Here is a 46,423-nt window from a genome sequence, read left to right as displayed (position 1 = left end):
CAACACACGGGGGTATGAGAGGCCGGAACCAAAAAACATTTGGCACTGACATTCATCGACACACTATTGAGTTCTCAAAGAACACACGCACACACCATCTCGCAGGTTTGACCTGGTCGATCGATGAGGCAACTTATCTAGCTTAGCTCAGCCGTGAGCCCGATTCAAAATCGGGGTCTCGTTCGAACTAGTGTGATCGTCAGGCGCTCAGCGTACTACCTCGTTTCCCTGGCCCTTTACTCAGCCTTTCGGCTCAGCGTGTCGGCTCCGGGTCGGTGTCCGTGTCGCTCTGACTCGAATAAAGTTACGTGTCGGTGTGCACGATGTCAAATCGCCTGGTCAGGAACGGTTTTCGGCGAGAGGAGATCGTCGCCTGCCGTTCACATGATCAATCCGGGGCGCCGACTCGCTCGACCTCACCACCCAATGCCTGCAGCTGCTCGACGAAGTTCGGGTAGCCGCGGTCGATATGGAAGACGTCATGCACCTCGGTGATGCCATCGGCAACCAGACCGGCGAGTACCAATCCGGCGCCGGCCCGAATATCCGACGACCACACCGGTGCACTCGACAGCCGCGGAATTCCGCGTACCACCGCATGATGTCCATCAGTCCGCGCGTCGGCGCCCAGCCGGATCATCTCCTCCACGAAACGGAAGCGCGCCTCGAAGATGTTCTCGGTGATCATCGAGGTGCCGTCCGCAATCGCGGCGAGACCGATGGCCATCGGCTGCAGATCGGTCGGGAATCCCGGGAAGGGCAACGTCGAGAAATTCACCGCGCGCGGCCGATCGGCCTGGATCACCCGGAAACCATCCGGTGCGAACGAAATACGCGCACCGGCCGAGCGCAGCTTGTCTAGTACCAGAGACAGATGCTTGGGGTTGACGCCGGAGACCCGGATATCGCCCATGGTCATCACTGCGGCGATCCCCCAGGTCGCGGCCACGATCCGGTCACCGATCACCCGATGCGTCGTTGGCGAGAGGCGCTCGACCCCCTGAATCGTGAGGACCGACGTGCCCGCGCCACTGATCCGCGCACCCATCCGAACGAGCATGTTGCACAGATCGACGATGTCGGGTTCACGGGCCGCATTATCGATGACCGTCTCCCCCTCGGCCAGCACGGCCGCCATGAGGATGTTCTCGGTCGCGCCCACCGAAGGAAAGTCCAGCCTGATCCGCGCACCCTGCAGTTCGTCCGCGCGCGCGACCACACAACCGTGCTCGATTTCGCTGGTGGCGCCGAGCAGCCGCAGACCCGCCTGATGCATATCCAATGGCCGCGAACCGATCGCGTCGCCGCCCGGCAGTGCGACAACGGCGCGCTTACACCGCGCCATCAGCGGACCGAGCACACAGACCGAAGCGCGGAACTGCGTCACCGCCGGAAAATCCGCGTGATACTTGGGCTCCGCGGGTGTGTTGATGGTGACAACCGCTCCATCGATCGTGACGTCGCAGCCGAGGCCGCGCAGGACATCACCCATCAACGGCACATCGAGAATGTCCGGGCAGTTCGTAATGGTGGTCGTGCCTTCGGCCAGCAATGCAGCCGCCATCAACTTGAGGACGCTGTTCTTCGCACCCCCAACCGCGACCTCACCGACGAGTCGATTCCCGCCAGTAACCAAAAACCGTTCCATGCCGCCTCTCCGCGTATTCGGCGCACTGTTGGTGCAAAGGATAGTTGCGTTGCGGGCCGGTGGTAGCAGTGCCGGGGTTATATCCAGGTAGCTGGGACGCATTCAGCGGTGTCCAGCAACTTTTGTGTGTGTGTCGCGCCGCCCACTTTTACCGACGGGCGGCCGGTCGCAGCCCTCTGACAGGTCTGTCTCGGAAGTCACCCACACCTACACCAGATCAGTCGTGCGGATCGGACAGTTCACGAACCACCTTGTTCGCCACCAGGCTTCCACAACACGTCACCGCCCGGGTTGGCGACACGGCTGAGGATGAACAGCAGGTCGGACAGGCGGTTCAGGTACTTCGCCGGAAGAGCATTCGTATCGTCCGGATGCGCTTGCACCGCGGCCCATGCCGAACGCTCCGCTCGCCGCGCCACCGTACGGGCGGTATGCAGCAGGGCGGCCAGCGGCGTGCCTCCGGGCAGAATGAACGAATTCAGAGCGGGCAGTTCGGCATTGAACTCATCACACCAGGCTTCCAGGCGGTCGATATACGACTGGGTGATACGCAGTGGCGGATACTTCGGCTCCTCGACCACCGGGGTCGAAAGATCCGCACCCGCATCGAAGAGATCGTTCTGCACTTGGCGCAATACCCTCAGCAACTCCGGGGCAGGCGCACCGAGCGCGACGGCCACGCCGATGGCGGCATTCGTTTCGTCACAGTCGGCGTAGGCGACCAGCCGCGGATCAGTTTTAGCCACCCGCGAGAAGTCGCTGAGACCGGTCGTCCCATCGTCGCCGGTCCGCGTATAGATCCGCGTCAGGTGCACATTCACGAGCTCAGCCTAGAGTCCGGGGAGCCGACGGGTGCGATCCGACGGTCGGGATTCGACCCAGGACAGAAAGGCGGCCAGTGAGCCGCGGTCCAGCGCCAATTCGTAATTGCCGTCATTATCGGAGATCGCGGTCACCGCGATGTCGTCGGTCATGATGTCGTATTCGTCGCCACGCGGGCTGCGCCGATCACCGATCTCGATGCCCTGGCGGCGAATAGTGGAATCCGGGCCCAGTTTCAGACTGGAGAGTTTGTAAAAGACGATGCGATCCTCGTCATATCGAATCAGGCCGTGCCGCCACCCCTGGCCGCCACGCGCGGGCAGCACCCGCAGAATCGCGGCGGTGCCGCCGCGGCGCAACATGATCAGTCGGTAGGTGGAGGCCAACGCCAAGAGGACGAGCGTGAGCACCAGAATGATCAGGAGAACCATCCCGGTCTGCAATGCCGTACGTCCCTTCGTTCCGCCGCCGTGTCGACGACGCGGTATTCGATGGCAGTGTGGCAGGCCCTCCGTGGCTACACAGGCGCCTCCCGGCCTGATGCTCACACCGCGTTCGGCAATTCAACCATGGCCCCGAGATGACAAATGGCGGGGCCTTGTCTTTGAACGTTCGAATACGGAAACGGCGCTGTCGGCGGCGAATATTTTCGCCGCCGACAGCGCCGTGCTATCGGGTCGTACCGAATCCTGGTGCGGTACTACGCCTTCGCCTCTTCGACCGCGCGCACCTGGCCCTGGGCCGCGATCTTGGCTTGCTCAGAGGCATCGGCATCGGCCAGCACCCGACGGGCCGCCTCGATGTCGATCTCATCGGCGAACTCCGCGGATTCGGCCAGCACCCGGACCGAGGTCGCGGTCACCGAGAAGAACCCACCGTGTACCGCCGTGGTGATCCGCTCCCCCTCGGTGGGCACGATGCTCACGATGCCGCCCTCGACCAGTTGGCCGAGCAGCGGCTCATGACCCGCCATGATGCCGATCTGCCCCTCGGTGGTCTGCGCGCTGACGAACGTCGCCTGGCCGGACCAGAGCAAACGTTCGACGGCGACCAGGTCAACTGACATCTCCGCCATGGGTGACTACTTTCCGGCGATCTTCTTCGCGGCCGCCTCGACATCGTCGAGACCACCGCAGGAGTTGAACGCCTGCTCCGGGAAGTGGTCGAACTCGCCCTTGCAGACGCGGTCGAACGCCTCGATGGTGTCGGTCAGCGGCACCACGGAACCCGGCTGGCCGGTGAACTTCTCGGCCACAATGAAGTTCTGGCCGAGGAACTTCTCCAGACGACGGGCCCGGCCGACGAGGACCTTGTCCTCTTCAGAGAGCTCGTCCATGCCGAGGATGGCGATGATGTCCTGCAGTTCCTTGTACTTCTGCAGGATCCGCTTCACCTCGTTGGCGACCCGGAAGTGCTCCGCACCGACGATCGAGGCCTCCAGGATGCGGGAGGTCGAGGTCAGCGGGTCGACGGCCGGGTAGATGCCCTTCTGCGAGATCGGGCGAGAGAGCTCGGTCGTCGCATCGAGGTGGGCGAAGGTGGTCGCCGGGGCCGGGTCGGTGTAGTCGTCGGCGGGCACGTAGATGGCCTGCAGCGAGGTAATGGACCGACCACGGGTCGAGGTGATGCGCTCCTGCAGCTCACCCATCTCATCGGCCAGCGTCGGCTGGTAACCGACGGCCGAGGGCATGCGGCCGAGCAGGGTGGACACCTCGGAACCGGCCTGGGTGAACCGGAAGATGTTGTCGATGAACAGCAGCACGTCCTGGTGCTGCACGTCACGGAAGTACTCGGCCATGGTCAGAGCCGAGAGCGCGACGCGCATACGGGTGCCCGGCGGTTCGTCCATCTGGCCGAAGACGAGGGCGGTGTCCTGGAGGACGCCCATCTCTTCCATTTCCAGGTGCAGGTCGGTGCCCTCACGGGTGCGCTCACCGACGCCGGCGAACACCGACGTACCGGAGAACTCACGCGCGATACGGGTGATCATCTCCTGGATCAGCACGGTCTTGCCGACACCGGCACCACCGAACAGACCGATCTTGCCGCCCTTCACGTACGGGGTCAGCAGGTCGATGACCTTGATGCCGGTCTCGAGGATCTCGGTCTTGCCCTCGAGCTGGTCGAAGCTCGGTGGTTTGCGGTGGATGCCCCACTGCTCGCCGTCGCGGCCGGTGCCCGGCGCATCGAGGCAGTCGCCGAGGGCGTTGAAGACGTGACCCTTGACGACGTCACCGACGGGCACCGAAATCGGCTTGCCGGAGTCGGTGACGGTGGCGCCACGGACCAGACCATCGGTGGGCTGCATCGAGATGGTGCGCACGATGTTGTCACCGAGGTGCTGGGCGACCTCGAGGGTCAGGGTCTTGGCCACCGAGGTCAGGGTGATCTCGGCGTGCAGAGCGTTGAACAGCTCAGGGATGGAACCCCGCGGGAACTCGACGTCCACGACGGGGCCGATGACGCGGACGACGCGACCTGTTTTCGCGCCGGTCCGGCTCTCTTGTGTGACTGCTGCGGTCATAATTCTCTTCCGTGTCCTATTCGCGGCCTTCGGGGGCCCTCCGTGGTTACGCTGCGCTTCCGCCTCCGGGCCCTGACCTCAGGCCGCGGGCAGCCTTTAGTCGCGGTCCGAGCTCGAAGCCAGCGCGTTCACGCCGCCGACGATTTCGCTGATTTCCTGCGTGATCTGGGCCTGTCGCACCGAATTCGCCTGCCGCGTAAGCACATTGGCCAGTTCGTTGGCATTGTCGGTGGCTGCCTTCATTGCGGTGCGCCGAGCCGCGGACTCGGATGCCGCTGCCTCGAGCAACGATGAGTAGATGCGCGTGTTGATGTACTTGGGCAACAGTGCCGCCAACAGCACGTCGGCATCGGGCTCGAACTCGTACTGCGCGGTGAGTTCCACGGTCGGCGAGTCGGAGAAGCTGTCCGCACCCATGTCGAAGTCTTCGTCGACATAGCTGACCTGGATCGGCGCCAGGCGACGGACCTCGGGGGTCTGGGTCAGCATCGAGACGAAACGGGTGTACACGATGTGCAACTCGTCAACGCCCTCGATATTGCCCACCCCGTTCGGGGCCGGAACCTCGACCTCGGAGCCCGCCATGAACGCGTCCACCAGGTGGCGGCAGGCGGCCGAGGCGTCGTTGTACTTCGGCTGCTGGGAAAATCCGGTCCACGCGCTGACCACCGGCCGATTGCGGAAGGTGTAGTACGTGAGGCCTTTATTGCCCATCACGTACAGCACCGGCTCCTTGCCCTCGCCACGCAGGGTGACCATGAGCTCCTCGGCGCGCTTGAGCACGTTGGAGTTGTAGCCACCACACATGCCGCTGTCACTGGTGATCACCAGGACTGCGGCACGGCGCGGGTTGGCGCGCTCGGTCAGCAGCGGGTGCGACAGACTCGTCGATGCACTCGCCAGCTCGCCGAGGACCTTGGTGATCTCCTCGGCGAACGGCTTTGCGGCAGCAACCCGGGCCTGGGCCTTGGAGATTCGCGAGGTCGCGATCAGCTCCTGGGCCTTGGTGATCTTCTTGATCGAACTCACACCACGAATGCGGGAGCGCAATTCACGCAAGCTTGCCATCAGCGGTTCACACTCCCTTCATTCGCGGCATCTGATTTGCAGCATTCGCGGGGCACGACGCGGTTACGCGAGCCTCCTCCGTGCCCGTCGCTCATGCTGCGGATCCAATAGCGCATCAGCCAGCTCGATTACTTCTCGACGTGCTTGCGGGTTACCGACAGCGATTCGACCTCTTCGTGATCGAGCTCACCGGCGGCGGCTTCGTTCACGACACGCGAACCGTCGGAAGCGAGGAAGCCCTGCTTGAACTTGTCGGTGGCCGCCTTGATGGCATCGCCGTTCTCGGTGTCGAGAACCTTGCCGCCCGCGATCGACTTGAAGGCGTCGGCCGCGCTGCGGTGCAGATCCTCGAGCAGTTCGGCGTTGAAGCGACGGATGTCAGCAACCGGAACCGAGTCGAAGTAGCCGGCGTCGACCAGGAAGATCGAGACGATCTGGTCCTCGACCGGAACCGGCGAGTACTGGTCCTGCTTGAGCAGCTCGACCCAGCGGGCACCGCGCTCCAGCTGTGCGAGGGAGGCGGCGTCGAGGTCGGAGGCGAAGGCGGAGAACGCCTCCAGCTCGCGGTACTGCGCCATTTCCAGACGCAGCGAACCGGCGACCTTCTTCATGCCCTTGGTCTGGGCGGCGCCACCGACACGGGAGACCGAGGTACCGACGTTGATCGCCGGACGGACACCCTTGTTGAAAAGGTCGGACTCGAGGAAGACCTGGCCGTCGGTGATGGAGATGACGTTGGTCGGGATGAACGCCGAGATGTCGTTGGCCTTGGTCTCGATGATCGGCAGACCCGTCATCGAGCCGGCGCCCATCTCATCGGACAGCTTCGCGCAACGCTCCAGCAGGCGCGAGTGCAGGTAGAAGACGTCACCCGGGTAGGCCTCGCGGCCCGGCGGACGACGCAGCAGCAGTGAGATGGCGCGGTACGCCTCGGCCTGCTTGGTCAGGTCGTCGAACACGATCAGGACGTGCTTGCCCTGGTACATCCAGTGCTGGCCGATCGCCGAACCGGTGTAGGGCGCAAGCCATTTGAAGCCCGCCGAGTCCGAGGCGGGGGCTGCGACGATGGTGGTGTATTCCATCGCACCGTGCGATTCCAGCGCGGTCTTCACGCCCGCGATGGTGGAACCCTTCTGACCGATCGCGACGTAGATGCAGCGGACCTGCTTGGACGGGTCGCCGGTTTCCCAGTTCGCCTTCTGCGCCAGGATCGCGTCGATGCAGACCGCGGTCTTACCGGTCTTGCGGTCACCGATGATCAACTGACGCTGACCACGACCGATGGCGGTCAGGGCGTCGATGGCGGTGATGCCGGTGGCCAGCGGCTCCTCGACCGGCTGCCGCTGCAGCACGGTCGCGGCCTGCAGCTCCAGCACGCGCTGCTCTTCGGCATCGATCTCGCCGAGGCCGTCGATCGGCTGGCCGAGCGGGTTGACCACGCGGCCGAGGAACTTGTCACCGACGGGGACCGACAGCACATCGCCGGTGCGGCGAACCTGCTGGCCCTCTTCGATCTCCGCGAACTCGCCGAGGATGACCGCACCGATCTCACGGTCCTCGAGGTTCAGCGCGACGCCGAGCACACCACCCGGGAACTCGAGCAATTCATTGGCCATCGCCGAGGGCAGGCCGCTGACATGCGCGATGCCGTCGCTGGTGTCGGTGACGACACCGACTTCTTCGATGGAGGTTTCCGGGGTGTAGCTCTGGGTGTAGCTCTCGATCGCGCTACGGATCTCATCGGTGGAGATCGTCAGCTCCGCCATAGTCTTCCTGCTCTCGCTGTCTGGTCAGAATGTCGGGGGAGGTGGGTCGTCAGGCCAGAGCCCGACGCAGCCGTTCCAAGCGGCCGGTGGCGCTACCGTCGATCAGGTCGTCGCCGACCCGCACCACCACGCCGGTCAGCAGACTCGGATCGACCTGCACGTGCACCGTGACGGGCTTGCCGTAGATGCGCTGCAACGACGCCCCGAGATGGTCACGCTGCTGGTCGGTCAGCGCGACCGCGGCACGCACATGCGCGACGATCTGGTCGCGCCGCGCGGCCGCGAGATCGGACAGCTCGCCGAACGCGCCGCCGATATTCGTCGACCGGGTGACCACCTGGTCCGCGAGGGTCCGGGTGATGGTCTCGGTCTTGCCCGCGAGCAGCCGGTCGATCAGTTCGCGCTTGGCCGCCGCGGGCTTCGCACGATCAGAAAGTGCCTGCTCCAGTTCGGGATTGTCGCCGATGATCCGGCCCAGCCGGAACAATTCGTCCTCGACCGCCCCGAGTCGTCCGCTGTCCGCGGCGGACTCCAGCAACGCCTCCTGGCCGAGCAACACCAGGGTGTCGACCAAGTCGGCGGTGCGCGACCAGTTCTGGGCCACCGCGGTGGTCAGCACCGCCAGGGTGGCGGGGCTGACCTTGCCGCTGAAGACCCGCTCGCTGAGTTCGGCGCGCACCGAGCCGGGCACCGACACGTCCGCGAGCGCAACACGCAGCGAACGCTGGTCATCCAGCACGGCGACAACGGCGAACAGTTCCGACCCCGTCGTGGCCGCAACACTGTCGCTTCCGGTCAGAGCGGCCCGAAGCGCCTCCCGTGCCCGGGAGCTTGCCTCGCGGCTCGCTGCGTACATGCTTCTCACTTTCGCGTCGCTACCTTCCGACCCCGATGCCGACATTCGACTGATCGAGTTCGGACAGGAACTGGTCGATCGATGCCGCTTGCTTAGCTTCGTCCGAAACCGACTGTCCGATAATCTTTTCGGCCAAATCGACGGCAGTTCTGCCGACTTCGGCGCGCAGCTCGGTCAGGATCTGCTGGCGCTGAGCTTCCAGCTGGCTCTGACCGGCGGCGACGATACGGTCGCTTTCGGCCTGGGCTTCCGCGCGCATCTGCGCGAGGATCTGTTGGCCCTGGGCCCGTGCGTCCTCACGGATGCGTGCGGCCTCCAGCCGGGCGTCGGCCAACTGCTGCTGGTACTGCTGCAGCGTCAGCTGGGCTTCTTCCTGCGCGGCCTCGGCCCGCTGGAGTCCACCCTCGATCTTGTCCGTACGTTCATCCAACACCTTGATGAGCCGCGGGATGACGTACTTGTAGAAAATGACGCCGATGATTGCAATGCAGACCACCGACCAGACAATGTCGTAGGTCTCGGGGAGGAGAGGATTGATGTCCTCCCCCTCCGCGGCGAGCATAGAAAACGTGCTCATGCCAGTCTCAGAAAATGAAGCCGGCCACGAGGCCGAGCATCGCTAGGGCCTCGGTGAACGCGATACCGAGGAACATGTTGGTACGGATGGTGCCCATCAGTTCGGGCTGACGGGCCATACCCTCGATGGCCTTGCCGACGACGATGCCCACGCCGATGCCCGGGCCGATGGCGGCCAGGCCGTAGCCGATGGCGCCGAAGCCCTTGAACTTCTCCGACGTGGTCGCGGCTTCCTGGGCCAGGTACGCGAGGCTCATGAGTCTTCCATTCCCTTTCTGTTGCTCACCCGCCGGTCGGCGCGGTGTAGCAGGTATCCGGTAGTAGTTCGGTCAGTGCGAGTCAGCGTGTTGCGCGAGTCCGATGTAAACGGCGGTCAGCAGGGCGAAAACGTAGGCCTGCAGGAAGATGACCAGCATTTCGAACAGCGTGAACCCGAGTCCGGCCAGCAGCGAGAACGGTGAGAACACCTTCATCCAGGCCACGGCGTCGAACAGGAAGAACCAGGTGGCGCTGAAGAACAGCACCAGCAGGATGTGGCCGGCCAACATATTCGCCATGAGTCGGACGGTCAGCGTGAACGGACGCAGGATGAACGTCGAAATGAACTCGATCGGAATCAGCAACACGTGCAATGCGGGCGGAACATTCGGAACGACGATGCTGCTGCGCATGTAGGTGACGAACCCGTACTTCTTGATACCCACGAAGTTGAACGCGAGGTACGCGATGAGGGCCAGCACCAGCGGCATGCCGATTCGGGCGTTCGACGAGATGTTCAGCCCCGGAATGATGCCGGAGAAGTTGAGAAAGAGAACCGCGAAGAAGATCGTCGCGATCAACGGGAGGTACTTGCGACCGGATTCTTTGCCGAGCACCTCATCACAGATCTGATCCTTGACGAAGACCAAACCGGTTTCGGCGATGTTCTGTAGACCGCGCGGGACGATGCGCGGATTGCGGAATGCCAGCACCATGACGAGCACCAGCACGGCGGTCATCAACAGCCGGATGAGCATCAAACGGTCGAGTTCGAACGGCGTACCCTCGAACAGCAAGGCTGGAGGGAAGAAGTCGGACAGCGATGGCGCGTGGAACTCGCCCGCCAAAGTGGTGACGCTCAGCGTTCTCTCCCGTGTTCGGGCCGCGGGTACGGTCATTCCCGCGGTTCGATCGGACATTGACGATCAATTGGGTCGACTCAGGTCGGCTCGAAAATTCGTCAGCAGCTGTGCGGTAATCCGCATGGGCGTCTGTACGTAGTGTCGGCGACATTCGTCGACATGCAGAACCGGAACCTCTGGGGGCCCGGTACGGCAGTAAGCATAGCGCCACCTGGCGAGATCTCGGTGATCCCCCCTCGCTTGGTCGCTTGCTTACCAAGACTTTACCAAGTTATCTACGACAACGTGTAGCTGGGGGCGATTATTGCTCCGCAGAAGGCAAATCGGACTCACCGGTCGGTACGTTGACGTACGGAACCTTCTGTCGCAGAACACCATACGTCTCCGCGCCGAGCACGATGAGCAAGGACCCGACGACGGTCAGGAACAGTGCCATCCGGTCGTAGAAGTCGAACCGCTGCAGCACCGCGATCACGATCATCGCGACCAGCAGCTTGCCTACCCAACTTACCAACATGACCAGGCCAGCAGTGCTCGGCGGCAGCTTCGCGCCGAACAGCACCACCGCCGCGGTAGTCAGAATGAAGCCGCCGCCGATGGCCGCGCCGAGCAGTGCTCCCCAGAGTCCGGCCAAGCCCGCGACGGCGGAGGCGATGGCCACCGAGAGCACCACCAACACGGCCAAACCGATCACGCCGTAGCGCAGCGCCGACTTCAGCGGAGCATCGGGACCGGGGACGGGGTTGATGAGACTCACGACTGCGCCTCGCTGGCGCGCAGCTCCGTCGTTCCGGACGCTGTGTTCATGGTTCGCTCGCTTTGCTCGCTCACGACCTGAACTTTACCTGGGCCTTGCTTTACGAATCCGCGGGCTCCTTGCGGCGCAGGCCCGGTATCGCGGTCACCACCAGTGCGAAAACCAGCCCGCCCGCCATCATCAACACCACAATCCGACGATCATGGATCAGCGAAGTCCCGACGGCACCGAAGGCGAGCACGCCGACCCATAAATAGATCACCAGCACAACGCGACGATGCGAATGTCCGATCTGCAACAGCCGATGGTGCAGGTGCATTTTGTCCGGTGTCGAGAAACTCACACCGGCCCGAACCCGGCGCACGATCGCCAACAGCAGATCCAACACCGGAATGAACATCACCGCACCGACCAGCAGCAGCGGCGAAAGCAGACCGACGATGTCGCGAGGTCCGTAGCCCGCCAAATTGATTCGGCCCGAGGCACCCGTCGACACCGCGGCCAGCATGAGCCCGATCAACATCGAACCGGAATCGCCCATGAATATCCGGGCGGGGGAAAAGTTGTGTGGCAGAAATCCCATACAGGCGCCCGCGAGCGCCGCGGCGAGCAAGGCGGGCGGATAGGTGTCGACCGAACCGCCCTGGTTGTAGAGCAGGCCGACGGTGAAGACGAAGACCGCGCCCGCGCAGATCAGGCCCAGCCCAGCCGCGAGACCGTCGAGTCCGTCGACGAAATTCATCGCGTTGACGAGGGTCACCGTGATGCCGACCGTGACCAGACCGCCCTGCAGTGCGTCCAGCACCACAGTCGTGTCGTTGAACGGGTTGTAGATGACGTACCAGCTCAGGCCCATGACCGCCATCACACCGGCGGCGGTGACCTGACCCGCGAATTTGGTCAGCGCATCCAGGCCCCAGCGGTCGTCGACGATACCGACGAGCACGATGAGCGTGGCCGCGACCAGCACGGCCGGAATATCCGGCGCATAGTCGAAACCTCTTCGCAGCGCGGGCAATTGGTGTGCGAACAGTACAGCCGCGACCACTCCGATATACATGCCGACGCCGCCCATGCGCGGAATCGGCTTGACGTGCACATCGCGCTCGCGCGGTACGGCCACCGCGCCGAAGGCGATGGCGAGCACCCGAATTCCGCCGGTGGCCAGGAAGGTCACCGTGCCCGAGATGAGAAGCACGAGCAGCAGCTCGCGCAAAGGAACTACCGCACTCGAACCGATCATCCGATTATCTGATCCACCATACGATCACTGGGTCCCGAGGTCACCGCGTCGCGACGCTGGTCAGCGCCTCCGGGAGCATTCCGAGCACATCGGCGATATCGCCGACCGGTACCGCGCCCGCACGCAGGATCCGGGGCTGATCCGCAGTGAGGTCGACGATGGTGGACGCGACCGCATGTTCGGCCGGACCGCCGTCGAGATAGACGCCGACCAGATCACCGAGCTGATCGCGGGCCTCGGCGGCGGTTTTGGCCGGGGGCTGTCCGGAGACATTGGCACTAGAGACCGCAAGCGGGCCGACCTCGCGTAGCAGTTCCAGCGCGACCGGGTGCAGCGGCATCCGCAGCATGACCGTGCCACGGGTGTCACCGAGGTCCCAAGCGAGCGAAGGCGCCTGCTGCACAACAAGACTCAGCCCACCGGGCCAGAATGCCCGGATCAACTCGCGGGCCTGTGGGCGCACCGAGAACACCAGACCGTCGATGGTGTGCCAGGAGCCGACCAGCACCGGTACCGGCATATCGCGACCACGCCGCTTGGCGGCGAGTAGATCGCTCACCGCGGTGGCATCGAACGCGTCGGCGGCCAGACCGTACAGGGTATCGGTCGGCATTACGACCAGACGTCCGGATTTCAGGGCAGTGGTGGCCGCGGTCAGTCCGGCGGCGCGCGAGTCGGGATCCGCGCAGTCGTAGACGGTACTCACGGCCACCATCCTGTCACGCGTGCCACGCGATTCCACTATCGGCGGGGGTTGGTTCCATCCGGTGACTACCGAGTCGAGTCGGATCGACCGCGGGTTGCGGCGACGAAGCGGGGCTTACCCGCGAGGTCCGGATGCTCGACGACATCGGTGAAGTCACCCTGTTCGGCCAGCAGAGCGGCGAGTTCGGAGCCGTTGGTGTCGTCGTGCTCGATGGCGCAGGAGCCGCCGGGACGCAGCAGCCGGGTGATGGTGGGAATCATCCGACGGATGACATCCAGTCCGTCCGGACCGCCGAAAAGGGCCAGATGCGGATCGTGATCGGCGACCTCGGGATCGAGTTCGGCGCCTTCGGGGATATACGGCGGATTGGCGACGACCAGATCGACTTTGCCGTTCAGTTCGGTGAGCAGATTCGCGTCGGTGACATCGTCGGCGTAGAGGGTGATCGCGGTGTCGCCCTCGGCAATGCGCAGGTCGGCATTGCGGCGCGCCCATTGCAGAGCCGCTGGATCGATGTCGATCGCGTGCACATCGGCATCCGGACGGGCCTGGGCAATGGCAAGTGCGAGCGCGCCGGAACCGGTGCACAGATCAACGACGAGCGGCGGGTGATCGTGCGGCAGTGCTTCCAATTGCGCCAGGGCCCAAGCGAACAGCAGCTCGGTCTCGGGACGCGGGACGAAAACGCCTGGCCCGATCGCGAGTTCGATCTCGCCGATCGCCGCGATACCGGTCAGGTGCTGTAAGGGAATTCGCTGCGCACGCCGGGCCACCAGTGCGCGATAGTCCTCGAGTAGCTCCGGCGCGACCAGCGGGGTCAGCGCCAGCCTGGTCCGCTCGACAGCCAGCAGATGGGCCGCCAACGTTTCGGCGTCGGCCTGCGGACTGTGCACGCCTGCCATCCGCAATGTTTCGACCGCCTGGTTGATGGCAGGTCGCAAGGCCACACGCGTCATTGGCTCGTCCGCCTTTACTCCGCGGCCATTCGGGCTTCGCGATCCGCCTTGCCGAGGGCATCCAGGAGTGCGTCCATATCACCGTCGAGTACAGCGTCGAGGTTGTGCGCCTTGAAGCCGATGCGGTGATCGGTAATGCGGTTCTCCGGGAAGTTGTAGGTACGGATGCGCTCGGAGCGGTCCACGGTGCGGATCTGGGAGGCCCGGCCCGCGGCGGCTTCCTGATCGGCCTGCTCTTCGGCGAGCGCCTGCAGCCGAGCCGCGAGCACCTGCATGGCGCGGGCCTTGTTCTGCAGCTGGGAGCGCTCGTTCTGGCAGGTCACCACGATGCCCGAGGGCAGGTGGGTGATGCGGACCGCGGAGTCGGTGGTGTTGACGCCCTGGCCGCCCTTGCCGGAGGAACGGTAGACGTCGATGCGCAGATCCGATTCGTCGATCTGTACCTCTTCGACCTCGTCGGGCTCCGGGTAGATCAGCACACCGGCCGCCGAGGTATGGATGCGGCCCTGCGATTCGGTCACCGGAACCCGCTGAACGCGGTGCACGCCGCCCTCGAATTTGAAACGGGACCAGACACCGTCGCGCGCGGCGTCGCGGCTCTTGATGGAAATGGTCGCATCCTTGTAGCCGCCCAGGTCGGAGATGTTCACATCGAGAATCTCGACCTTCCAGCCATGCCGCTCGGCGTAGCGGACGTACATGCGGGCCAGATCCGAGGCAAACAGCGCCGATTCCTCGCCGCCCTCACCGGATTTCACTTCGAGCACCACATCGTCACCGTCGTGCGGGTCACGCGGGGCGAGTAGATCCGCGAGGGTCTGCTCCAGCTCGACGACCTGTTGTTCCAGGCCGGGCACTTCGGCGGCGAAGGAGGCGTCGTCGGCCGCGAGTTCCTGTGCGGCGGCGAGATCCTCGCGCGTGGACTTCAGCTTGTTGTAGGTGGCCATGATCGGGGCCAGCTCGGCGAACCGCTTGCCGACCCGGCGCGCGGCACCCGGATCGCTGTGCAGCGCCGGATCGGCGAGCTGCGTCTCCAAGCCCGCGTGCTCGGCCAGAATGTCATCGATCGCGGACGGTTGCGTCACGGTGCTTCCTCTCTTTTTCCGTACTGGCCACACAAAAGCGCCGACGCCCGGCCTGCAGCGCAGGACCGGGCGTCGGCGAGGAAGCTACTTTGCGTCGGCCTTCTTGCCGGCACGCTTGCCGTAGCGAGCCTCGAAGCGGGCCACGCGACCACCGGTGTCGAGAATCTTCTGCTTGCCGGTGTAGAACGGGTGGCACTGCGAGCAGACCTCGACGGTGATGTGTCCCGACTCCTTGGTGCTGCGAGTCTGGAAGGTGTTGCCACAACCACAGACGACCGTGGTCTCGACATACGCCGGGTGAATTCCTGCCTTCATGGATGTCCTCTCGATATTGGCCGCCGGGTCGCCCGCGCATATCGCGAGGACGTGAACCGGAGCCGACTTAGGCGGGAGGCCTGCTCAACTGAGCAGACGCAACGACCGTTCAGTATGCCAGAACGGCGGTTACGCTCCCAAAACGCCCCCGATGGCCGGTTTGTTCCCGCCCCCTGGGTAGTCCCCGAGCCCTATTGCCAATTGAACTACTGGCACGCGTTGATCGTGTTCTTACCGCACCCTCAATTCGGGTAGTGCGCTACTCGTAAATACGAACACCGCTGTTCATAGAGTTTTGGGCCTGAGCACATCGGCATGCCAAGACAGAAAGGAGAACCCTGTGAACAGCCGCGTTGCACTGGCGGTCTTCGTTTCGTTGATTCTCACTGTCGCGGTCGGCTGGTTCACCGTTCCGGATCGCCCGGACACCTACGCGTACGCGAAGCCCACTGCCGCACAGTTCGACCCTGCCACTACCTCCGCGCACACCGGTAGCCCGGCCGCCACGACGGCGATCATCCTGGCCTTCATGATCGCGGGCGCGGCCGGCATCGGTCTCGCGTTCTTCAGCCCGACAACGCCGAAAGGGCGCTCCCGCGCCACCCCTTTGCCGGATGTCGTGCGCGTAGAAACTACCGTTGCGGCCCGGCGGCCGACAGCGGACTTCAGCGCTGGATATCCCGGACGAGTTGCCCATGTGCGCACGAAATCAGTTGTGAAGTATGCGCAAAAAGTACGGGGACCCCGCCTGTGCGGAGTCCCCGTTCACTCATTCGTCGAGCGCGCCCGGCGCGGTCTTGCTGACCTGCATCAGGAACTCGAGGTTGTTCTTGGACTTCTTCAGGCGGTCGATCAGCAGATCGATCGCCTGATGCGAGTCCAGGCCAGACAGTACGCGGCGCAACTTGTGCAGCACCGCCGCCTCATCGGGGCTGAGCAGTAGCTCGTCCTTACGCGTGCCGGACGGGTTGACGTCGACCGCGGGGAACACGCGCCGCTCCGCGATCTTGCGGTCCAGCTTGAGTTCGGCGTTACCGGTGCCCTTGAACTCCTCGAAGATCACCGTGTCACCGGTGGAACCGGTCTCGACCATCGCCGTCGCGATGATGGTGAGCGAGCCACCGTTCTCGATATTGCGCGCCGCGCCGAGGAACCGCTTGGGCGGGTACAGCGCGGTCGAGTCGACACCACCGGAGAGGATGCGGCCCGAGGCGGGCGAGGAGTTGTTGTACGCGCGGCCCAACCGAGTGATCGAGTCGAGCAGCACCACAACGTCTTTGCCCATTTCCACCAAGCGCTTGGCGCGCTCGATGGCCAGTTCGGCGACCGAGGTGTGGTCTGACGGCGGACGATCGAAGGTCGAGGCGATGACCTCGCCCTTCACCGAACGCTGCATATCGGTGACCTCTTCCGGACGCTCGTCGACCAGCACAACCATGAGGTAGACCTCCGGGTTGTTGATGGCGATGGCGTTCGCGATGTCCTGCATGATCGTCGTCTTACCGGCCTTGGGCGGGGAGACGATCAGGGCGCGCTGGCCCTTACCGATCGGCATGATCAGGTCGATGACGCGCGTGGTCAGCTTGTTCGGCTGGGTCTCCAGGCGCAGACGCTGATTCGGGTACAGCGGGGTGAGCTTGGCGAATTCGGGGCGCCGCTTGGCCGCCTCGACCTCACCGCCGTTGACCGTATCCAGGCGCACCAGCGGATCGAACTTCTGGCGCTGGTTGCTCTGCTCACCGTCGCGCGGGGCGCGCACCGCACCGGTGATCGCGTCACCGCGGCGCAGGCCGTTCTTGCGGACCAGGTTCATCGAGACGTAGACGTCGTTCGGACCGGCCAGGTAGCCGGAGGTGCGCACGAAGGCGTAGTTGTCCAGCACATCAAGAATTCCCGCGACCGGCTGCAGGACATCGTCCTCGCGGATCTCGAGCTCGCGGGTCTCGCCGCCACCGGCGCCACCGTCGCGGTCGCGACCACGACGACGTTCCCGGAACCGGCGTCCCCGCCGGCCACGACCGCCCTCGTCCTCGTCACCGCCACGGCCGGCCTCACTGCGGCCGCCGCCCTCGCCACCGCGGCCGCCGTTGGCATTGCCGTTCTGGTTGCGCTCGCGGCGACGTTCGCCCTGCTCCGGCTCCTGCTTGGGCTCGTCACTTCGGGCCTCGCCCTGGGCCGCATCGCCGGCGGCGCGCGCCTGGTCACGACCGCGACGCTGCCTGCCGCGACCGCGCTGACCGCCCTCGCGACCGGAATCCTCGGTGGTCTCCACGGGCGCGGCCGCCTCGGCCTGCGCCTGATCGGACTTCGGCTCGGCCGACTTCTCGGCGGTCTTCGGCGCGGCAGATTCGGCGACGGCCTCCTTCGCGACAGCCTGTTTCGCCGGAGCGTCCTTGGCCTGGGCTTGCTTCGCCGGAGCGGGAGCGGCAGGCGCCACGTCGAGGGTGCCCTGCTCGGCCTTCGCCGGCGCCGCCTTGGCGGCGTCCGCGTCGGACTTCACCTCGCCACGCGCGGGCTTTTCCGCCTTCGCCGATTTTCCGGCCTGATTTTCCTTGATGGCGGCGATCAAATCGCCCTTGCGCATTCCAGAGGTGCCTCGGATACCGAGCTCCCCCGCGAGCGCGCGCAACTGCGGCAACAACATTCCAGTCAGCCCCGATCGTGCGACGTCGGTTTGTTCGCTCATCTTCGAAATCTGTCCGGAGTCACTTTCGCGGTTCCCAGCCGGGTTGGAATCGACCCCGGGTGTCGCGAGCAGGTCCGTATCTGTCACGGAAATCCTTTCCTTCCCTCGACTGCCGTTTGCTGTTTCGAGGGTTTCGTCCCGCAGTCCGGGCGTTGTGCCGGACTCGGATGCGAGGGCCGAACACACAGCTCGGACCGGCGCTTTTGCCGTATCACCTGCCCCGCCGGACCGGCGGCTTCGCCACCAGTTCCCGAAAGGTGGGAGAGATCATTCCAGTTGCGCAGCTACGCAGCACCCCCATGGCCTGGAGGCTCGAGCCTGGAGCCTGCTGGAGCGATTGCCCTGATGAAGCACCGGCGTCTGATGCGCACGATGTACGGACGTGCTCAGGATAGCTGGCAACCTAGAACCTCGGCAAGGCAGGCGCGCCGTCAGTGGACCTGGACGCCTTCCGCGAGTCCCGGTTCGACCACGCGGAGCCCGTCGATGGCCGCGAGTTGCCGGAGTTCGGCGGGGAAATCGCTGGTACCCAAGGCCAGTACGGTCGGTCCGGCGCCGGAGACCGTGGCCGCGATCCCGGCTGCCCGCAGCCGGGCGATCCAGGATGTGGTCAGTGGGAGTGCGGGTGCGCGCTGGATCTGATGCAGACGATCGACCGTCGCGGGCAGCAGCAGGTCAGGGCGTTGTGTCAGGGCGACGACCGCGAGTGCGGCGCGGCTGACATTGAACGCGGCATCACCGTGCGGCACGACCTCGGGCAACAGTCCGCGGGTATGTGCGGTCGATGAGCGCTCCTCGGGGATCAGCACCACCGGACGCAGGGTCGGATGCGGATCCAGGCGCACGGCGCGGTAGACGCGGCCGTGATCGGTCGCCGCGGCGCCGTCGTTGCCGGCGTCCGCAGCGGTTTCGGTCCAGGACACCACGATTCCACCGAGCACGCTGGCCGCGGCATTGTCCGGATGACCTTCGAATTCCGATGCGAGCTGGACCAATTGGTCACTACCGGTGGCCAACGCCGGATCCAGTTTCGTCGCAAGACCACAGCCCGCGGCAAGCCCGCCGACCACCGCCGAAGCCGACGAACCCAGACCACGCGAATGCGGAATCACGTTGCGGCACACCACATCGAGACCATCGGCCCAGACGCCCGCCGCCTCTAGGCCGCGCTCGATCGCCCGCACCACGAGATGTGAAGGGCCCCAAGGCACATCGTCGGCACCCTCACCCTCGACTCGGATGGAAAGGCCGGAATCGGTAGTGCGCACCTCGATCTCGTCGTAGATGCCCAAAGCCATACCGAGCGAATCGAATCCGGGGCCGAGGTTGGCACTGGACGCGGGCACCCGCGCGGTCACGGACAGACCGGCGGGCAGCGTCCTGGTCATCAGCTGGCTTTCGCGCGAATTCAACTCAGGCCAGCTCGAGTTCGTGGGCGACCGCGATCGGGTCGACCGGAATCGCCTGCACCTGAGGCATTCCCGCGAGCGCGTTATCCGGATCCTTGAGGCCGTTACCGGTCACCGTGCACACGACGGTCAGACCGGAATCCAGCCAACCCTCCTTGCGCGCGGCGAGCAGGCCGGCGATGCTGGCCGCCGACGCGGGCTCGACGAAAACCCCCTCGGTCGCGGCGACCAGTCGGTACGCCTCCAGGATCTGCGCGTCGGTGGCGGCGCGGAAGGCGCCACCGGACTGCTCCTTGGCCTCCACCGCGCCGTTCCAGGACGCGGGCGCACCGATCCGGATGGCGGTCGCGATGGTCTCGGGATCCTTGACCGGGGCACCGTTGACCAGCGGCGCGGCACCCGCGGCCTGCACGCCGAGCATGCGCGGCAGCCCGGTGGTGATGCCGTCGGCGTAGTACTCGCGGTAGCCGCGCCAGTAGGCGGTGATATTGCCCGCATTGCCCACCGGAAGGGCGTGCACGTCGGGTGCCTTGCCGAGCACGTCGCAGATCTCGAACGAGGCCGTCTTCTGGCCCTCGATGCGGGCTGGATTCACCGAATTCACCAGCCCGACGGTCGGGAATTCCGCGGTGACCTTGCGCGCCAGTTCGAGACAGTCGTCGAAGTTGCCGTCGACCTGGATGATCTTCGCGCCGAGCATAACGGCCTGGGCCAGCTTGCCCATGGCGATCTTGCCTTGCGGAATCAGCACCGCACAGCTCATTCCGGCCCGGGTCGCATAGGCCGCGGCCGACGCCGAGGTGTTGCCGGTGGACGCGCACAGCACCGCCTGCTGGCCGCGGTACTTCGCGTCGGTGATGGCCATGGTCATCCCGCGGTCCTTGAAGGATCCGGTCGGGTTCAGGCCCTCCACCTTGAGATAGACATCACATCCGGTCAGCTGGGACAGATGCGGTGCGGGCACCAGCGGAGTGCCGCCCTCGTAGAGGGTGACCGGCTCCCAGTCGGCGGCGCCGGCCAGCCGATCGCGGTATGCGGCGATCAGGCCGGGCCACCGGGAGTGCACCCCTGCCTGCGGCGCAATGCCAGTCGTACGCACACCCGTCGCCCGACCTCCACCCCTCATCGAATCGCTGCGCGATGCAGTTGTCATTCGTTGGTGCCTTCCAATCTCAGAACGCTGGTCACGGATGTGACGGATTCCATTTCCGCCAAGGCGGCGACGGTGTCCGCGAGCGCCGACTCCGACGCGTGGTGGGTGACCACGACCAAGCGCGCACCCGCGCCATGTCCTTCCTGACGGACCGTGGAGATGCTCACCTCATGGTTGGCGAACTCGCCCGCCACCTTGGCCAGCACCCCGGGTCGGTCCGCGACCTGCAGGTTCACGTGGTAACGCGTGGGCGTATCGCCGATCGGCGCGATCGGTAGCTCAGCATAAACCGACTCACCCGGAGCACGCCCACCGAAGAACTTGTTGCGCGCTGCCATCACCAGATCGCCGAGTACCGCGGAGGCCGTCGGCGCACCGCCGGCGCCCTGGCCGTAGAACATCAGCCGGCCGGCGTTCTCCGCCTCAACGACCACCGCGTTGAACGCGCCGGTGACCGCGGCCAAAGGGTGCTTGCGCGGTATGAGGGCCGGGTAGACACGCACCGAGACGCGCTCCTTGCCGCCCTCCTCCGGACCCGGTTCGCCCGGACCCGCGGCGACCCGCTCGCAGATGGCGAGCAGTTTGACCGTGCAGTCCAGCGCGGAGGCCGTCTCCAGATCCTCGGCGGTGATCTTGGAAATGCCCTCGCGGTACACATCGGCCGCGGTCACCCGGGTATGGAAGGCCAGCGAGGCCAGGATCGCTGCCTTGGCGGCGGCGTCGTAACCCTCGACGTCGGCGGTCGGATCGGCCTCCGCGTAGCCGAGGCGGGTGGCCTCTTGGAGGGTGTCCCCGTAGTCGGCGCCGGTCTCGTCCATCGCGGAGAGGATGAAGTTGGTGGTGCCGTTGACGATGCCGACGACCTTGTTCACCCGGTCACCGGACAGCGACTGGATCAGCGGGCGCACCACCGGGATCGCGCCCGCGACGGCGGCCTCGAAATACAGGTCGGCGCGATTGCGCTCGGCGGCGGCGGCCAGTTCACCGGTGTAGTCGGCCAGCAGGGCCTTATTGGCGGTCACCACGGATTTGCCCGCGTTGAGCGCGGCCAGGATGAGGCGGCGGGCCGGATCGATGCCGCCGATAACCTCGACCACCAGATCGACATCGTCACGGGCGACCAGCGCGTCGGCATCGGTAGTCAGCAATTCAGCCGGGATGCCACGGTCGGCGTCCGAGTTGCGCACGGCGACACCACGCAGCACAACCGGCGCGCCGACACGCGCACGCAGGTCGTCGGCGTGGTCGCGCAGAATGCGCACCACCTCGGTCCCGACATTGCCCATCCCGAGGACCGCGACTCCGATCGGACGATCGGTTGCCCATACGCCGAACTTCGCAGCGTCGGGCCCATCCGTCGCGCGACCACCGCCCGGGATGGAATCGCTGCGCGATACTGAGTTCATTGCACCTCCAGGCTGAGCAGATCCGCCACCGTTTCCCGGCGCAGAATGAGTCGCGGTACGCCGCCCCGCACCGCGACGACCGCCGGACGAGTCAGCTGGTTGTACCGGCTGGACATCGCGTAGCAGTACGCGCCGGTCGCGGCGACGGCGACCAGATCACCGGGGCCGACATCGGCGGGCATCCACGTATCGCGGATGACGATATCCCCACTTTCGCAATGCTTTCCGACGACCCGGGCGACCACGGGCTCAGCGTCGGAGGAGCGCGAGACCAACCGGCAGTCGTAGTCGGCCTGATACAGCGCGGGGCGGATGTTGTCACTCATGCCGCCGTCGACGCTGATATAGCGCCTACGCAGTCCGCCGTCGAGCGATACGTCCTTGATGGTGCCGACCTCGTAGAGGGTGACGGTGCCCGGTCCCGCAATGGCGCGGCCGGGTTCAACGGCGATCTTCGGCTCGAGCAGTCCGGCGCGGCTCGCCTCGGTGGCGACCAGCTTGCGCAGGCTCGCCGCGAATTCGTCGAGCGGCGGCGGATCGTCCTGGGGCAGATACGAAATACCAAGTCCGCCACCGAGATCCAGCGTGGCGATCTGCGCGGTGCGCTCGATGCCGAACCTATCGATGGCCTCGCGGAGCAGGCCGAGCATGCGACGCGCGGCGATCTCGAAACCATCGATTTCGAAGATCTGCGAACCGATATGACTGTGCAGACCGACGAGTCGGAGATTATCGGCCTCGAAGACTCGGGCGAGCGCCTCCATGGCATCGCCGCCGGCGATCGAGAAACCGAACTTCTGATCCTCGTGCGCGGTCGAAATATATTCGTGGGTATGGGCTTCCACGCCGACGGTGACGCGGACGAGCACATCCTGCACCACCCCGGCACGGCCCGCGATGGCCTCGAGGCGCTCGATCTCGATGAGCGAGTCGACCACTACATGACCGACGCCCGCCTCGACCGCAGCCGCCAGCTCGGCGGTCGATTTATTGTTGCCGTGCAATGCGATTCGGTTCGCCGGGAAGCCCGCATGCAGTGCGACGGCCAGTTCGCCGCCGGAGCAGACATCGAGGGAAAGGCCCTCGTCACGGATCCAGCGGGCGATCTCACTGCACAGGAATGCCTTGGAGGCGTAGTGCACTCGGGCGTCCGGGCCGAAGGCGGCGACCATATCGCGGCAGCGGGAACGGAAGTCGTCTTCGTCGACCACGAACAACGGGGTGCCGAACTGCTCGGCGAGCTCACGCACGGGCACACCGGCTAGGTGCACGACCCCATCGGCATCGCGAGAAGCGTTGCGCGGCCAGACATTCGCGGGCAGATCGATCATCTGCTCGGGATCGCTCGGACGCTCGGCAAGGCTGGGTGCGTGTGGGATTTCGGCGTGCCGAGGACCGGCAGGATGGACGCTCACGACTGCGCCTCGCTGACACCCGGCTCCGTCGTGACCACCCGAGGCACTGTGCCGATGATTCGTTCGCTGCGCTCACTCACTCTACATACGCTCCGGTGCACTCACGCCGAGCAGCCCGAGGCCATTGCTCAGCACCTGACGGGTGGCATTGGCCAGGGCCAGCCTGGCGGCATTGGTCGGCGTAACGGGTTCGTCGCCGAGGGGCAGTACGCGCAGGTTCTTATTGGTCTGGAACCGGTGGTAGGTGCCGGCCAGTTCCTCCAGATACCGTGCGACGCGGTGCGGTTCGCGCAGGCTCGCGGCACTGGCCACGGTGCGTGGGTATTCGCCGATGGTGCGGATGAGCTCGCCCTCTTCATCGGCGGTGAGCAGAGCGAAATCCGGTGTCACCGTGTCATATTCGAATTCGGCCGCGTTGCGGGCGATGGACGCGGTCCTGGCGTGCGCGTATTGCACGTAGTAGACCGGGTTTTCGTTGCTCTGGCTGGTCCACAGGTTCAAATCGATATCGATGCTCGAGTTCACCGAGCTGCGCACCAGCGAGTATCGGGAGGCATCGACACCGATGGCCTCGACCAAGTCGTCGAGGGTCACCACAGTGCCCGCACGCTTGGACATCCGCACGGCCACGCCGTCTTTGACGAGATTCACCATCTGCCCGATAAGTACCTCGACGGTGGCCGGATCGTCGCCGAAGGCGGCAGCGGCGGCCTTCAACCGGCCGATATAGCCGTGATGGTCCGCACCGAGCATGTAGATGCACAGGTCGAAGCCGCGCGAACGCTTGTTCTGGAAATAAGCGATATCACCGGCGATATAGGCGGCATTGCCATCGCTTTTGAGAACGACGCGGTCCTGATCGTCACCGTATTCGGAACTGGCGATCCACCAGGCCCCGTCCTTTTCGTAGAGGTCGCCGGAATCCTTGAGCTGGGCGACGGCCGCTTCGACCGCACCGGATTCGAACAACGAACTCTCGTTGAAGTACACATCGAAGTCGGTGCCGAATTCGTGCAGCGATTCCTTGATATGGGCGAACATCAACTCGACACCCTCGGCACGGAACAGTTCGAGCTGCTGGCTCTCCGACAGGGTCAGCGCCTCCGGATGCGCGGCCACGATCTTGGCGGCGATCTCGCCGATATATTCGCCTGCGTAGCCGTTCTCCGGAGTCGGCGCGCCGGTTGCGGCGGCGACCAGGGATTTGGCGTAGCGGTCGATTTGCGCGCCGTGGTCGTTGAAGTAGTACTCGCGGGTCACGTCGGCACCCTGCGCGGCCAGAATGCGGCCGAGCGCATCACCGACGGAAGCCCAGCGGGTGCCGCCGAGATGCACCGGACCGGTCGGATTGGCCGATACGAATTCCAGATTGATCCGGGTGCCCCGCAGGGTGCCCGAGGTACCGTAGGCCGCGCCCGCGGTCAATACCTGTTGCAGGATCGCGCCCTGCGCGGAGGCGGCGAGTCGGATGTTGAGGAAGCCGGGACCGGCGACCTCGGCGGCAGCGATGCCATCCGTGTCGGCCAGCGCCGCGGCCAGCCAGGTCGCCAACTCGCGCGGATTCGTTCCGGCCTTCTTACCTACCTGCATGGCCAGATTCGTGGCATAGTCGCCATGTTCCGGATTACGAGGGCGCTCCACATTGACCTCGTCGGGCAGGACCGTCGGGTCCAGTCCACGTTCGACAAGCACCTTCGCCGCGGTGGCGCGAAGGAGATCTGCAAGGTCAGCTGGAGTCACGAGTCTCTATCCTATGGTCTGGGCAGGTGTACGCCTCGAGTGGGCACCTCGGCGGAGCCCTCCGCAACGACCCGGCACTGTGGATAAATACGTGGAAAGAGCACAGCAAGCTATGCCGAGCAGCACGAGCGCCAAATCGGCCAAGGCCGTCCGGGCCGCGGGCAAGGTCGCACCGTCGCGGAAAAAAAGCGACGGCAACGTCCCGGTGGGCAAAGGTCCGTTGAAGAAGCGCCAGATCCCCTGGCTGGTCATCGGAGCCGCCGTGGTGATCATCGCATTGATCGGTGCGCTCGCGTTCAGCCTGGTGCCGAAGTATCGAGACAAAGCCGAACTCGAGAAATTCACACCGAGCGCGCAGCAGAAGGATCCGTCGGATCAGATCGCCGGAGTGGTCAAGAAGGACTATCCGGCCGGACTACATGTCTCGGGCACGCAGCGCGTCGCGTATGACCAGACCCCGCCGTTCGGTGGGCCGCACGATCAGGTCTGGGCGAACTGCATGGGTGTGGTCTACAGCAAGCCGATCCGGCTGGAGAACGCGGTGCATTCACTCGAGCACGGTGCGGTGTGGATCGCCTACAACCCCGACAAGGTCGACGCGGCGGGCATCGACACGCTCGCGCAGAAGGTCGAAGGTAAGCCGTTCACGTTGATGTCGCCGTTCCCGGCTCTGACATCGCCGATAACGCTGCAATCCTGGGGGCATCAGCTGAAGCTGGACAGCGCCGACGACAAGCGGATCAACCAGTTCATCACCGCCTTGCGCGAGAACGCGTACGTCTACCCCGAGGTGGGCGCGAGCTGCTCGAATCCGGCGTTCGACGCGAACAACCCGACGCCGTACGACCCGACGCCGCCCGGACCGGATGCGGTGCCGATGGACGGTAAGGGCTTGACCCAGGACACGACCGAACTCGGCGGCGCCGCGGGCGGTCTGCCCGGTATGCCGAATATTCCGGGGATGCCGAACATTCCGGGTGTGCCGAATATCCCCGGTGTGCCCACTGGGATTCCGACCCAGCCGACGGAAGGTCAGTAGATGCCCGTGGATACCGAGATCGAGATCGAGCCGGACGTGGCAGGCGATTCCGCGGGTTTGGGTGCGCAGGCGCGGCGACAGCGCACGCCGCTGCTGGTGCTCGGCGCGATCGGCATCCTGCTGATCGGCTTCGCCGTCGGCGTACTGGCCCGGCTGCCGCTGGACAGCAATGGTGAACCCGATCCCAGCGCGGTCGATATCGGATTCAGCCAGGACATGTCGGCGCACCATGCGCAGGCCGTCGAAATGGCCGGTATCGCGCTCATCGGTTCCGCCGATAACGACGTGCGCAGGCTGGCCTACGACATTCTGACCACCCAGCAGGGGCAGATCGGCCGGCTACAGGGCTGGCTGCAGATGTGGGGTAAGCCGAATCAGAATGTCGACGGCTATATGGGCTGGATGACCGAACAGTCGGGCCATTCGCATTCCGGCGCCGACCACACCATGTCCTCCGGCCCATCGGCTGCCATGCCGGGCATGGCCACCACCGCGGAACTGACCGCGCTGCGTCAGGCCACCGGGTCTGCCCTGGACACGATGTTCCTGCAGCTGATGCTGCGCCACCACCAGGGCGGATTCTCCATGATCGAATACGGCGCCCAGCATGCCGAAACCACTGCGGTACGCACTTTGGCCGCCACCATGGCGACCACCCAGCAGGGCGAAGCCCAACTCATCACCACCATGCTGACCGCCCGCAACGCGACGCCACTGCCGCTGAACTGATCCATCGCGTCGGGCCGGCGGATCGAAACTCCCCGGCCCGACACACTTTTTGGCGGACGCCCCGCAATGCGATACGCTTGGCCCCGCCCGATCGGCCGCCTTCACCGGCGCCGTTCGAGAACTATCCCGCCCTCGTAGCTCAGGGGATAGAGCGTCTGCCTCCGGAGCAGAAGGCCGCAGGTTCGAATCCTGCCGAGGGCACTCCACTCACAACGGCTCATGCTCACAGAGAACATGAGCCGTTGTTCGTTTTGTCGTGTTTTGTGGGGGTGCAACCCCCACAGCCCGCCCGGCGGGCGTTGCCCCAGGACCCCAACCGTGGTGGCTGGGTTGGCCGGGGGGAGCGAGCATGAACCAGTGCTTGCTTCGTCGAACTGCTACCCCACACACCGTTCGGCGCACTTCAAACCGTCCTGGCCAGGTTGGACGCAAAGCGCGCGCCAGTGCTCACGGCGTAGTGCTTCGTCGGAGCGCAGCCCCTCACATGCCGCCAGGCAGGCGTTGCCCTGAACCACCAACCGTGCTGGCCGGGTTGGACGGAGACGCTGCGTCGTGCCTCGTCGGGATGCAACCCGCACGCACCGGCCGGGGGATGTTGCTTCGGGACCCCCAACCGGTGACCGCGCGGCGGCCCGGATCACCGGCAGATTCACGCTGCCCCTCCCGGGTGAGACCCGGATACCGATACGCACACCACCGAAAACCCACGGAAGTAAGACGGGAAATGGAAGGTCTGCTCGGCGGAGTCGGGTAAGGACTGACGTAACCTCGTCGGATGACCTGCTGCGGACCGTCGCGCCGGACCTTCCTCAGCGCCATCGGGCTGGCCACGCTAGCGAGCCTCGCGAAGCCGAGTTCGGTTCGAGCCCAACCGAATCCGCTCTTCGCAACCGATCTGGAGGTCGTCACGGTCACCGACCGATCGGTGATTCTCACCTGGACGACGGTGGCCCCGGATTCGAACGGTCGACTGCTGCCGGTCGACACTGACGCCGAAGTGCGCCTCGGTCCGGCCGATTCCGCGCTGACCACCGTCTATGCCGATGACGAGCACACCCCGTTCCACTATGCGGAGATCGACGGCCTCGAACCGGGTCGCTCCTACCGATTCGAGGCATGGTCGAACGGCGTCCGCGCCATACCCACCCTCTCACTGACCACCAGCACCCCCGGAAGTCCGGAATCCACCGGCGAATTCACCACCCTGGCGCCGCCGCCGGGCCGCCCACTGCGCACCATCGCACTCGCCAATGACGTGCACTACGGCGAGCAGGTCAGCGGCCTGATCGTCGATAACCTGCCGCCGGGTTTCCGGCAGGAGCCCGGTCTGCCGCCCTATCCGGAGGTAATGCTGGCCGCCCTGCTCGATGATCTGCATCGCCCCGACCGCGCCGCCGATATCCTGCTCATCGCGGGCGATCTCACCGCCGAGGCGAAGCCGGAGGAATCGCGCTCGGTTCGTCGGCACCTGGACTCCTGGGGCGCACAGGGCCGCGACTACCTCGCCGTGCGCGGCAATCACGACCGCCCGCACATCGGTTCGGAATATCAGGGCTGCATCCCGGCACCCGCCGATCATCACGATTGCTGGGCCGAGGAATTCCATCCGCGCCAGCAGCTGATCGAGCACGAGTCGGGCGGCCTGCGGCTGCTCGGTCTGGACACCAGCCAACTCGACGGTTCAGGCGGCAGCATCGAACGCCCGCAATTCGACCAGCTCGGCGAACTGCTGCACGCGGATCCCGACCGCCCGACGCTGGTCTTCGGACATCACCCGGTGACCGTCGAATCCGGTCTGACCAATACCGCCGGACCGGGTTTCGTCCTCGATCGCGGTGACAGCATCGAACTCCAGACGCTCTACGAACGCGCCCCCGGCGTATTCCTGCAGCACAGTGGCCACACCCACCGCAACCGTCGCACTCGGCCCGATACCAGCTGTTCGGTGGAATTCTTGGAGGTGGCCGCGGTCAAGGAGTATCCGGGCGGCTACAGCCTGCTGCGCCTGTACGAGGGCGGATACATGATCAACTTCTACAAGACCCGCACCGCCGCCGCCCGCAGCTGGAGCGCGACCACAAGAGGTGAGTACTTCGGCCTGCTGCCGGATTACACGCTCGGTACCTTCACCGACCGCAATCACGTTGTGCTGCGGGACTTCTCGGGCCTGTCCTGATGGGCGAGCACACTCACGTCCGCCGCGGCCGGACCGATACCAACGCCGCACTTCGGACGCGGTATCTTGCTTAGGTAAGCCTCATCATATGAAGTGAACCCTTGCACGTGTCGGAAGGACTCGAACATGTCGATCAGATGGAAAGCGATTTCCGCGGCGCTGGCCGTCGCTGTCGCGGGGCTCGGCGTCACGGCCTGTTCGAATTCCTCGGACGACAAGAACGAGATCACCGTCTACAACGCCCAGCACGAATCCCTGACCAAGGAATGGGTGGACGCGTTCACCAAGGAGACCGGCATCAAGGTCACGTTGCGCCAGGGCGGTGACACCGCACTGGGCAACCAGCTGGTCGCCGAGGGCGCGGCCTCCCCCGCCGATGTCTTCCTCACCGAGAACTCCCCCGCGATGGCGCTGGTGGAAAACGCCGGACTGTTCGCCGACGTCGATAAGAAGACGCTGGACCAGGTGCCAGCGCAGTTCCGCCCGTCCACCGGGAAGTGGACCGGAATCGCCGCCCGCTCAACGGCTTTCGTCTACAACAAAGACAAGATCGCGGCCGGCCAGCTGCCGGCTTCGCTGCTCGATCTGGCGCAGCCGCAGTGGAAGGGCCGCTGGGGCGCCGGTGTTTCCGGCGCCGACTTCCAGGCCATTGTGGCGGCCCTGCTCGCGCTCCAGGGTGAGGACGCGACCAAGGCGTGGCTCAAGGGCATGAAGGACAATGCCACCGCATTCCCGAACAATGTCGCCACCATGAAGGCGGTCGACTCCGGTCAGCCCGACGGCGGCGTGATCTACCACTACTACTGGTACCGCGATCAGGCCAATACCAAGGAGAGCAGCAGCCACACCGCGCTGCACTACTTCAAGAACCAGGATCCGGGCGCCTTCGTTTCGGTTTCCGGTGGCGGCGTGCTGAAGTCGAGCAAGAAGCAGGAGTCGGCGCAGCGGTTCCTGGCCTTCATCACCTCCAAGACCGGACAGGAGATCCTGCGCGACGGCACCTCGCTGGAGTACCCGGTCGCCAGTGATGTCGCGGCCAATCCGGCCCTGCCGCCGCTGGCCTCGCTGCAGGCGCCGGCCGTCGATCCGAGCAAGCTCGATGCCAAGAAGGTGACGGCGCTGATGACCGAGGCGGGTCTGCTCTAGTCATGGCCGTCCGGACCGCTGTCGCCGCATCCAGGGTCGGAAGACCCGGACCACTCGTCACGACCGTCGCGCTGCTATTGGTGGCGGCGACGTTCGTGCCGCTCGGCTACATCGTGTCCACCGTCTTCTCCACCGGCCTGCACGAGGCGGCGGACCTGGTATTCCGCCCGAGAGTCGGTGACCTACTGCGCAATACGGCCGGGCTGGTGGTCATCACCGTCCCGATCTGCGTGGTACTCGGGGTCGGGCTGGCCTGGGTGGTAGAGCGGACGAATGTGCCGGGTGCGATGTGGTGGGGGCCGGTATTCGCGGCACCGCTCGCCGTGCCCGCGTTCGTGAACAGCTACGGCTGGGTGAGTGTCGTCCCGACCATGCACGGACTGTGGGCGGGTGTGGTGATCTCCACCATGTCATATTTCCCGCTGGTGTATCTGCCCGCGGCGGCGACACTGCGCCGGCTCGACCCGGCGGTGGAGGAATCGGCGCGTGCGCTGGGTTCCGGTCCGATCGCGGTCTTCACCCGAATCATCCTGCCGCAGTTGCGATTGGCGATTCTCGGCGGTGGACTGCTCATTTCGCTGCATCTGCTCGCCGAATACGGCGCATTCGTGATGATCCGCTTCGACACCTTCACGACCGCGATCTTCGAGCAGTACCAATCCAGCTTCGCCGGACCGGCGGGCAGCATGTTGGCGGGTGTGCTGGTGCTGTGCTGTCTGGTGCTGCTCGCGACCGAGGCGGGGGTGCGCGGTAAGGCGCGTTACGCCAGGATCGGCAGCGGTGCGCCTCGGGCGGCCACCCGGGTCGCGTTGGGGCCCAGCACGATTCCGGTTCTGCTCGCCTTGGCCGCGGTGGTCGCTGGCGCGATCGGCGTGCCGCTGTGGACCATCGTGCGCTGGCTACGCATCGGCGGTGCGCGGGTCTGGGATTTCACCGAAATCGGCACGGCGCTCGGGCAGACCATCGCGCTCGCGGCGATGGCCGCGCTGCTCACCACGCTGTGCGCGTTCCCGGTGGCCTGGATCGCGGTGCGCTCCACCTCGGCCTTCGCCCGAATTGTGGAGGGCGCCAACTACATTACGAGTTCACTGCCCGGCATCGTGATCGCGCTGGCCATGGTGACGGTCACGATTCGGTGGGCGCCGCCGCTCTATCAGACGGTGACCATGGTCGTGGCGGCCTATGTGTTGATGTTTCTACCGCGGGCGCTGGTCAGCGTGCGGGCCGGATTGGCGCAGGTGCCGGTCGGGCTGGAGGAAGTGTCGCGCTCGCTCGGTCAATCGGGTCCGGTCACCTTCCTGCGCGTCACGTTGCGCTTGACCGCGCCCGCCGCGGCCTCCGCAGCCGCGCTGGTATTCGTCGCGGTCGCGACCGAATTGACCGCAACACTGCTGTTGGCGCCCAGCGGAACGCGCACGCTGGCGATGCGCTTCTGGTCGCTGTCGGGCGAATTGGACTACGCCGCGGCCGCACCCTACGCGCTCATCATGATCGTCGCGGCGGTGCCGGTGACGTATCTGCTGTTCACCCAATCCAGGAAGGCGGCCGGGTTATGAGTCGGCTTGTCGTGGCGGACGTTTCGAAGACATTCGGCCAGCACCAAGTCCTCGGCGGGATCAGTCTCGAAGTGCCGAACGGTAGTTCGACCGCGGTGGTCGGCTCGTCGGGCTGCGGTAAGACCACACTGCTGCGGGTGATCGCCGGATTCGAGACTCCGGACGCGGGTTCGGTCGCCATCGGCACGGAAACCGTGACCCGTGATCGGTTTTCGGTGCCACCGCAGCGACGCAATGTCGGTTACGTCGCGCAAGACGGTGCGCTGTTTCCGCATCTGACCGTCGGCCAGAATATCGCCTACGGCCTGCACAGTGGATTCAGCGGGCTGCGACGCGGCCGGAATCGGGTGAATGAACTGCTGGAGATGGTCTCGCTCGATCCGTCCTATGCCGACCGACGCCCCCATCAACTCTCCGGCGGCCAGCAGCAGCGCGTCGCGCTCGCACGTGCTCTTGCCCGCAAACCGCGGTTGATGCTGCTGGACGAGCCGTTCAGCGCACTCGATGCCGGATTGCGGGCCACGACCAGGCAGGCCGTGGCCGAGACGCTGCGTGCCGCGGGCATGACCAGCATCCTGGTCACCCACGACCAAGAGGAGGCGCTCGGCTTCGCCGAACAGGTCGCGGTCATGCGCGAGGGGGTATTCACCCAGGTCGGCACGCCGGAAGAGGTCTACGCCGCGCCCATAGATCTGTTCACCGCCAAATTCCTCGGTGATTGTGTGCTGCTCGATGCCGTGGTCGAGGGCGATGTGGCCAAATGCGCGCTCGGCCGGGTGCCGGTGCAGATGTCCGCGCTGACCGGACCGTCGACCATCATGATTCGTCCGGAACAGCTTGTTGCGCAGGTAGTTTCGGATAGCGAACCGAATAGTGGAGTCGTGCGCGAGGTGGAGTTCCGCGGGGCCGATGTGATGCTGACGATCGCGTTGGGCGGCGATGTCGATCCGGTGCGAGTGCGCCGGGCCAGCGTCGCGGCGCCGGCCACGGGCGATCGCGTCCAGCTCGAAGTGCTCGGTAAGGCTGTGGCCTTCGAAGCGGCGTGAACCACGGATACCCGGCCCGGCGGTGGCGTATCGCCGGGCCGGGCACCCATGGAGCGCCTCCTTATCGGAGCGAGCGGCGGGAATTGAACCCGCGTAAACGGCTTTGCAGACCGTTGCCTAAACCACTCAGCCACGCCCGCCTCGCGATGAATATTGCTGTCGCCGCATCGAATTGCCCATGGTTGCACTCAATGTGATCCGAACCGATGACGCCGGAACCTCGGCCACCGGTCCAGAATGCGACTTACGGCGCTCACCGATCGGGAGAAGATCCGCAGCGGCGGGTGAACATGGAATGATCGAGGTCATGTCGCGGCCACGTCCACTTCCGCTTGATCCGATCGAGGAAGCCCATCGTCAATGGGTCGGCCACGGCTGGGGCGATGTCGCCGACGGCATGGCGGCGGTGACTTCACTGGTACGGGCCCAGCAAATCGTGATGGCCCGGGTCGACGAGGCTCTCAAACCGACCGGCCTGACATTCTCTCGATATGAACTCCTCAGGCTTCTTGCTTTCAGCAAGACGGGCGGACTCCCGATGGCGAAGGCCAGTGCGCGACTACAGGTGCACCCGACCAGCGTGACGAATACCGTCGATCGACTCGAGGCCGCGAAGCTCGTCGAGCGGGTGCCGCACCCCAGCGATCGGCGTGCCACGCTGATCGAAATCACCTCCGCTGGAAGGGAATTGGTCGCCATGGCGACCGAGGAACTGAACGCGAAGGTCTTCGCGGTTCCCGGTCTTCCGCCGGATCGGCTGCATACCCTGCTACAGCTGCTCGCGGAATTCCGCCATGCCGCAGGTGACTTCGACACCGGCGATGAACCGGCCCGATGGTTGGCGCATGAGCAGTAGCGAAACATCCTAACCGGTCGGTCTTTACGCTAACGCGGACGACTGCCCGATAACGGTCTGGCATCCAACTAGCGAATTCCCCGCCCGGTCGCCTTGGCAGCGGACCCGAAAGGGTCCACCATGGACTTCATGGTGCTGGTCCTGGGTGTATCGGCGGGCGCGGGTGGTGCTCGCGCGATGCTGACGCATTCCGATCAGCCGCATCTCCCGCCGATTGATCGATGCCAGGTGCCGCGTCGGGCAGGTGGTGGGGTCGAGGAACCGGTCTTCGAAGCGATCCGTCAGATGCGCGCGGCTGCCGACCAGCGCGACGAGCTGATCACCAGAACCGCCGTGACCTGTCGCTGCCCTATGCACGCCGACGCCATCCGCACCACCGCGGGCCGCACCCGGCTCACCATCATCGACGAACCGCTGGCCCAGCTGCGCTACCTGCGCTTCACCGGCCGCCTGCCCATCACCGGCTCGGTAATCCTCTACGACCTCGGCAGCTCCGGCCTGACCGTCACCCACGCCGACTGCCGCACCGACACCATCCTGTCCAGTAAACGCAGCACCGTACTCGGCGGTGACGGCTACGACGCACTGCTGCGTTGGCAATTGGCCCGCGGCGGCGTACTCACCGACAAACTGACCAGCCGCAAGCACCGCGAAGAACTCAGCAGCGCACGGGTAATCACCGCCATGGACAGCAGTTCCGACGGGCGTGCCGTGGTCACCCGCAGCGACCTCGCCGAACTGTGCGCCGCGGGCATCCATCACTCCGCATCTTTCGTCCGCCAACTGATCGAGAAAACCGGCGTCCAACCGGAAGCCCTGGTCTTGCTCGGCGGTTGCACCCGCAACCCCGATATCCGCGAAGAACTGTCCAAAATGATCGAACTCCCCGTCGTCTACGACGAGGAGCCCGAATACGTTTCGGCCCGCGGCGCGGTTCTGCTCGCCGCGGAACGCCCCACCGGCCATGTGCGCATGGCACGCCTACGCAGCGGAGCATCGACCGATTCCTTGGTGCCGACCACCACCGGCCGCCGCAAACTCATTGCCGCCGTTGCGGTTACGATCGCCTTGGGCGCAACCATCGCCGGACTGCTCGCCGTGGACCACAGCGCCGCCCAATCACCGGGTGGTGTGCACGCTCCCACTCCCGTCGAAGTCGCGGGCATCCCAGCAACATCGTTCAACTGAACCGCCAACCGTCAGCACTCACGACCGGGCGGCGCCACACTCCCGCATATCCAGTGTGCATTGCGCATAACTGTTGCCGAATTGACGCGATTTCGGCCGTGACGCAAGTCATGGATCTATGTGGACGGCTGCGCAATCATGCTCGCCGCTAGGTGATTTGGTCTGCCGCTGTGACGGCGCTGTTCGCGCTGTCGGGCATTCTGGTGATCGTCGTCGGATTTTTCATGGTCGGCGCGAATGTGGAAGTCGGGCTGGCGCACGCGAATACACCGGTGCCCGGCCGAGATTCACTCGGCCGGGCACCGTGTTTGTTCGAATACCAGCGCTGGGCGCGTCAGTGGTTGGTGAACTTCGCCGGACGCTTCTCGACGAAGGCACTCATACCTTCCTTCTGATCGTCGATTGCGAAGAGCGAGTGGAAGACTCGGCGTTCGAAGCGCAGGCCTTCGGTGAGGGTGGTTTCAAAGGACCGGTTCACGGCTTCCTTGGCGATCATGGTGACCGGCAGCGACATCGAGGCGATCGTTTCGGCCACCTCGAGTGCGGTGTCGAGCAGTTCGGCGGCGGGCACGATGCGGGACACGAGGCCAGCGCGCTCGGCCTCATCGGCACCCATATTGCGGCCGGTGAGCACCAGATCCATGGCCTTGGCCTTGCCGATGGCGCGGGTCAGGCGCTGCGAGCCGCCGATACCCGGAATGACACCGAGCTTGATTTCCGGCTGACCGAATTTCGCGTTATCGGCGGCGAGCAGAATGTCGCAGATCATGGCCAGCTCGCAGCCACCGCCGAGGGCATAACCGGCGACGGCGGCGATGGTCGGCTTGCGGAACTGCGCCAGCCGGTCCCAGCGGGCGAAGTAGTCGTTCATGAACATGTCCATGTACGACTTGGGCTGCATCTCCTTGATATCGGCACCGGCCGCGAAGGCCCGTTCCGAACCGGTGATGACGATCGCTCCGATCGCGTCATCGTGCTCGAGTTCGTCGAGCGCGGCGATGACATCGTCGAGGACCTGCGCATTCAGCGCATTCAGCGCCTTCGGGCGGTTCAGCGTGATCCAGCCGACCCGCCCCTTGCGCTCCAACAGAATCGTCTCGAAGTCGGGCCCTCCCCTCACCCGGCCGCTACCCTGCACGGAATCGCTTTGCGATGCGTCCATCTTCAGGCACCCTCTACGTCAGATCGGCTACGGATATCGGTGACGATAGCGGAGAAGTCCTTACCCGCCTGCGATTGGTTGAACCGGGTGTAGATCTCGGCGGCGAGCAGGCCGAGTTGGCCGTCGACGTCGTTATCGCGCAGGGCGTTCGCGGCCAGGCCCAGGTCCTTGGTCATCAACGCGGTGGCGAAACCGGGCTGGTAGTCGTTGTTGGCCGGGCTGGTCGGCACGGGTCCGGGGACTGGACAGTAGCTGGTCAGCGCCCAGCTCTGGCCGGATGCGGTCGAGACCACATCGAAGAACGACTGGTGGCTCAGGCCCAGTTTCTCGCCGAGCACCAGGGCCTCGGACAGGCCGATCATCGAGATGCCGAGCAGCATGTTGTTGCAGATCTTCGCGGCTTGGCCGACGCCGGTGCCACCGCAGTGCACAACCTTGCCGCCCATCACTTGGAGCACATCGAGCGCGTCGGCGAAGTCGGCCGCATCGCCGCCGACCATGAAGGTCAGCGTGCCCGCGGCAGCGCCCGCGACACCACCGGAGACCGGGGCGTCCACTGCGCGATGACCCGCATCGATGGCGCGGGCCGCGGCCGTCTTGGCGTCGGCGACATCGATGGTGGAGCAGTCGATGAACAGCGTGCCCGGATTCGCGGCGGGGAGCAGTTCGGCGTAGACGTCGAGAACCAGCTTGCCATTGGGCAGCATGGTGATCACGACATCGCGGCCCGCGGCGGCCGCTGCGGCCGAATCCACCACGGTGGCACCGTCTTTGCGGGCCTGCTCCTGTGCGGCGGGGACCGGATCGAAGGCGAGCACGTCATAGCCTGCCTCGACCAAGTTCGCGGCCATCGGCCCGCCCATATGGCCGAGGCCGAGGAAACCGATCTTCTTCGTCACTTGCCTGCCTCCAAACCCAGTTCCTTATCGCCCAATTCGACGAAGTACTCATCGACCTGCGCCGCGGTGACATCGGCGAGCGTCGCCGGCGACCACTGCGGGTTGCGGTCCTTATCGATCACCTGCGCGCGGATGCCTTCGACCAGATCGTGCGAGGCCAACGCTGCGATGGACACGCGATACTCCTCGTTGAGCACCGCCTCGAGACTCTTCGCGGCCCGAGCCGCACGCAGCGAACGCAACGTCACCTTCAGTGCCACCGGCGATTTGCCGAGCAGTTCGGTCGCGGCCTCGGCGGCCTCCGGCGAACCGTGCGTCCGCAGCCGATCGACGATCTCTTCGACGGTATCGGCGCGGTAGCAGGCATCGATCCAGTCCCGCTGGGCGAGGAGTTCGGATTCCGGTGCGTCCGTGGCGAATTTGGCGATGGCGATCTCGGCGGTCTCGGTCCGCAGCGTTTCCAGCAGCGCTGGAATATGCTCCGAGGCCACGTAGTAATCGGCGAAACCCGTGGCAATGGCGTCCCCGGCGCGCATTCGCGCGGTGGTCAGTGCGACGTGGGTACCGATTTCGCCCGGCGTACGAGCGAGCAGGTAGGTGCCGCCGACATCGGGAATGAAGCCGATGCCGACCTCCGGCATGCCGATCTTGGAGCGCTCGGTGACGATCCGATGGCTGCCGTGGCCGGAAAGACCGACTCCGCCGCCCATCACAATGCCGTCCATGACAACGACATACGGCTTCGGATAGCGGCCGATCAGGGCGTTCAGAATGTACTCGTCGCGCCAGAAGACACCGGTGGCCGAATCCGCGTTGGCGGCGCCGGCCGCCGCGGAACGATCGCGCAATGCGACCGCGTCGTTGTGGATGGCGACGATGTCGCCGCCCGCGCAGAGCCCACGCTCCCCCGCGCCGGTGACGACGACGGTGCGCACCTCGTCGTCATCGGCCCACACTTGCAGTGCGGCGGAAATGGCAAGGGCCATAGGATGATTCAGCGCATTGATGGCCTTGGGCCGGTTCAGCGTGATAAGACCGAGTCCGTCCCGCTTATCGATGAGAACTTCGGGTTCGGTCATGCTGCTCCTACCACCGAGCGGGCGACGACCACCCGCATGATTTCGTTGGTGCCCTCCAGAATCTGGTGCACTCGCAGATCGCGGACGATCTTCTCCACGCCGTATTCGGCCAGGTATCCGTAACCGCCGTGCATCTGCAGCGCCTTGTTCGCCACTTCGAATCCGGCGTCGGTCGTGAAGCGCTTTGCCATGGCGCACAACTCGACCTTGTCGTCGGCGTCGGCATCCAATGCGGCCGCGGCCCGCCACAGCAGGGTCCGCGCTGCCTCCAGCGCGGTACGCATATCCGCGAGCTCGAATTGCAATGCCGGGTTGTCCAGCAGCCGGGCATTGAACGCCTTGCGCTGGGCCAGGTACGCCACGGATTTTTCGAGCGCCGCCTGGCCGCCGCCCAGCGAGCAGGCGGCGATATTGAGTCGACCGCCATTGAGCCCGTTCATGGCGATGCGGAAGCCATTGCCCTCGACGCCGAGCATATTGGCGGCAGGCACCCTGACGTTGTCCAGAATCACCTGACGCGTGGGCTGGGCATTCCAACCCATCTTCTTCTCATTGGCGCCGAAGGAAATTCCCGGGGTTTCGGCTGGAACGATGAAAGCCGAAATCCCGCGCGCACCCGCATCGCCGGTGCGCGCCATGATGACGTACACATCCGTGCTACCCGCACCGGAGATGAATTGCTTTACCCCGGTGAGCAAGTAATCGTCACCGTCGCGAACCGCCTTGGTACTCAAGGCCGCCGCATCCGATCCGACACCCGGCTCGGTGAGCGCATAACTGCCGAGCCATTCCATCGAGGCCAGCCGGGGCAGCCAATGGTTGCGCTGCTCGGCATTGCCGTAGTTATCGATCATCCACGAAACCATGTTGTGGATGGAGATATACGCCGCGATGGCGGGGCAGCCGGTGGCCAGTGCTTCGAAGATGCGCACGGCATCGAGCCTGCGCAGTCCGGAACCGCCGACATCCTCGCCGACGTAGATCCCGCCCATGCCGAGCGAACCCGCCTTGCGCAGCACATCCACTGGAAAGTGCTTCTGCTCATCCCATTCCAGGGCGTTCGGGGCTAGGTATTCGTCGGCGAAGTCGCGCGCCATTTCGGCAATGGCGCGCTCGTCGTCATTCAGTGCGAACACGATCGTCGACCTCCCGTCGGTGGGTTCTCAGTCCATCGTCGGAATGACGAAGTGGTTGCTGTCCTTCAGCCCGGATGGCCAGCGCTGGGTAACGGTCTTGGTCTTGGTGTAGAAGCGAATCGAATCCGGACCGTGCTGATTCAGATCGCCGAATCCGGAACGCTTCCAACCGCCGAAGGTGTGGTACGCGATCGGCACCGGAATCGGCACATTGATCCCGACCATGCCGACCTGCACCCGGGCGGCGAAATCCCGTGCGGTATCGCCGTCGCGGGTGAAGATCGCTACGCCGTTGCCGTATTCGTGCTCGTTGGGCAGGGCCAGCGCCTCGTCGTAATCCTTGGCCCGCACGATCGACAGCACCGGGCCGAAGATCTCCTCTTTGTAGATCCGCATTTCCGGGGTGACTTTGTCGAAAAGCGTTGCACCGGTGAAGTACCCGCCCTCGGCGCCGTCGACCGCGAGGCCACGGCCGTCGATCACCAGCTCGGCCCCCTCATCGACACCGATCTGGACGTAGTTCTCGACTCGGCCGAGCGCGTCCTTGGTGACCAGCGGGCCGAAATCGGCACCGGCATCGTCGGAGCGTCCGACATTCAGCTTGTCGATCCGCTCGATCAGCTTCTCGCGCAGGCGATCCGCGGTCTCCGTACCGACCGGGACGGCGACCGAGATGGCCATACAGCGCTCACCCGCCGAGCCGTAGCCCGCGCCGATGAGCTGGTCGGCGACATCGTCGAGGTCGGCGTCCGGCATGACGATCGCATGGTTCTTGGCACCGCCGAAGCATTGCGCACGTTTGCCATTCGCGGTCGCGGTCTCGTAGATGTACTGCGCGATCGGGGTGGAACCGACGAAGCCGACGGCCTTGATGGTCGGCGAATTCAGGATCGCGTCGACCGCTTCCTTATCGCCGTTGACCACGTTGAATACGCCCGCGGGTAGACCTGCTTCGCGGAACAGCTCGGCCAGCCGCAGCGGCACCGAAGGATCGCGCTCGGATGGCTTGAGCACGAAGGCATTTCCGCATGCCAATGCCGGACCGGCCTTCCACAGCGGGATCATGGCCGGGAAGTTGAACGGGGTAATGCCCGCAACCACACCGAGCGGCTGGCGCATGGAGTATACGTCGATGCCGGTGCCCGCGCTCTCGGTGTACTCACCCTTGAGCAGATGCGGAATACCCGCTGCGAATTCGATGACCTCGATACCGCGCTGGATATCCCCCTTGGCGTCGGCAATGGTCTTACCGTGCTCGGCAGACAGCAGGGCCGCAAGGGAATCCATCTCGTCCTGCACCAGGGTCAGGAACTTCATCAGCACGCGGGCCCGCTTCTGCGGATTGAACGCGGCCCACACCCGCTGCGCCTCGGCCGCATTCGCGATGACGGCATCGACCTCGGCTCTACTCGCCAGCGGCACTCGCGCCTGTACCTGGCCGGTATTCGGGTCGAAGACATCGCCGAAGTTGCCCGAGGTCCCGGCGACGTGCTGTCCGCCGATGTAGTGAGTGAGTTCGCGAACCATGCCAGTCCTGTTCTCGTAGTAGACACCGCGCCATATGCGATCTACGGTCATCCTATAGTTGGATGTCCAAGTAAATATAGACGGTGTGACTTATCCCACGGCAACTACCGAGCGAACTACCTTCGCCGGCAGTCTCATCGAGCGGCCGGATCGACAGGTCAGGCGGACGACCTCGACGACCGGTTCCGCCACAGCGCCGGGATGCGCGAGTGTGGCGATCCCTTGGCCCGCTCGATGATTCGGCCCCACCATGCGACAAACTCACGGGTCAGCAGACCCCGACAACCGGCCATCGATGCGGGGCGCATCCATCTGGCGCTGTGACTGCCATCACCGTAAGATTAGTATGACGTCCTAGTATCGGGCGCCAAACAGGATCTCCATCGGAGGACCCCGTGGCCGACAGCACCGCGCTCTACACGCCCACTCATCCCGTCCGATTCGTGACCTCGGCCGCGCTCTTCGACGGGCACGACGCGGCGATCAACATCATGCGGCGGATCCTGCAGGCGCAGGGCGCCGAGGTCATTCACCTCGGGCACAATCGCGCGGTCAGCGAGGTTGTGGATGCGGTGCTCACCGAGGATGCCCAGGGCGTCGCGGTGAGTTCGTATCAGGGCGGACATGTCGAGTACTTCGAATACCTCGCGGACGCACTGAAGAAGGCCGGTGCCGACCATGTCCGGATCTTCGGTGGTGGCGGTGGGGTGATCGTCGCCGAGGAAATCGCGCGCCTCGCCGAATCCGGGGTGACCATCTTCTCCCCCGAGGACGGCCAGCGACTCGGCCTGCCCGGCATGATCAATCAGCTGATCCGCACCTGCGATTTCGATCTCGCCGCCGAGCCGCCGGTGCTGAGCGCGGTACTCGCCGGTGAGCGGGCCGCGCTCGCCCGCGCGATCACCTGTCTGCAGCAGGACACACTGTCGGAGTCCGATCGACAGACCCTGGCGTCGGCCGCTGCCGCGCGCATGGTGCCGGTACTCGGCATCACCGGCACCGGCGGTTCCGGAAAGTCCTCGCTCACCGATGAATTGGTGCGCCGGCTGCGTTCGGATCAGCAGGACAAGTTGCGCGTCGCGATTCTCGCGGTCGATCCGACCCGGCGACGCGGCGGCGGCGCACTACTCGGCGACCGCATCCGGATGAACGCTCTCGACGGCGAGCACATCTTCTTCCGCTCCCTGGCCACTCGCGGCGGACACGAACTGCCGCGGAATATCGACGCCATCGTGACCGCCTGCAAGGCAGCGGGATACGACCTGGTGATTCTGGAAACCCCTGGCATCGGCCAGGGCGATGCCGCCGTCACCGACCACGTCGACGTATCGATGTATGTGATGACACCGGAATTCGGCGCCGCCTCCCAGCTGGAAAAGATCGACATGCTGGATTACGCGGATGTGGTGGCGATCAATAAGTTCGAGCGCCGAGGCGCGGAAGACGCGCTGCGTGATGTCGCACGCCAGCTGATTCGCAATCGCGAGGAGTTCACCAAGGCGCCCGAGGAAATGTCGGTATTCGGAACCAGCGCGGCCACTTTCAACGACGACGGGGTGACGGCGCTCTACCAGCACCTCACCGGATTGCTCGCTGAGCGCGGTCTGCACATGGAGCCCGGCGTACTTCCGAAGGTGGACACCCGCTCCTCCACCAGGTTCGCCCAGATCATCCCACCTGCCCGGGTGCGCTATCTCGCCGAGATCGCCGAAACGGTCCGCGACTACCACGCCGATACCGCCACGCAAATCGTTGCGGCACAACGTTTGCAGCGGCTCGAACAGGTGGCGGCCGAGTTGCCCGATGACACCGCGGTCGCCGATCTCGCCGAAAAAGCCCGCGCCGCATTGCATGCCGACAATGCCGAACTGCTCGCGGGTTGGCCCGCACTGGCCGAATCTTATCGGGGCGAGGAGCAGGTGGTTCGGGTTCGTCATCGCGAGATCCACACCCCGCTGCGCCGGGAGACACCGTCCGGCAATTCGATTCCGCGCGTCGCGCTGCCACGCTGCACCGATCACGGTGAGCTGCTGCGATTCCTGCGCTCGGAGAATCTGCCCGGACGGTTCCCGTTCACCGCGGGCGTCTTTGCGTTCAAGCGCGATAACGAGGATCCGGCGCGAATGTTCGCCGGTGAGGGCGATCCGTTCCGAACCAACCAGCGCTTCAAGGTGCTCAGCGAACATGCCGATGCGACACGACTTTCCACCGCGTTCGATTCGGTGACGCTCTACGGTCACGATCCCGCCGAACGCCCGGATATCTACGGCAAGGTCGGTACCTCCGGCGTCTCGATCGCCTCGCTCGACGATATGAAGGCGCTCTACGACGGCTTCGACTTGACCGCGCCGACCACCTCGGTATCGATGACGATCAACGGCCCAGCCCCCACCATCCTGGCCTATTTCCTCAATACCGCCATCGACCAAGCGCTGGAACGCTTCTCGGCTGCCGAGGGCCGCGAGCCCACCGCCGAGGAGGTCTCGGATATCACGGCGCGCACCCTGGCGACCGTGCGCGGCACCGTTCAGGCCGACATCCTCAAGGAGGATCAGGGCCAGAACACCTGCATCTTCTCTACCGAATTCAGTCTGCGCATGATGGCCGATATCCAGGAATGGTTCGTGCGCAACGACGTTCGCAACTTCTACTCGGTCTCGATTTCCGGCTATCACATCGCCGAGGCGGGCGCGAATCCGATCAGCCAGCTGGCCTTCACCCTCGCCAATGGATTCACCTACGTCGAGGCATATCTCGCCCGGGGCATGCGGATCGACGATTTCGCGCCGAACCTGTCGTTCTTCTTCTCCAACGGCATGGATCCGGAGTATTCGGTGATCGGCCGGGTAGCACGGCGCATCTGGGCCATCACCATGCGAGATCGCTACGGCGCCAATGAGCGTTCGCAGAAGTTGAAGTACCACGTACAGACCTCGGGCCGGTCGCTGCACGCACAGGAGATGAGCTTCAACGACATTCGCACCACCCTGCAGGCGCTCACCGCCATCTATGACAACTGCAACAGCCTGCACACCAATGCCTATGACGAGGCAGTGACCACCCCCACCGAGGAATCGGTGCGCCGGGCGCTGGCCATTCAGCTCATCATCAACCGCGAGTGGGGCGTCGCGATGAACGAGAATCCGCTCCAGGGTAGCTTTCTCATCGATGAGCTCACCGATCTCGTGGAGGAGGCCGTGCTCACCGAATTCGAGCGCATCAGCGAGCGCGGCGGGGTCCTCGGCGCCATGGAGACCGGGTATCAGCGGGGCAAGATCCAAGACGAATCCATGCGTTACGAGCACCGCAAACACGATGGTTCGCTGCCGATCATCGGCGTCAATACCTTCCGCAACCCACACGGCGAACCGCATCGGGTCATCGAACTGGCCCGCGGCACCGAGGCCGAGAAGCAGTCACAGCTGCAGCGCGTGCGCCAATTCCAGAACAACCATCGCGATTCCGCACATGCCGCGCTCGCCCGCTTGGACGCGGTGGCCCGCACCGATGACAACATCTTCGAGGTGCTGATGGACGCCGCCCGGGTCTGCACGCTGCAACAGATCACCGACACCTTCTTCACCGTCGGCGGCCAGTACCGCCGCAACGTGTGAAATAGGTTGGGCCGTCAGAAGATTCGCACCTCCGGAATCGAATCCAGCTGACGTGCCCACCCCGGGTACTTCGCCACCTTGGCCGCATGCAGCGCCATGATCTTGTCGCGCAGTTCGGGATCCGGCTCATCCGATACATCAGGTCCGATGGCGATCTTCTGGAAGTGCGGGATGATCTGCGGGTCACCGGCCAGGTGGACCGGATCGTGCATATAGCGCTCCAGCGCCGCCAGATCCTCGATGCCGACGCAATAGGCGTGAGTCAGCCCTTCGCTCGCGTCGCCGAGGTTGCGGCCGACGGTTGCGAAGGACACCGATTCGACCGATGCGGTGCGCTTCATCAACGCGAGTACCTCGGCCTTCTGCGCCTCGGTCGTCTCTTCGCGGAACCCGAAGCGCAACAGATGAACGATCATGGATACCTCCCTGTTTTGAACCTGCCAGTTCAATCTAGATAACTGACTGGTAGGTGCACAAGAGTGAACCCATCAGTTCATTCAGGCGTTAATATGCAGGGGTGACGGGTACAACGACGGCGCGCGGCCGCATCGATAAGCGGCAGGCGATCCTGGACGTCGCATTCACCGTCTTCGCGCGACGCGGCTACGACAAGGCCTGTGTGCAGGAGATCGCGGACGAGGCGGGCGTCGCCAAACCGACGGTCTACAACCACCTCAATGACAAGCAGACCCTCTTCCGGCACGCCGTTTTGGCCGCCGCCGATGCCGTGGCCGCCGAGACCCTCACGATCGTCGATCGCCTCCGCGAGCCCGGCGACGATCTGTCTGTCGCCCTCACCACGATGGCGCGCGCACTGCTCGCGGAATGCGCCGGCGAGCGCGCCCGTTCGCTACGCGCACTGACCTACGCGCAACTCGCGGCGTTCCCGGACCTGGCCGATACTGTGCTGGAGCGGACCTCGCGGCGAGTAGCCGAGGCGCTGGCCGATCGGCTCGCGCGACTCGCCCTTTCGGGTCGGCTACAGACCGCCGATCCGGCGCAGGCCGCCGAACAACTGCTCGCCCTGCTCACCGCGCCGCTGGAGGCACGGTCCCGGCTCGGCACCCGCGAGGTGAGCGATGCCGAGCAGCGCGATATCGCCGATGCGGCGGTGCGGACGTTCCTGTCCGCATACGGTTCCCACTGATTCCGAACGCACCCGCCCGCGCGCGTGTGACAATCGCGAAGTCAGGGCCTTCGGCGTGGTTGGGATGGCGGTCATGGATCTCTCGGATATCCGGATTATCGACAGCCATATTCATCAATGGGATCCGTTCCGCACACCGCGCGAATTCAGCCGGACCGCGAAGTTGCTCCGGATGCTGCCCATTCCGATCGATCTGGCCAAGCGGGTGGCACCGCGCCGGGACCGGGAATTCGTCGGGGATCCGACCGCGTATGCGAATCCATATCTGCCCGCGAATTACCGCGCGGACGCCGATGGCGTCCCGATCGAGTCGATCGTGCATATCGAGGTCGGCTGGACCGGAAAGGGGACGCTGGCCGCGGCCGATGAAACGAAGTGGGTGGCCGAGCTGCCATTCACCGGCGACCATCCGGCACTCGGCGCAATCATCGGGAGTGCCGATCCGGCGGCACCGGATTTCACGGTGCTGCTCGATGCCCATATGGCCGCATCGCCACTGCTGCGCGGCATTCGCGCGCATGTCGCGCACCATCCGGATCCGTATGTCCGGCCCTATACCGACCGCGAGAGCGCACTCACCACCGAGGAATTCCTGGATGGCTTCGCGGCATTGGCCGAGCGCGGGCTCTCCTTCGAGGCCTGGGCGTATTCACATGCGCTACCCGATGTGACGGCACTGGCCGAGCGCTTTCCGGAAGTCCCGATTGTGCTCGACCATCTCGCCACACCCGCGGGGATTTTCGGCCCGGTCGGCAAACGCACCGGAACGAATCCGAGTCTGCGCCGGGAACTTTTCGTCCGCTGGCGCGACGATCTCACCGCGCTCGCCGAAAACCCCAATGTGGTGGCGAAAGTCAGTGGTTTGATGATG

The 46,423-nt window shown here is 65.0% G+C and carries 40 protein-coding genes and 2 tRNA genes (1 of these 42 running past the window's edge); 12 read left to right on the top strand and 30 right to left on the bottom strand.

Features of this window, described 5'->3' with window-relative positions; translation table 11 throughout:
• Positions 1-388 precede the first annotated feature (388 nt).
• The 23 genes from murA to argS form a co-directional block, all read right to left on the bottom strand.
• Positions 389-1,648 carry a UDP-N-acetylglucosamine 1-carboxyvinyltransferase gene (gene murA, locus AB0L63_RS28955; RefSeq protein ID WP_364507050.1) on the bottom strand — a complete coding sequence of 420 codons (1,260 nt, stop codon included), beginning with the start codon at positions 1,646-1,648 and terminating at the stop codon, positions 389-391.
• A 239-nt stretch (positions 1,649-1,887) separates the two neighbouring features.
• Complete coding sequence (locus tag AB0L63_RS28950) at positions 1,888-2,469, bottom strand: cob(I)yrinic acid a,c-diamide adenosyltransferase (protein WP_364507048.1); 582 nt, start codon at positions 2,467-2,469, stop codon at positions 1,888-1,890.
• Positions 2,470-2,478: 9 nt separating this feature from the next.
• The gene (locus tag AB0L63_RS28945) at positions 2,479-2,901 is read right to left on the bottom strand and encodes a DUF2550 domain-containing protein (RefSeq protein WP_364507045.1); all 423 of its coding nucleotides are present in this window, start codon (positions 2,899-2,901) and stop codon (positions 2,479-2,481) included.
• A 269-nt stretch (positions 2,902-3,170) separates the two neighbouring features.
• Entirely contained in the window at positions 3,171-3,545 is a 375-nt protein-coding gene (locus AB0L63_RS28940; protein WP_364507042.1) for a F0F1 ATP synthase subunit epsilon, read from the bottom strand.
• 6 nt (positions 3,546-3,551) lie between these two features.
• Positions 3,552-4,994: a F0F1 ATP synthase subunit beta gene (gene atpD, locus AB0L63_RS28935; RefSeq protein ID WP_062982624.1), complete on the bottom strand. Its 1,443-nt coding sequence runs from the start codon at positions 4,992-4,994 to the stop codon at positions 3,552-3,554.
• 96 nt (positions 4,995-5,090) lie between these two features.
• Positions 5,091-6,062: a F0F1 ATP synthase subunit gamma gene (locus tag AB0L63_RS28930; protein ID WP_364507040.1), complete on the bottom strand. Its 972-nt coding sequence runs from the start codon at positions 6,060-6,062 to the stop codon at positions 5,091-5,093.
• A 128-nt stretch (positions 6,063-6,190) separates the two neighbouring features.
• Positions 6,191-7,828, bottom strand: a complete 1,638-nt coding sequence (atpA, locus tag AB0L63_RS28925) for a F0F1 ATP synthase subunit alpha (RefSeq protein ID WP_364507037.1) — start codon at positions 7,826-7,828, stop codon at positions 6,191-6,193.
• Positions 7,829-7,877: 49 nt separating this feature from the next.
• Entirely contained in the window at positions 7,878-8,684 is an 807-nt protein-coding gene (locus tag AB0L63_RS28920) for a F0F1 ATP synthase subunit delta (protein WP_364507034.1), read from the bottom strand.
• A 19-nt stretch (positions 8,685-8,703) separates the two neighbouring features.
• Positions 8,704-9,261, bottom strand: coding sequence for a F0F1 ATP synthase subunit B (locus AB0L63_RS28915; RefSeq protein WP_364507031.1), 558 nt, complete (start codon positions 9,259-9,261; stop codon positions 8,704-8,706).
• Positions 9,262-9,268: 7 nt separating this feature from the next.
• On the bottom strand, positions 9,269-9,517 hold the full coding sequence (locus AB0L63_RS28910) for an ATP synthase F0 subunit C (protein ID WP_364507028.1): 249 nt from the start codon (positions 9,515-9,517) through the stop codon (positions 9,269-9,271).
• 72 nt (positions 9,518-9,589) lie between these two features.
• Entirely contained in the window at positions 9,590-10,438 is an 849-nt protein-coding gene (gene atpB, locus AB0L63_RS28905) for a F0F1 ATP synthase subunit A (protein WP_364507025.1), read from the bottom strand.
• A 244-nt stretch (positions 10,439-10,682) separates the two neighbouring features.
• Positions 10,683-11,138 carry a hypothetical protein gene (locus AB0L63_RS28900; RefSeq protein WP_364507023.1) on the bottom strand — a complete coding sequence of 152 codons (456 nt, stop codon included), beginning with the start codon at positions 11,136-11,138 and terminating at the stop codon, positions 10,683-10,685.
• A gap of 100 nt (positions 11,139-11,238) precedes the next feature.
• Positions 11,239-12,381, bottom strand: coding sequence for an MraY family glycosyltransferase (locus tag AB0L63_RS28895; protein ID WP_364507021.1), 1,143 nt, complete (start codon positions 12,379-12,381; stop codon positions 11,239-11,241).
• 40 nt (positions 12,382-12,421) lie between these two features.
• Positions 12,422-13,087, bottom strand: a complete 666-nt coding sequence (locus AB0L63_RS28890; RefSeq protein ID WP_364507018.1) for an L-threonylcarbamoyladenylate synthase — start codon at positions 13,085-13,087, stop codon at positions 12,422-12,424.
• A gap of 65 nt (positions 13,088-13,152) precedes the next feature.
• Positions 13,153-14,043: a peptide chain release factor N(5)-glutamine methyltransferase gene (gene prmC / locus AB0L63_RS28885; protein ID WP_364507015.1), complete on the bottom strand. Its 891-nt coding sequence runs from the start codon at positions 14,041-14,043 to the stop codon at positions 13,153-13,155.
• A 14-nt stretch (positions 14,044-14,057) separates the two neighbouring features.
• The gene (gene prfA / locus AB0L63_RS28880; RefSeq protein ID WP_364507013.1) at positions 14,058-15,128 is read right to left on the bottom strand and encodes a peptide chain release factor 1; all 1,071 of its coding nucleotides are present in this window, start codon (positions 15,126-15,128) and stop codon (positions 14,058-14,060) included.
• A gap of 84 nt (positions 15,129-15,212) precedes the next feature.
• Positions 15,213-15,443, bottom strand: coding sequence for a 50S ribosomal protein L31 (gene rpmE / locus AB0L63_RS28875; protein ID WP_062982643.1), 231 nt, complete (start codon positions 15,441-15,443; stop codon positions 15,213-15,215).
• A gap of 769 nt (positions 15,444-16,212) precedes the next feature.
• Entirely contained in the window at positions 16,213-18,216 is a 2,004-nt protein-coding gene (rho, locus tag AB0L63_RS28870; RefSeq protein ID WP_364507011.1) for a transcription termination factor Rho, read from the bottom strand.
• A gap of 344 nt (positions 18,217-18,560) precedes the next feature.
• A complete protein-coding gene (gene thrB, locus AB0L63_RS28865) occupies positions 18,561-19,517 on the bottom strand; it encodes a homoserine kinase (protein ID WP_364507069.1) in 957 nt (318 codons plus the stop codon).
• 25 nt (positions 19,518-19,542) lie between these two features.
• Complete coding sequence (gene thrC, locus AB0L63_RS28860) at positions 19,543-20,664, bottom strand: threonine synthase (RefSeq protein WP_364507067.1); 1,122 nt, start codon at positions 20,662-20,664, stop codon at positions 19,543-19,545.
• A gap of 23 nt (positions 20,665-20,687) precedes the next feature.
• The gene (locus AB0L63_RS28855) at positions 20,688-22,097 is read right to left on the bottom strand and encodes a homoserine dehydrogenase (protein WP_364507009.1); all 1,410 of its coding nucleotides are present in this window, start codon (positions 22,095-22,097) and stop codon (positions 20,688-20,690) included.
• The gene (lysA, locus tag AB0L63_RS28850) at positions 22,094-23,512 is read right to left on the bottom strand and encodes a diaminopimelate decarboxylase (protein ID WP_364507006.1); all 1,419 of its coding nucleotides are present in this window, start codon (positions 23,510-23,512) and stop codon (positions 22,094-22,096) included. Before lysA ends, AB0L63_RS28855 begins: the two co-directional genes overlap by 4 nt.
• Before the next feature lie 81 nt (positions 23,513-23,593).
• Complete coding sequence (argS, locus tag AB0L63_RS28845; RefSeq protein WP_364507003.1) at positions 23,594-25,252, bottom strand: arginine--tRNA ligase; 1,659 nt, start codon at positions 25,250-25,252, stop codon at positions 23,594-23,596.
• Positions 25,253-25,364: 112 nt separating this feature from the next.
• Between argS and AB0L63_RS28840 the strand changes: the two genes are divergently transcribed.
• The 7 genes from AB0L63_RS28840 (at position 25,365) to AB0L63_RS28810 (ending at position 32,944) form a co-directional block, all read left to right on the top strand.
• Positions 25,365-26,291: a DUF3105 domain-containing protein gene (locus AB0L63_RS28840; RefSeq protein ID WP_364507064.1), complete on the top strand. Its 927-nt coding sequence runs from the start codon at positions 25,365-25,367 to the stop codon at positions 26,289-26,291.
• Positions 26,292-27,020: a DUF305 domain-containing protein gene (locus tag AB0L63_RS28835; protein ID WP_364507000.1), complete on the top strand. Its 729-nt coding sequence runs from the start codon at positions 26,292-26,294 to the stop codon at positions 27,018-27,020.
• Between the two features lie 128 nt (positions 27,021-27,148).
• Positions 27,149-27,221 (top strand) — tRNA-Arg (locus AB0L63_RS28830).
• Between the two features lie 574 nt (positions 27,222-27,795).
• Positions 27,796-29,196: a metallophosphoesterase gene (locus tag AB0L63_RS28825; protein ID WP_364506997.1), complete on the top strand. Its 1,401-nt coding sequence runs from the start codon at positions 27,796-27,798 to the stop codon at positions 29,194-29,196.
• A gap of 126 nt (positions 29,197-29,322) precedes the next feature.
• Entirely contained in the window at positions 29,323-30,342 is a 1,020-nt protein-coding gene (locus AB0L63_RS28820) for an iron ABC transporter substrate-binding protein (protein WP_364506994.1), read from the top strand.
• 2 nt (positions 30,343-30,344) lie between these two features.
• Positions 30,345-31,898: an iron ABC transporter permease gene (locus tag AB0L63_RS28815; RefSeq protein ID WP_364506991.1), complete on the top strand. Its 1,554-nt coding sequence runs from the start codon at positions 30,345-30,347 to the stop codon at positions 31,896-31,898.
• Positions 31,895-32,944, top strand: coding sequence for an ABC transporter ATP-binding protein (locus AB0L63_RS28810; RefSeq protein WP_364506988.1), 1,050 nt, complete (start codon positions 31,895-31,897; stop codon positions 32,942-32,944). Before AB0L63_RS28815 ends, AB0L63_RS28810 begins: the two co-directional genes overlap by 4 nt.
• Positions 32,945-33,012: 68 nt before the next feature.
• On the opposite strand, the gene AB0L63_RS28805 is transcribed toward AB0L63_RS28810, so the two are convergent.
• A tRNA-Cys gene (locus tag AB0L63_RS28805) sits at positions 33,013-33,084 on the bottom strand.
• A 167-nt stretch (positions 33,085-33,251) separates the two neighbouring features.
• Here AB0L63_RS28805 and AB0L63_RS28800 point away from each other — a divergent pair.
• Positions 33,252-33,800: a MarR family transcriptional regulator gene (locus AB0L63_RS28800; RefSeq protein WP_364506986.1), complete on the top strand. Its 549-nt coding sequence runs from the start codon at positions 33,252-33,254 to the stop codon at positions 33,798-33,800.
• Positions 33,801-33,920: 120 nt separating this feature from the next.
• Positions 33,921-34,988, top strand: coding sequence for an Hsp70 family protein (locus AB0L63_RS28795; RefSeq protein WP_364506983.1), 1,068 nt, complete (start codon positions 33,921-33,923; stop codon positions 34,986-34,988).
• Between the two features lie 334 nt (positions 34,989-35,322).
• On the opposite strand, the gene AB0L63_RS28790 is transcribed toward AB0L63_RS28795, so the two are convergent.
• From AB0L63_RS28790 to AB0L63_RS28770, 5 genes are read right to left on the bottom strand one after another with little or no spacing between them, the layout of a single operon-like run.
• Positions 35,323-36,150, bottom strand: coding sequence for an enoyl-CoA hydratase (locus AB0L63_RS28790; RefSeq protein WP_364506980.1), 828 nt, complete (start codon positions 36,148-36,150; stop codon positions 35,323-35,325).
• Between the two features lie 2 nt (positions 36,151-36,152).
• Positions 36,153-37,049, bottom strand: a complete 897-nt coding sequence (gene mmsB / locus AB0L63_RS28785) for a 3-hydroxyisobutyrate dehydrogenase (RefSeq protein WP_364506977.1) — start codon at positions 37,047-37,049, stop codon at positions 36,153-36,155.
• On the bottom strand, positions 37,046-38,128 hold the full coding sequence (locus tag AB0L63_RS28780) for an enoyl-CoA hydratase/isomerase family protein (protein ID WP_364506974.1): 1,083 nt from the start codon (positions 38,126-38,128) through the stop codon (positions 37,046-37,048). The genes mmsB and AB0L63_RS28780 overlap by 4 nt, the downstream gene beginning before the upstream one ends.
• Positions 38,125-39,264, bottom strand: a complete 1,140-nt coding sequence (locus tag AB0L63_RS28775; RefSeq protein WP_364506971.1) for an acyl-CoA dehydrogenase family protein — start codon at positions 39,262-39,264, stop codon at positions 38,125-38,127. The genes AB0L63_RS28780 and AB0L63_RS28775 overlap by 4 nt, the downstream gene beginning before the upstream one ends.
• Before the next feature lie 27 nt (positions 39,265-39,291).
• Positions 39,292-40,791, bottom strand: coding sequence for a CoA-acylating methylmalonate-semialdehyde dehydrogenase (locus tag AB0L63_RS28770; protein ID WP_364507061.1), 1,500 nt, complete (start codon positions 40,789-40,791; stop codon positions 39,292-39,294).
• A 395-nt stretch (positions 40,792-41,186) separates the two neighbouring features.
• On the opposite strand from AB0L63_RS28770, the gene icmF reads away from it, so the two are divergent.
• On the top strand, positions 41,187-44,405 hold the full coding sequence (icmF, locus tag AB0L63_RS28765) for a fused isobutyryl-CoA mutase/GTPase IcmF (protein ID WP_364506969.1): 3,219 nt from the start codon (positions 41,187-41,189) through the stop codon (positions 44,403-44,405).
• A 14-nt stretch (positions 44,406-44,419) separates the two neighbouring features.
• Here icmF and AB0L63_RS28760 read toward each other — a convergent pair whose 3' ends face one another.
• Complete coding sequence (locus AB0L63_RS28760; protein WP_364506966.1) at positions 44,420-44,821, bottom strand: Dabb family protein; 402 nt, start codon at positions 44,819-44,821, stop codon at positions 44,420-44,422.
• Positions 44,822-44,922: 101 nt separating this feature from the next.
• Between AB0L63_RS28760 and AB0L63_RS28755 the strand changes: the two genes are divergently transcribed.
• Together AB0L63_RS28755 and AB0L63_RS28750 are read left to right on the top strand one after the other, a co-directional pair.
• Positions 44,923-45,552: a TetR/AcrR family transcriptional regulator gene (locus tag AB0L63_RS28755; RefSeq protein ID WP_364506963.1), complete on the top strand. Its 630-nt coding sequence runs from the start codon at positions 44,923-44,925 to the stop codon at positions 45,550-45,552.
• Positions 45,553-45,625: 73 nt separating this feature from the next.
• Positions 45,626-46,423, top strand: the 5' portion of a protein-coding gene (locus tag AB0L63_RS28750) for an amidohydrolase family protein (RefSeq protein WP_364506960.1). It continues 273 nt past the right edge of the window; only the first 798 of its 1,071 coding nucleotides appear in the window; its start codon is at positions 45,626-45,628; the stop codon falls past the right edge of the window.

This window comes from Nocardia sp. NPDC051990, assembly GCF_040680755.1.
Taxonomy (GTDB): domain Bacteria; phylum Actinomycetota; class Actinomycetes; order Mycobacteriales; family Mycobacteriaceae; genus Nocardia.
Note: the sequence above shows the minus strand (reverse complement) of the source record. Positions and strands in the feature narration are given on the sequence as shown.

What these genes read in the sequence shown, in the direction of transcription:
- AB0L63_RS28945 (WP_364507045.1), bottom strand. Translation starts at nt 2,901, where the DNA reads ATGGTTCTCCTGATCATTCTGGTGCTCACGCTCGTCCTCTTGGCGTTG.
- AB0L63_RS28770 (WP_364507061.1), bottom strand. Translation starts at nt 40,791, where the DNA reads ATGGTTCGCGAACTCACTCACTACATCGGCGGACAGCACGTCGCCGGG.
- AB0L63_RS28820 (WP_364506994.1), top strand. Translation starts at nt 29,323, where the DNA reads ATGTCGATCAGATGGAAAGCGATTTCCGCGGCGCTGGCCGTCGCTGTC.
- AB0L63_RS28815 (WP_364506991.1), top strand. Translation starts at nt 30,345, where the DNA reads ATGGCCGTCCGGACCGCTGTCGCCGCATCCAGGGTCGGAAGACCCGGA.
- AB0L63_RS28920 (WP_364507034.1), bottom strand. Translation starts at nt 8,684, where the DNA reads ATGTACGCAGCGAGCCGCGAGGCAAGCTCCCGGGCACGGGAGGCGCTT.
- murA (WP_364507050.1), bottom strand. Translation starts at nt 1,648, where the DNA reads ATGGAACGGTTTTTGGTTACTGGCGGGAATCGACTCGTCGGTGAGGTC.
- AB0L63_RS28760 (WP_364506966.1), bottom strand. Translation starts at nt 44,821, where the DNA reads ATGATCGTTCATCTGTTGCGCTTCGGGTTCCGCGAAGAGACGACCGAG.
- AB0L63_RS28810 (WP_364506988.1), top strand. Translation starts at nt 31,895, where the DNA reads ATGAGTCGGCTTGTCGTGGCGGACGTTTCGAAGACATTCGGCCAGCAC.
- rpmE (WP_062982643.1), bottom strand. Translation starts at nt 15,443, where the DNA reads ATGAAGGCAGGAATTCACCCGGCGTATGTCGAGACCACGGTCGTCTGT.
- AB0L63_RS28790 (WP_364506980.1), bottom strand. Translation starts at nt 36,150, where the DNA reads ATGGACGCATCGCAAAGCGATTCCGTGCAGGGTAGCGGCCGGGTGAGG.
- AB0L63_RS28895 (WP_364507021.1), bottom strand. Translation starts at nt 12,381, where the DNA reads ATGATCGGTTCGAGTGCGGTAGTTCCTTTGCGCGAGCTGCTGCTCGTG.
- AB0L63_RS28800 (WP_364506986.1), top strand. Translation starts at nt 33,252, where the DNA reads ATGTCGCGGCCACGTCCACTTCCGCTTGATCCGATCGAGGAAGCCCAT.
- AB0L63_RS28835 (WP_364507000.1), top strand. Translation starts at nt 26,292, where the DNA reads ATGCCCGTGGATACCGAGATCGAGATCGAGCCGGACGTGGCAGGCGAT.
- atpA (WP_364507037.1), bottom strand. Translation starts at nt 7,828, where the DNA reads ATGGCGGAGCTGACGATCTCCACCGATGAGATCCGTAGCGCGATCGAG.
- AB0L63_RS28915 (WP_364507031.1), bottom strand. Translation starts at nt 9,261, where the DNA reads ATGAGCACGTTTTCTATGCTCGCCGCGGAGGGGGAGGACATCAATCCT.
- thrB (WP_364507069.1), bottom strand. Translation starts at nt 19,517, where the DNA reads ATGACCAGGACGCTGCCCGCCGGTCTGTCCGTGACCGCGCGGGTGCCC.
- AB0L63_RS28930 (WP_364507040.1), bottom strand. Translation starts at nt 6,062, where the DNA reads ATGGCAAGCTTGCGTGAATTGCGCTCCCGCATTCGTGGTGTGAGTTCG.
- atpD (WP_062982624.1), bottom strand. Translation starts at nt 4,994, where the DNA reads ATGACCGCAGCAGTCACACAAGAGAGCCGGACCGGCGCGAAAACAGGT.
- AB0L63_RS28940 (WP_364507042.1), bottom strand. Translation starts at nt 3,545, where the DNA reads ATGGCGGAGATGTCAGTTGACCTGGTCGCCGTCGAACGTTTGCTCTGG.
- thrC (WP_364507067.1), bottom strand. Translation starts at nt 20,664, where the DNA reads ATGAGGGGTGGAGGTCGGGCGACGGGTGTGCGTACGACTGGCATTGCG.
- AB0L63_RS28780 (WP_364506974.1), bottom strand. Translation starts at nt 38,128, where the DNA reads ATGACCGAACCCGAAGTTCTCATCGATAAGCGGGACGGACTCGGTCTT.
- AB0L63_RS28825 (WP_364506997.1), top strand. Translation starts at nt 27,796, where the DNA reads ATGACCTGCTGCGGACCGTCGCGCCGGACCTTCCTCAGCGCCATCGGG.
- AB0L63_RS28840 (WP_364507064.1), top strand. Translation starts at nt 25,365, where the DNA reads ATGCCGAGCAGCACGAGCGCCAAATCGGCCAAGGCCGTCCGGGCCGCG.
- prmC (WP_364507015.1), bottom strand. Translation starts at nt 14,043, where the DNA reads ATGACGCGTGTGGCCTTGCGACCTGCCATCAACCAGGCGGTCGAAACA.
- AB0L63_RS28855 (WP_364507009.1), bottom strand. Translation starts at nt 22,097, where the DNA reads ATGAACTCAGTATCGCGCAGCGATTCCATCCCGGGCGGTGGTCGCGCG.
- AB0L63_RS28910 (WP_364507028.1), bottom strand. Translation starts at nt 9,517, where the DNA reads ATGAGCCTCGCGTACCTGGCCCAGGAAGCCGCGACCACGTCGGAGAAG.
- AB0L63_RS28795 (WP_364506983.1), top strand. Translation starts at nt 33,921, where the DNA reads ATGGACTTCATGGTGCTGGTCCTGGGTGTATCGGCGGGCGCGGGTGGT.
- atpB (WP_364507025.1), bottom strand. Translation starts at nt 10,438, where the DNA reads ATGTCCGATCGAACCGCGGGAATGACCGTACCCGCGGCCCGAACACGG.